General features: G+C 34.0%; 50 protein-coding genes (1 of these 50 running past the window's edge). 34 read left to right on the top strand and 16 right to left on the bottom strand.

The window, feature by feature from the left end:
• The 6 genes from DCO46_RS08655 to DCO46_RS08630 all read left to right on the top strand — a co-directional run.
• A protein-coding gene (locus tag DCO46_RS08655; protein ID WP_410503664.1) for a toxin-antitoxin system YwqK family antitoxin crosses the window boundary here: on the top strand, positions 1 to 463 show its 3' portion. The gene continues 284 nt to the left of window position 1, outside the view; 463 of the gene's 747 nt are visible here — the last part of the coding sequence; the start codon falls outside the window, past its left edge; it ends in the stop codon at positions 461 to 463.
• A 14-nt stretch (positions 464 to 477) separates the two neighbouring features.
• The gene (locus tag DCO46_RS08650; RefSeq protein WP_116752160.1) at positions 478 to 1,305 is read left to right on the top strand and encodes a DKNYY domain-containing protein; all 828 of its coding nucleotides are present in this window, start codon (positions 478 to 480) and stop codon (positions 1,303 to 1,305) included.
• Positions 1,306 to 1,405: 100 nt separating this feature from the next.
• Entirely contained in the window at positions 1,406 to 2,593 is a 1,188-nt protein-coding gene (gene mnmA / locus DCO46_RS08645) for a tRNA 2-thiouridine(34) synthase MnmA (RefSeq protein ID WP_116752159.1), read from the top strand.
• 41 nt (positions 2,594 to 2,634) lie between these two features.
• The gene (locus tag DCO46_RS08640; protein ID WP_116752158.1) at positions 2,635 to 4,242 is read left to right on the top strand and encodes a S8 family serine peptidase; all 1,608 of its coding nucleotides are present in this window, start codon (positions 2,635 to 2,637) and stop codon (positions 4,240 to 4,242) included.
• A 12-nt stretch (positions 4,243 to 4,254) separates the two neighbouring features.
• Positions 4,255 to 5,199, top strand: a complete 945-nt coding sequence (locus tag DCO46_RS08635; protein ID WP_116752157.1) for an NAD(P)H-dependent flavin oxidoreductase — start codon at positions 4,255 to 4,257, stop codon at positions 5,197 to 5,199.
• Positions 5,200 to 5,213: 14 nt separating this feature from the next.
• Positions 5,214 to 5,624: a hypothetical protein gene (locus DCO46_RS08630; RefSeq protein WP_116752156.1), complete on the top strand. Its 411-nt coding sequence runs from the start codon at positions 5,214 to 5,216 to the stop codon at positions 5,622 to 5,624.
• 72 nt (positions 5,625 to 5,696) lie between these two features.
• Here DCO46_RS08630 and DCO46_RS08625 read toward each other — a convergent pair whose 3' ends face one another.
• A complete protein-coding gene (locus tag DCO46_RS08625; protein WP_116752155.1) occupies positions 5,697 to 6,134 on the bottom strand; it encodes a DUF4268 domain-containing protein in 438 nt (145 codons plus the stop codon).
• Positions 6,135 to 6,227: 93 nt separating this feature from the next.
• On the opposite strand from DCO46_RS08625, the gene DCO46_RS08620 reads away from it, so the two are divergent.
• Positions 6,228 to 6,887, top strand: coding sequence for an NUDIX hydrolase (locus DCO46_RS08620; protein ID WP_116752154.1), 660 nt, complete (start codon positions 6,228 to 6,230; stop codon positions 6,885 to 6,887).
• A 116-nt stretch (positions 6,888 to 7,003) separates the two neighbouring features.
• Positions 7,004 to 7,813 carry a lysophospholipid acyltransferase family protein gene (locus DCO46_RS08615; protein WP_116752153.1) on the top strand — a complete coding sequence of 270 codons (810 nt, stop codon included), beginning with the start codon at positions 7,004 to 7,006 and terminating at the stop codon, positions 7,811 to 7,813.
• A gap of 111 nt (positions 7,814 to 7,924) precedes the next feature.
• Here the strand turns inward: DCO46_RS08615 and DCO46_RS08610 are convergent, their stop codons facing one another.
• From DCO46_RS08610 to DCO46_RS08600, 3 genes are read right to left on the bottom strand one after another with little or no spacing between them, the layout of a single operon-like run.
• Positions 7,925 to 8,557 carry a hypothetical protein gene (locus tag DCO46_RS08610; protein ID WP_116752152.1) on the bottom strand — a complete coding sequence of 211 codons (633 nt, stop codon included), beginning with the start codon at positions 8,555 to 8,557 and terminating at the stop codon, positions 7,925 to 7,927.
• 8 nt (positions 8,558 to 8,565) lie between these two features.
• On the bottom strand, positions 8,566 to 9,060 hold the full coding sequence (locus tag DCO46_RS08605; protein WP_116752151.1) for an RNA polymerase sigma factor: 495 nt from the start codon (positions 9,058 to 9,060) through the stop codon (positions 8,566 to 8,568).
• 42 nt (positions 9,061 to 9,102) lie between these two features.
• On the bottom strand, positions 9,103 to 10,164 hold the full coding sequence (locus DCO46_RS08600; protein WP_116752150.1) for a DUF3810 domain-containing protein: 1,062 nt from the start codon (positions 10,162 to 10,164) through the stop codon (positions 9,103 to 9,105).
• 209 nt (positions 10,165 to 10,373) lie between these two features.
• Here DCO46_RS08600 and DCO46_RS08595 point away from each other — a divergent pair, with 209 nt between their 5' ends.
• Entirely contained in the window at positions 10,374 to 11,834 is a 1,461-nt protein-coding gene (locus DCO46_RS08595) for an aminoacyl-histidine dipeptidase (RefSeq protein ID WP_116752168.1), read from the top strand.
• 307 nt (positions 11,835 to 12,141) lie between these two features.
• Here the strand turns inward: DCO46_RS08595 and DCO46_RS08585 are convergent, their stop codons facing one another.
• From DCO46_RS08585 to DCO46_RS08575, 3 genes are all read right to left on the bottom strand, one after another.
• Entirely contained in the window at positions 12,142 to 12,915 is a 774-nt protein-coding gene (locus DCO46_RS08585) for a carboxypeptidase-like regulatory domain-containing protein (protein ID WP_116752149.1), read from the bottom strand.
• A gap of 251 nt (positions 12,916 to 13,166) precedes the next feature.
• Positions 13,167 to 15,074, bottom strand: coding sequence for a DEAD/DEAH box helicase (locus tag DCO46_RS08580; protein WP_116752148.1), 1,908 nt, complete (start codon positions 15,072 to 15,074; stop codon positions 13,167 to 13,169).
• A gap of 204 nt (positions 15,075 to 15,278) precedes the next feature.
• Complete coding sequence (locus tag DCO46_RS08575) at positions 15,279 to 15,857, bottom strand: non-canonical purine NTP diphosphatase (protein ID WP_116752147.1); 579 nt, start codon at positions 15,855 to 15,857, stop codon at positions 15,279 to 15,281.
• 90 nt (positions 15,858 to 15,947) lie between these two features.
• Here DCO46_RS08575 and DCO46_RS08570 point away from each other — a divergent pair, with 90 nt between their 5' ends.
• The gene (locus DCO46_RS08570) at positions 15,948 to 17,726 is read left to right on the top strand and encodes an ABC transporter ATP-binding protein (protein ID WP_116752146.1); all 1,779 of its coding nucleotides are present in this window, start codon (positions 15,948 to 15,950) and stop codon (positions 17,724 to 17,726) included.
• Here DCO46_RS08570 and DCO46_RS08565 read toward each other — a convergent pair.
• Complete coding sequence (locus tag DCO46_RS08565) at positions 17,707 to 18,090, bottom strand: DUF2809 domain-containing protein (RefSeq protein ID WP_116752145.1); 384 nt, start codon at positions 18,088 to 18,090, stop codon at positions 17,707 to 17,709. The two genes, DCO46_RS08570 and DCO46_RS08565, sit on opposite strands and share 20 nt — an antisense overlap.
• A gap of 143 nt (positions 18,091 to 18,233) precedes the next feature.
• On the opposite strand from DCO46_RS08565, the gene DCO46_RS08560 reads away from it, so the two are divergent.
• The 4 genes from DCO46_RS08560 (at position 18,234) to DCO46_RS08545 (ending at position 21,729) form a co-directional block, all read left to right on the top strand.
• A complete protein-coding gene (locus DCO46_RS08560) occupies positions 18,234 to 19,424 on the top strand; it encodes a glycoside hydrolase family 88 protein (protein WP_116752144.1) in 1,191 nt (396 codons plus the stop codon).
• Between the two features lie 248 nt (positions 19,425 to 19,672).
• The gene (locus DCO46_RS08555) at positions 19,673 to 20,116 is read left to right on the top strand and encodes a hypothetical protein (protein WP_116752167.1); all 444 of its coding nucleotides are present in this window, start codon (positions 19,673 to 19,675) and stop codon (positions 20,114 to 20,116) included.
• A 144-nt stretch (positions 20,117 to 20,260) separates the two neighbouring features.
• Positions 20,261 to 21,037 carry a hypothetical protein gene (locus tag DCO46_RS23050; RefSeq protein ID WP_207784957.1) on the top strand — a complete coding sequence of 259 codons (777 nt, stop codon included), beginning with the start codon at positions 20,261 to 20,263 and terminating at the stop codon, positions 21,035 to 21,037.
• 2 nt (positions 21,038 to 21,039) lie between these two features.
• Complete coding sequence (locus DCO46_RS08545; RefSeq protein WP_116752143.1) at positions 21,040 to 21,729, top strand: hypothetical protein; 690 nt, start codon at positions 21,040 to 21,042, stop codon at positions 21,727 to 21,729.
• A gap of 55 nt (positions 21,730 to 21,784) precedes the next feature.
• Here DCO46_RS08545 and DCO46_RS08540 read toward each other — a convergent pair whose 3' ends face one another.
• Positions 21,785 to 23,299 carry an FMN-binding glutamate synthase family protein gene (locus DCO46_RS08540; protein WP_116752142.1) on the bottom strand — a complete coding sequence of 505 codons (1,515 nt, stop codon included), beginning with the start codon at positions 23,297 to 23,299 and terminating at the stop codon, positions 21,785 to 21,787.
• Between the two features lie 37 nt (positions 23,300 to 23,336).
• Positions 23,337 to 24,110, bottom strand: coding sequence for an NYN domain-containing protein (locus tag DCO46_RS08535; protein WP_116752141.1), 774 nt, complete (start codon positions 24,108 to 24,110; stop codon positions 23,337 to 23,339).
• A 208-nt stretch (positions 24,111 to 24,318) separates the two neighbouring features.
• Between DCO46_RS08535 and DCO46_RS08530 the strand changes: the two genes are divergently transcribed.
• The 4 genes from DCO46_RS08530 (at position 24,319) to DCO46_RS08515 (ending at position 27,496) form a co-directional block, all read left to right on the top strand.
• Positions 24,319 to 24,768, top strand: coding sequence for an RrF2 family transcriptional regulator (locus DCO46_RS08530; RefSeq protein WP_116752140.1), 450 nt, complete (start codon positions 24,319 to 24,321; stop codon positions 24,766 to 24,768).
• A 26-nt stretch (positions 24,769 to 24,794) separates the two neighbouring features.
• Complete coding sequence (gene azu, locus DCO46_RS08525; RefSeq protein WP_116752139.1) at positions 24,795 to 25,313, top strand: azurin; 519 nt, start codon at positions 24,795 to 24,797, stop codon at positions 25,311 to 25,313.
• A 113-nt stretch (positions 25,314 to 25,426) separates the two neighbouring features.
• On the top strand, positions 25,427 to 26,149 hold the full coding sequence (gene ric / locus DCO46_RS08520) for an iron-sulfur cluster repair di-iron protein (protein ID WP_116752138.1): 723 nt from the start codon (positions 25,427 to 25,429) through the stop codon (positions 26,147 to 26,149).
• A gap of 99 nt (positions 26,150 to 26,248) precedes the next feature.
• A complete protein-coding gene (locus DCO46_RS08515) occupies positions 26,249 to 27,496 on the top strand; it encodes a hypothetical protein (RefSeq protein WP_243416281.1) in 1,248 nt (415 codons plus the stop codon).
• 32 nt (positions 27,497 to 27,528) lie between these two features.
• On the opposite strand, the gene DCO46_RS08510 is transcribed toward DCO46_RS08515, so the two are convergent.
• From DCO46_RS08510 to nirK, 3 genes are read right to left on the bottom strand one after another with little or no spacing between them, the layout of a single operon-like run.
• Positions 27,529 to 28,122 (bottom strand): SCO family protein, encoded by a 594-nt coding sequence (locus tag DCO46_RS08510; protein WP_116752165.1) that lies wholly within the window; start codon positions 28,120 to 28,122, stop codon positions 27,529 to 27,531.
• Positions 28,123 to 28,130: 8 nt separating this feature from the next.
• Entirely contained in the window at positions 28,131 to 28,910 is a 780-nt protein-coding gene (locus tag DCO46_RS08505; RefSeq protein ID WP_116752137.1) for a formylglycine-generating enzyme family protein, read from the bottom strand.
• A gap of 10 nt (positions 28,911 to 28,920) precedes the next feature.
• Entirely contained in the window at positions 28,921 to 30,372 is a 1,452-nt protein-coding gene (gene nirK / locus DCO46_RS08500; RefSeq protein WP_116752136.1) for a copper-containing nitrite reductase, read from the bottom strand.
• A gap of 265 nt (positions 30,373 to 30,637) precedes the next feature.
• Here nirK and DCO46_RS08495 point away from each other — a divergent pair, with 265 nt between their 5' ends.
• Positions 30,638 to 31,900 (top strand): aminotransferase class I/II-fold pyridoxal phosphate-dependent enzyme, encoded by a 1,263-nt coding sequence (locus DCO46_RS08495; protein WP_116752135.1) that lies wholly within the window; start codon positions 30,638 to 30,640, stop codon positions 31,898 to 31,900.
• Positions 31,901 to 32,021: 121 nt separating this feature from the next.
• On the top strand, positions 32,022 to 32,504 hold the full coding sequence (locus tag DCO46_RS08490) for a hypothetical protein (RefSeq protein ID WP_116752134.1): 483 nt from the start codon (positions 32,022 to 32,024) through the stop codon (positions 32,502 to 32,504).
• Positions 32,505 to 32,554: 50 nt separating this feature from the next.
• Here the strand turns inward: DCO46_RS08490 and DCO46_RS08485 are convergent, their stop codons facing one another.
• Together DCO46_RS08485 and DCO46_RS08480 are read right to left on the bottom strand one after the other, a co-directional pair.
• The gene (locus DCO46_RS08485) at positions 32,555 to 33,673 is read right to left on the bottom strand and encodes a GTP cyclohydrolase (RefSeq protein WP_116752133.1); all 1,119 of its coding nucleotides are present in this window, start codon (positions 33,671 to 33,673) and stop codon (positions 32,555 to 32,557) included.
• Positions 33,674 to 33,720: 47 nt separating this feature from the next.
• On the bottom strand, positions 33,721 to 34,707 hold the full coding sequence (locus tag DCO46_RS08480; RefSeq protein WP_116752132.1) for a transporter: 987 nt from the start codon (positions 34,705 to 34,707) through the stop codon (positions 33,721 to 33,723).
• Positions 34,708 to 34,832: 125 nt separating this feature from the next.
• Between DCO46_RS08480 and DCO46_RS08475 the strand changes: the two genes are divergently transcribed.
• The 7 genes from DCO46_RS08475 to DCO46_RS08450 all read left to right on the top strand — a co-directional run bounded on the left by DCO46_RS08475 (position 34,833) and on the right by DCO46_RS08450 (position 41,855).
• Positions 34,833 to 35,114, top strand: a complete 282-nt coding sequence (locus tag DCO46_RS08475; protein WP_116752164.1) for a DUF4834 family protein — start codon at positions 34,833 to 34,835, stop codon at positions 35,112 to 35,114.
• A 51-nt stretch (positions 35,115 to 35,165) separates the two neighbouring features.
• Positions 35,166 to 37,604 (top strand): YfhO family protein, encoded by a 2,439-nt coding sequence (locus DCO46_RS08470; protein ID WP_116752131.1) that lies wholly within the window; start codon positions 35,166 to 35,168, stop codon positions 37,602 to 37,604.
• Positions 37,605 to 37,671: 67 nt separating this feature from the next.
• Entirely contained in the window at positions 37,672 to 37,836 is a 165-nt protein-coding gene (locus DCO46_RS22650) for a hypothetical protein (RefSeq protein ID WP_165828882.1), read from the top strand.
• Complete coding sequence (locus tag DCO46_RS08465) at positions 37,833 to 38,309, top strand: DUF6036 family nucleotidyltransferase (RefSeq protein WP_116752130.1); 477 nt, start codon at positions 37,833 to 37,835, stop codon at positions 38,307 to 38,309. Before DCO46_RS22650 ends, DCO46_RS08465 begins: the two co-directional genes overlap by 4 nt.
• A gap of 38 nt (positions 38,310 to 38,347) precedes the next feature.
• Entirely contained in the window at positions 38,348 to 39,640 is a 1,293-nt protein-coding gene (locus DCO46_RS08460) for a glycosyltransferase family 4 protein (RefSeq protein ID WP_116752129.1), read from the top strand.
• 58 nt (positions 39,641 to 39,698) lie between these two features.
• On the top strand, positions 39,699 to 41,171 hold the full coding sequence (locus DCO46_RS08455; RefSeq protein ID WP_116752128.1) for a lipopolysaccharide biosynthesis protein: 1,473 nt from the start codon (positions 39,699 to 39,701) through the stop codon (positions 41,169 to 41,171).
• Between the two features lie 384 nt (positions 41,172 to 41,555).
• Positions 41,556 to 41,855, top strand: a complete 300-nt coding sequence (locus DCO46_RS08450; RefSeq protein ID WP_116752127.1) for a hypothetical protein — start codon at positions 41,556 to 41,558, stop codon at positions 41,853 to 41,855.
• Between the two features lie 78 nt (positions 41,856 to 41,933).
• Here DCO46_RS08450 and uvrA read toward each other — a convergent pair whose 3' ends face one another.
• Entirely contained in the window at positions 41,934 to 44,729 is a 2,796-nt protein-coding gene (gene uvrA / locus DCO46_RS08445) for an excinuclease ABC subunit UvrA (protein WP_116752126.1), read from the bottom strand.
• A gap of 237 nt (positions 44,730 to 44,966) precedes the next feature.
• Between uvrA and DCO46_RS08440 the strand changes: the two genes are divergently transcribed.
• The 7 genes from DCO46_RS08440 (at position 44,967) to DCO46_RS08410 (ending at position 57,604) form a co-directional block, all read left to right on the top strand.
• The gene (locus tag DCO46_RS08440) at positions 44,967 to 47,723 is read left to right on the top strand and encodes a triple tyrosine motif-containing protein (protein WP_116752125.1); all 2,757 of its coding nucleotides are present in this window, start codon (positions 44,967 to 44,969) and stop codon (positions 47,721 to 47,723) included.
• Between the two features lie 240 nt (positions 47,724 to 47,963).
• On the top strand, positions 47,964 to 51,029 hold the full coding sequence (locus DCO46_RS08435; protein ID WP_116752124.1) for a SusC/RagA family TonB-linked outer membrane protein: 3,066 nt from the start codon (positions 47,964 to 47,966) through the stop codon (positions 51,027 to 51,029).
• A gap of 11 nt (positions 51,030 to 51,040) precedes the next feature.
• A complete protein-coding gene (locus DCO46_RS08430; protein ID WP_116752123.1) occupies positions 51,041 to 52,546 on the top strand; it encodes a RagB/SusD family nutrient uptake outer membrane protein in 1,506 nt (501 codons plus the stop codon).
• Positions 52,547 to 52,558: 12 nt separating this feature from the next.
• Entirely contained in the window at positions 52,559 to 54,178 is a 1,620-nt protein-coding gene (locus tag DCO46_RS08425) for a hypothetical protein (RefSeq protein WP_116752122.1), read from the top strand.
• A gap of 11 nt (positions 54,179 to 54,189) precedes the next feature.
• Entirely contained in the window at positions 54,190 to 55,863 is a 1,674-nt protein-coding gene (locus tag DCO46_RS08420; protein WP_116752121.1) for a family 16 glycosylhydrolase, read from the top strand.
• A 76-nt stretch (positions 55,864 to 55,939) separates the two neighbouring features.
• On the top strand, positions 55,940 to 56,698 hold the full coding sequence (locus DCO46_RS08415) for a family 16 glycosylhydrolase (RefSeq protein WP_116752120.1): 759 nt from the start codon (positions 55,940 to 55,942) through the stop codon (positions 56,696 to 56,698).
• Between the two features lie 321 nt (positions 56,699 to 57,019).
• A complete protein-coding gene (locus tag DCO46_RS08410; protein WP_116752119.1) occupies positions 57,020 to 57,604 on the top strand; it encodes an RNA polymerase sigma factor in 585 nt (194 codons plus the stop codon).
• Positions 57,605 to 57,671 lie beyond the last annotated feature (67 nt).

Here is a 57,671-nt window from a genome sequence, read left to right as displayed (position 1 = left end):
CAAAAACAAGGTCAGCGAAGGAAAAGTAATAGGCAAAAACTACGAAGGCGAATGGAAGTATTATCACAAAGCTTCTAAAATTCTTATGGCCGTTGAAAATTATAAAAACGGAAAGCTGGAAGGCGCAAGAACTGTTTATTATCCAAACTCTAAAGTAGCAGAAGAGATGGTTTATGTAAATGGTTTGAAAGAAGGTATTTATAAGAAATTCGGTCAAAATGGAATTATCTTAGAGCAGACGACATACAAAAATGATGAATACAATGGTGACGCTGTTTTTTATGATTCAGATGGAGTAGTAGCTTCTGAAGGTAAATTTTTAAAAGGAAAAAAAGCAGGAATTTGGAAGTTTTATGTAAAAGGGAAACTTACTAAGGAAATAAACATGAGCGATCCGAAAAATGTCAATAAAATTTCTGAAAAAAGCGGAACCAAAAAAAATCTGCCCGAAAAAAAGCAGTAAAAAGTACATATTCAATGAAAGGACAAAAACCTGCAATGGAATTTAATGCGTACGATGAAAAAGCATTTTATTGGACGGATGGCAAGAATGTATTTTTTCGTGAAATGGTAATCAAAAATGCTGATATTGATTCTTTTGAACATTTTCCCGGATCATGGGCAAAGGATAATAAATATTGCTATTCAGGAGATACAAAGATAAAAGGGGCAGATGTTACCACTTTTAACGTGCTGAATTTTGCATATGCAAAAGATAAATCTCATGTCTGGACGCTCGCAGGTCTGATTCCACAAGCTGACCCGGAAACTTTTGAAGTTTGTGACAGCGGTAAAAAATTATTAGGAATCACTTTTTATCCCTCAAATAATAATAAAAAAAATAGATTTGAATCTTTTGTACCATACGGATTCGCTAAGGATTTAAATAATGTGTATTACTACGACTTTCAGGGCACCGCAAAGATTATAAAACAAGCCAATGCAGCATCTTTTCAATCTTTAGATGATGGCTATTTTGGTTTTGATGAGAAGTCTGTCTTCTGTGGAAGCCGGGTACTCCCGAAAGCAAAACCGGAAACATGGAATAAATTGCAGGCAGGATATTTTTATTCTCAGGACAGCAACAGGATTTATTATTTTAATAGATTAATTAAAGAAGCAGATGCAGCTTCTTTTGAAATTGTAGTGGTTCCTTCCGTATTTGAAACTCCAACCCAATATGCCAGGGATAAAAACCATTATTATTTTACTGATCAGATTTGTTCAAAAGATGATTTTGATAAATGGACAGAAGAAGAAACTGCCCAAAATCAAAAGTATATTGAGGAAAATAAAATGCAATAGCTTTTATCTACTTAAGCATTGCATAAACTAATTAAAACTACTGTAATTATCTAGATTTTGACTTACCTTTGCACCCTTATAAAAATATAAAGGAGTTAAAATGAAACGTGTAGTTGTTGGACTTTCCGGTGGAGTAGATTCTAGTGTTGCTGCTTATTTGCTTCAGCAGCAGGGATATGAAGTTATAGGCCTTTTTATGAAAAACTGGCATGATGATTCGGTTACCATTTCTAATGAATGTCCGTGGTTAGAAGACAGTAATGATGCTTTATTAGTAGCGGAAAAACTCGGAATACCGTTTCAGACTGTTGATTTAAGCGAAGAATACAAAGAAAAAATCGTTGACTATATGTTCAACGAATATGAAATGGGAAGAACTCCAAATCCTGATGTGCTTTGTAACCGCGAAATCAAATTCGACGTTTTTATGAAAATTGCTTTAAGTCTTGGTGCAGATTATGTGGCAACGGGACATTATTGCCAAAAAAGCGAAATCGAAGTTGACGGTAAACCCGTTTATCAGTTAATTGCCGGAGCGGACAATAACAAAGACCAATCCTATTTTTTATGTCAGTTATCTCAGGAACAATTAGCAAAAGCATTGTTCCCGATTGGAGCTTTAACCAAACCGGAAGTTCGCGAAATTGCAGCCGAAATGGATTTAGTTACAGCAGAAAAGAAAGATTCTCAAGGACTATGTTTTATCGGGAAAGTACGTTTACCTGAATTTTTGCAACAAAAGTTACAGCCTAAAGAAGGTAAAATTGTTCAGATTGATAAAAATGACCCGATTTATAATTTCGAAAAACCAGCCGGTTTAACGTTAGAAGAAGAGTTAAAATTAGAATCTCAGAAACCAGACTACCTTCCGACAATGGGGAAAGTAGTGGGAAAACATCAGGGAGCGCATTATTTTACAATCGGACAGAGAAAAGGACTTAATGTTGGCGGAACAACTGATCCGTTATTTATCATTGCGACAAATGTTGAAACAAACACTATTTATACCGGTTTAACAAGCCAGCATCCGGGTTTGTTTAAAAAATCATTATTTATAGAAAAATCAGAAGTGCACTGGATTCGTACCGATTTGACTTTAAAAGCCGGAGAAAGCATGGAAGTAATGGCAAGAATCCGTTACAGACAGCCTTTGCAAAAAGCAACATTATACCAATTTGAAGACGGAATGTATGTTCGTTTTGGCGAACCGCAATCTGCTATCACAGAAGGACAGTTTGTTGCCTGGTATTTCGATAACGAATTAGTTGGTTCGGGAGTAATTTCTTAGCTTTATACTTTTTAGAAAGGATTCCTTTTAAAAAGTATCATATGAAACACTACTACTTTACAGTAATACTATTATTATTTTCTTCTGCGATGTTTTCGCAACAAGAGGCATGGGTTTATTTTTCGGGTAAACCAAACGCTCAGCAATACTTAGATGCTCCTTTAACAATGCTTTCGCAGAAAGCTTTAGACCGGAGAATCAATCAAAATATTGCTTTGGATATTACAGATGCTCCTGTAGAGAAATCGTATATAAACCAGATAAAATCAAGTGCAGGAATAACCATTATGGCACAGTCAAAATGGTTGAATGCCCTGCATATTCGCGGTAATCAGGCTGATGTTAATGCCTTAAAACTGCTTCCTGTTGTGAGTAAGGTAGTTTTTGCGGATAAGACTTTAAATACTTCAAAAAAAGTTCCTGAAACTGTAACTGCAAAAACAAATAAAACACTTAAAACCACTGTTGATTATAATTACGGAAACTCAGCAACTCAGATCCAGATGCTTAACGGGCAGGTTTTACACCAGCAAAATTATACCGGTTCAGGAAAAATAATCGCAGTTTTTGATGCCGGTTTTCCCGGAGTAAATACAGCACAGCCTTTTGAGAATCTCAGAAATAATGGACGAATTTTGGGAGGTTATGATTATACAAACAGAAATGATAATTTCTATACCGGAGGCGATCACGGTACTTTGGTTTTATCTACAATGGGCGGATACAAAGAAAATGCCCTGATAGGAACTGCTCCGGATGCTTCGTATTACCTTTTTATCACAGAAATTAACGCTCTTGAAAATCCGCTGGAAGAATCGCTTTGGGTTGAAGCAGCCGAAAAAGCGGACAGCCTGGGGGTTGATATCATAACCACATCGTTAGGATATTTTGGCGACAGGGATGAACCCAGGTACAATCATACCTATAGTGATATGAACGGGATAACCAATTTTGTTTCTCTGGGTGCTGAAGCTGCTTTTAGTAAAGGAATGATTGTTCTGGCCTCAGCAGGTAACGAAGGCGATAGTCCGGAACCACATATTGGCAGTCCGGCAGATGCGGCTTCTGTGCTTGCAGTGGGTTCTGTTATGGCATCAAAAGTTAAATCAGTCTTTAGTTCGACCGGGCCAAGTTATGATAACAGAATAAAACCCGATATAATGGCAATGGGAACCGCTTCGGTAGTTTCGGGCGCTACGGGAAATATAGGAACTGCAAACGGAACTTCTTTTTCGTGCCCTATTATGGCAGGAATGGTTGCTTGTTTGTGGCAGGCTTTTCCGTCTAAAACCAATACAGAAATCCGAAAAATGATTTTAGAATCGTCAGACAGGTATACACTTCCTAATAATAATTACGGATATGGAATTCCGAATTTTGGTTCTGCTTTGGGAACAGAAAGTTTTGTAACGGAGAACATTTTTTCAGTATATCCAAATCCGGTAAAAAATGATATTTCTTTTTCATTTTCAAAACAGACAGGAACAGCTTTAGTCTCTGTGTATTCTGTTTTGGGACAAAAAGTAATTGAAAAACAAATTACCAGTCAAAATCCAATTCTTTCCTTGCAATCCTTAAAAAGCGGCCTCTATTTTTATACTTTTGATGCCGAAGGTTTTCACAAGACAGGAAAGATTATCAAACAATAACGGCATTTTTAAATGAATAGAATTACGCAACTTTTTAATATAAAATATCCAATAATTCAGGGAGGAATGATTTGGAACAGTGGTTATAAATTAGCCAGTGCCGTCAGCAATGCGGGAGGGCTGGGGCTAATTGGTGCAGGTTCTATGTATCCGGAAGTATTACGCGAACACATTCAAAAATGCAAAAAAGCTACGGATAAACCTTTTGGGGTCAATATTCCGATGTTATACCCAAACATTGAGGAAATCATGAATATTGTGGTGGAAGAAGGTGTAAAAATTGTTTTTACATCTGCAGGAAATCCTAAAACATGGACCGCTTATTTGAAAGAAAAAGGAATAACCGTAGTTCATGTAGTGAGCAGTAGTATTTTTGCCTTAAAAGCGCAGGAAGCAGGCGTTGATGCAATTGTAGCGGAAGGTTTTGAAGCCGGAGGACATAACGGACGTGATGAAACGACAACACTGACATTGATTCCGATGGTAAAGGAAAAAATTCAGATTCCGATTCTCGCTGCCGGCGGAATTGCAACCGGAAGAGGAATGCTGGCTGCCATGGTTTTGGGTGCTGATGGCGTACAGGTTGGAAGCCGTTTTGCCGCATCAGTAGAATCGTCTGCACACAATAATTTTAAAGAAACTATAGTTACTATAAAAGAAGGGGATACGCAATTGACTCTTAAAGAGTTGGCTCCGGTAAGATTGGTTAAAAATAAATTTTACCAGGATGTTCAGGCATTGTATGAAAAGTGTCCCACAAAAGAAGAATTAGTAGCGCTTTTGGGCAGAGCAAGGGCAAAAAAAGGAATGTTTGAAGGTGATTTGGAAGAAGGGGAACTTGAAATTGGTCAAATTGCCGGACTTATTCATGAAATTTTGCCTGTTGAGAAAATTATTCAACAAATGATGACCGATTTTGAAATTGCCTGCAAAGAAAAAGCTAAATTTGAGTTCTAATAGCCCTAAATTACATGAATATTTTACGTAACTATATATTAATCCTTTTTTTGGGACTTTGTTTTCAGCAATCTTATAGTCAGTCTTATCGCTTTAAAACATCCGGTTTTAGCGTGCTGGAAAAGAATGAAAGAGGAAAATGGGGCGAATGGTCAAATCTCGATTTGGTCAATCTTTCTGTAATACTGGACACAGATAAACACCGGATTGTAGTGTATTCTCAGGAAATCCAGCTATTCAACATTATAGAATATATAGAAAGGGAAGAAAATGATACCGATATTGTTTATTCTTTTCTCTGTAAAGACAATAACGGAACCGATTGTAAAATATCAATAATCACCCGAAAGAAACAGGATTATCGTAAACAGCTTTATATTAATTATGATAATCAGATTGTTGTCTATAATATTTTTACCGTTTAATAAAAAAACAAACCCGCTATTTTTTTGAAAACTGGCGGGTTTGTTTTTATGGCTTATTTTAAATTCAGAAAATTAAGATTCAATATCCTTAATAAACTCATCATATTCCAGATAAAACATTTCCAGGGCATGCATTTTTTCGTTGAAGAAATCAAAAATTGCATCCCAGTTATTTTTATTACTGAATCCGACTCCTTGTTTTTCAACCCAGATTCTGCTGATGGTTTTGCCGCTTTCCAAAGTGTAGTTTTTTTCGAAAACCAAGTCTTTAATAAATTCTTCTTCCAGTATATTTCTTAAAGCCTCTATTTTTTCAAAATAGGCAGTTCTTTTCTCATCGCTTCGGTGTTCGATATCAATTAAAACCTGGGCTTTTTTATTGTCCACAAAAAACTTAAAAGAGAAATCTTTAATTTTTGTATCATAAAGCACCCATTTTCTTGGGTATTTTTCGGCGAAAGCCACCCAAAACTCCCTCTTTATCCTTTGTGATTCTTCTCTACTGTACATTTATTATGGCTTTAGATTCCTGAAAACTTGTAAAAACGCCTTTTCTGGACTATATTTATATTTTATTTGAAAGTACAAAAATAAACTTTGAATATGGATTTTCAAGATTTTTTGCAATATGTTCCTAATATAATTCCGGTAAAATTGCCGGCCACTTCAGCCCACTTAAAAATGGCGCCAAAAGAGCGGGCAGAAGGTTTAAAAAATTTAGATATAAATGCATTAAATCCCAGAGTTGCCGCAGTTATGATGCTGCTTTATCCTAAAAATAAAGAAACACACCTGGTTTTAATCGTTCGCAATGCTTACGATGGGGTACATTCCTCACAAATTGCCTTTCCGGGAGGAAAATATGAAACCACAGATTCGGGATTTGAAGAAACGGCTTTGAGGGAAACACATGAAGAAATTGGGGTTTTACCAGAAAACATCAAAATTATCAGAGAATTCAGCCCGATGTTTATTCCTCCGAGTAATTTTTTGGTACATCCTTTTTTAGGTATTTCATCAGAAGAACTTTCATTTTATCCTGATGTTCGGGAAGTTGCTGCAGTCATAGAATTGCCGCTTTCTGTTTTCCTTGATGATGAAATTATCATCGAAGCCACATTGTCAACTTCTTACGGTTCTAATATTCGCGTTCCTGCCTTTAATATTCAAAATCATATCGTGTGGGGGGCAACGGCGATGATATTAAGCGAATTACGAGAGGTTTTGAAAATAACTTTTGAACAAAATTTGCAAAAACAATAAATTAACAATTTGATATTCATTACGATAACGATTTGTTCCTGAAATTGCTTAAAGATTTTGCTAAATAAATAAATTTTGTATGTTTGCGACTTAACTAGAAAACACAATACACAGCTATGGGATTGTTTAAACGAAATCCTTTCGGACATATATTATTCATCAAGAAATGGTTAATCCGTATTTTGGGTGCCATGACTCACAGAAGATATAGAGGTTTTAACGACTTACAGATCGAAGGGTCTGAAATCATAAAAACGTTACCGGATACGAATGTTCTGTTTATATCAAATCATCAGACTTACTTTGCAGATGTTGTGGCGATGTTTCATGTTTTTAATGCCAGCTTAAGCGGGCGTCAGGATAATATTAAAAACATTGGTTATTTATGGCAGCCTAAAATGAACCTGTATTATGTTGCTGCCAAAGAAACGATGCAGGCAGGATTATTACCAAGAATTTTAGCTTATGTGGGAGCCATTACAGTAGAAAGAACCTGGCGTGCGAAAGGGGTTGATGTGACAGAAAAACGTGATGTAAATCCTAATGATACTGAAAACATCAAAATTGCTTTGGAAGACGGATGGGTAATTACTTTTCCGCAGGGAACAACAAAATCATTTAAGCCGGTTCGTAAAGGAACAGCTCATATCATAAAACAACACAAACCTATTGTAATTCCTATCGTAATTGACGGATTCCGTCGTTCTTTTGATAAAAAAGGGTTACGAATGAAAAAGAAAGGCATACTTCAGTCTTTTATTATCAAAGAACCGCTTGATATTGACTATGAGAACGACACCATTGACGAAATCGTAGAAAAAGTAGAGTATGCAATAGAACAACACCCGTCATTTTTAAAAGTGATTCCTGCTGAAGAATTAAAAATACAGGAAGAACTGAATCAAATGAGAAAATGGGATTATTAGGCAGTTAGTTTTTTTTGTTTCAGGTTTCAGGTTTAAGATTTGAAAAACCTTTGCACCTTTGCACCTTTGTACCTCTGACCCTTTGAGCCTAAAAAAACCTTAGTCCCTTAACTAAAAATCTATCTTCTTCAACTCCTTATAATTTGCATATAACCTGCGTAGAAGAGTTCCGTATAACAATCTGTAAAAGCACCAGAACGCACCTAAAAAGGCTAAAGTAACCAGAACCAGAATTCCGCCTGTAACAAACATTGCCTTGCCGTTTGTGGCTATTTTTTCCCTTAAAAAAGTCATGTCAGGATTGTACACAAAAGCAATGAAAAAGCTGATTATAGAACTTATTACGGCCATTCCCAGATTATACCATACATAATACTGAACCGTTTTTCGTGTTTTTAAAATACTGCTCATCAGTAATTTGGTAGATTCCGTAGTAGAAATAGTCTTGTAGTTTTTGTAGAAAAACCAGACAAATATTAAAACAACAACATAATTAAAATATGTCATCACTTCAAGATAAAAAATCATCTCCGGGTGTTTTATCTTAATCAGCATTTCATCAGTGCTGAAAAATAAATTGGAGACTGTCCAGAATAAAATTTCCAAAATACTAATAATCAATATCCATTTTACAATAGAAGATGATTTTTTATGAATCATTTTATAGATTTCATTTTCTGAAATTTGTTGAAAAGAATCGGCGTTCTTTTTCCAGTCTTTTTTTAGTAAATCCAGTTCTTTCATAATAATTTTTAAGGATTTAGTATTTTTTTAAGTTTCCCTTTAATTCTGTTCATTTTCACACGTGCATTCACTTCGCTGATTCCTAGGGTTTCTGCTATTTCCTGATAATCTTTATCTTCTAAATACATAAAAACTAATGCTTTTTCGATGTCATTAAGCTGGTAAACCGCTTTGTACATCAGTTTAATCTGCTCTTCTTCTTCATAATTATAGTCAACATCTTTTACAAAATACTGATGACTTTCATAATCTACGGTAGATATGGTCCTTTTGGTTTTTCGATATAAGGTAATGGCTGTATTTAACGCAACGCGATACGTCCAGGTCGAAAATTTACTATCGCCTCTAAATTTAGGATACGCTTTCCATAACTGAATGGTAATTTCCTGAAACAAGTCTTTATGAGCATCTTCTCCAGCAGTATACAACCTACAAATTTTGTGGATTATATTCTGATTTGCCTGCAATTGCGCAACAAATGACTGTTCTAGATTTTCGCTCATATAAGTATTAGTAGTTATGAAATCATTTTTGTTACAGTTGAATTAAAGTTTTCTTGTCTTATAATAATTCAGCGTTAAATCTATAAACTTGCTGTAGCTTTCCATACCATCTTTTTGGTTATTTGATTTTAAGAAACTATCCCAAAGGAAGTGAAAACCCTCATCAATAAAAGTGTCGTATTTTTTCCAGAAATCCCAGCTTTCCTGGTAATTTTTTAAAATTCCGATATTGACTTGTTTCTTTAATGCCTTAAAGATTTTTTCGTCCTTATGCTGCCAGATGCTAAGACAATAACTCAGGGTAAAACTGTATCCTGCATATTGGTAATATAAATTATCATTTTTAACCGATGCCAAAACGCCAATAAAATTACATTCATTTTCACTGGCAAAGCCAATCTGATGCGCCATTTCGTGGGCTGTAGTTAACGGGAAAGTATACATGGGCATTAAATCATTGACCTGGGCTTCATTTGTAAATGGATTTAAATAACCGCCAAATCCCATGTAAGTCAAAGGAAGGCTGAACAGCGATTTTTTGACACTTAAAGTTTTATACTTAAAATAAGGATGTTCTTTTGCCAGGTTGTCATAACCATTCAAAATCATTCGGAATGATTCTTTTTGAGAATACGGAAAAACAATCTTTGCAGTGTCGCTTTTTGTAATTTGGTACTGAATTTCGTTGGTTTTTACAATTAATCTCTTTGTAAAAGCCAAAAGATCGGCATCAGAATATTCCCGTTTGATTTCCATTTTTTGAAAAAGGGGCTCGCGGTAATAGTTGAAAGCCCAAAGGAGATGAAATAAAAAGTAAAAAACAGAAATTTTACCGACCATTTTTAAAAGATGGTCTTTCCAGTCTGTCTTCCATGTTTTTCTGATTTTCCAAAACCAGCTAAGAATAGAAATCATTAAAATTGCATAAATGCAGTCGCCAACAGAAAACGGAATTTTGCCTAAAAGGTTTCTTGAAAAGTGTGAAATCCTAATGTATAAATTGTTGCTGTAAAAGCCTTCAACAAAATCTGAAAAATACGGCAGGGTTCTTAAGAAGATAATCTGAACAAGAAGAAATAGGGGTAAAATGTATTTTCGTTTCACAGTTTAATTTTTAGATACGTAAATATAATAATTACAATATTGTCTGTTTAAAAAAAGTTGACCATCAATTCCACAAATTTTAGATAATTACTGATTTGTATAATTTCAAAGCCATTATAATTTGCGCTAATTCGTGCAATTTGTGACGAGAAAAGCATTTAAACTTTGTAACTTTGGGACTCTTAATTGTTAAACTTCAAACAAAAAATATGAGTCAGGAAATAAGAAATCTGGAGCCAAAAGCACTTTGGAATAAATTTGCAGATTTGAACGCAGTTCCCCGTCCTTCAAAAAAAGAAGAACGTGTAATTGAATTTATGAAAAACTTCGGAAACAATCTGGGTTTAGAAACTTTTGAAGATGAAATTCGAAATGTAATCATTAGAAAACCTGCAACACCAGGAATGGAAAACCGAAAAGCGATTGTGCTGCAAGGACATCTTGATATGGTTCACCAAAAAAATGCTGATACCGTTTTCGACTTTGATACACAGGGAATCGACATGTACGTAGATGGTGACTGGGTTCGTGCGCGAGGTACAACGCTTGGTGCTGATAACGGGCTGGGAGTTGCTACGATAATGGCGATTTTAGAAAGCAAAGATATTCCGCATCCTGCAATTGAGGCTTTGTTTACAATTGACGAAGAAACCGGAATGACAGGTGCTTTGAATTTAAAAGGCGGGATTTTGCAAGGTCAGATTTTATTGAATTTAGATACTGAGGAAGATGATGAAATTGATATAGGCTGTGCTGGCGGAATTGATGTAACGGCTACAAGAACATATCATGAAGAAGAAGTTCCGGAAGGTTCTGTTGGACATATTATTACCGTAAAAGGGCTTAATGGAGGTCATTCAGGAATGGATATTCATAAAGGTCTTGGAAACGCTAATAAAATCATGAACCGTTTGTTATTTGATGCTTTTGAAAACTTTGGTTTACAGGTTGCTGAGATTAATGGTGGAAGTTTACGAAATGCAATTCCGAGAGAAAGTGTAGCAAAAGTTATTATTTCGGAAATGTTTGATGAAGCATACATTTTTGACATGCAGGAAATCATCAACGATATTAAAGCTGAATATAAAACGACTGAACCAAATCTTACTATCGAAATCGTGAAATGCGATTTGCCTGAAAAAGTAATGGATTTAGGTGTTCAGGAAGGAATCATCAGAGCTATTTATGCAGCACAAAATGGGGTTTACAGAATGAGCGCTGATATGGCTGATTTAGTCGAAACTTCAAATAATATTGCACGTGTTATTGTAAAAGATGGTGAAATTTTGGTAGGATGTTTAACGCGTTCATCAGTTGAAACTTCAAAATTTGATTTGGCAAATTCATTGCGTTCAGCTTTTGAATTGGTAGGTTGCGAAGTGGAGCTTGCAGGATCTTATCCAGGCTGGACACCAAACGTAAATTCTGAAATTTTAGAAGTTTTAAAAGATATTTACGAAAAACAAAATAATGAAAAACCTAAAGTTGTGGCTTGTCATGCAGGTTTAGAGTGTGGGATCTTAGGAACAAATTATCCGGATATGGATATGATTTCTTTTGGGCCAACGATTCACGGAGCGCATTCTCCGGATGAAAGAGCAAGTATTTCTTCAGCTCAGAAGTATTGGAAATTTGTATTGGAAATTCTTTCGAACATTCCGGTAAAATAAAAGTCTCAGTTTGCAGTCGCAGTATTCGGTATTTAAAAACTGAAAACTGCGACTGTAATTAAAAACTAATCTTAGTCTCTTTTTGGACTATTTTTCTTCTCTCTTTTTTCCTCTTTCTTTTCCTTTGCAGTTTTTAGAGGTTCTTTTTTTGCTGTTTTTTTTGCGTCTTGACCTTTTGACATGATAAATAGGATTTAGTTATTTCTTTCTTTTATAAGTAAATTTATGTAATATTCTGATTTACAGGAATTATATTTCCAAAAAAAAATCCCCAATTATAAATTGAGGATTGATTTATATAATAGTATTAATTTCGTTTTAAAACTTTGTATTGTTCATAACAAGCGCTAATAGCGTCCATAATCTGCAAATCGTTTGCTGTTTGGATAAAAGAATCCGAATAATTACAACGGTGCATAATTTCCGGGATTTCATCTTTGCTAATCCCTAATAATACGGCAACGGTTTCACGATCGTATTTAGATTCTAATAGGTTTCTTACCGTATCATCTTTTTTCATTTCCTTTAATTTCCTCAGCTCTTTTCCGTTTTTACCAAAGAAACCATAAAGCACATCGGCAGGATTAAAAATAGACCCCAGGACTTTACCAAAAGCGTTTGGAGAATATTCTCCGGCTTCATAACCTTGTGTAAGGCCGGAAATACTGTAACGGTAATTTTCTTTTGTTGGAATTAACTTAGAATCGACTTCAAGGTATCCTGTCAGGTTAAAAGGGGCAATGATAACTTCTTCAAGTGCAATTGCTTTTTCAGTAAGCTGAATTCGGGTTACTTTATTTTTAATCCAGTCATTTGTTACTCTGATTCTTAGGGATTGAAATCCTAAGATAGAAAAGTGTAATGTATCATTTACCTGAACATCAATTTCAAAATATCCTTTTTCATCAGATCTTGCGCCCCGTACTTTATTTGTATTAATAACGTTTACGCCAGATAAAGGTTGTTTGCTGTTGTCATTGATAATGTAACCTGAAACTCTTTGTGGAACTGTTGTCTCTACGTCTTGTGCAAAGCCAATTGTAGAGAATAACATAAAAAAGAAAACTGCGAAATATTTCATATCCTGATTTAAAGCACTAAAAGTACTAAATAGGGATTAAATATTTCGAAGTATCCGAATATAATTATCAGAAAATTAACAAAGCCGGCGGTGTTGCTTTTTGTATTTAAATAAAAAGGGATGAGGAAGATTAAATTACATTGTTTTAGATTACAAAACTCATTTTAGGAGTAAGATTCTTAATGTAAAAAAAATCCCAAACTCCAATTATATCTGGAATTTGGGATTTTGTATTTTAAGATATTAAATAATTAATCTCTTCTTGGTCTTCTTGGTCTTGGTGAATCACCAAAGCTTTCAGAACGTCTAGGAGCTCTGTCTGAACCACCTTCGCTTCTTGGAGCCGAACTTCTAAAACCACCTTCTCTTTTTGGAGCAGATGAATTTCTGTCGCTTCTGAAACCACCTTCTCTTGGAGCTGAGTTTCTGTCGCTTCTGAATCCACCACCAGAACCTTCGCGTCTTGGAGCAAAGTTTCCTTCTCTTCTTGGTCCGCCAGAACTACGTCCGCCGCCACGGTTATTGTGGTCACGTCTTCCTCCGCCGTCATTTTTAGAAATTTCAACATTAATACGACGTCCTTCTAACTGTACGTTGTTTAATACTTCCATTACTTTATCAGTGTGCTCAGGATCAGTGTTAAAGAAAGAGAAACCTTCTTTTACATCTACTTTGAAAACGTCATCACGACCTAAGTCTAATGTTTCTTTCAGGTAATCTTTAAGAGTCATCCAGTCAAAGTTATCTCTTGAACCGATGTTTACAAAATAACGAACTGCTCCGTTATTATTGAATTCTCTTGGCTCAGAGTCACTTCTTTCGCGTCTTTCTCCAGATTGAGTAGAGATATCTCTGTTCTTTTTGTAGTAAGCAATAAAACGGTTAAATTCTACAGATACCATTTTCTTAATCAATTCTTCTTTAGATAAACCTTCAAGAACATTGTTAATTGCTGGTAAATAGTTGTCAATTTCGTGATCAACTTCAGTATCCTTAATTTTAGTCGCTAAGTGTAACAATTGAATTTCGCAGATTTCAATTCCGGATGGGATTGCTTTTTCTTCGAATTTTTGTTTGATAATTCTTTCGATAGAAGAAATTTTACGCAACTCACTTTTTGTAACAATTACAATAGAAGTTCCTAATTTTCCAGCTCTACCAGTACGTCCGGAACGGTGATTGTATGTTTCAATTTCGTCAGGAAGTTGGTAGTTTACTACGTGAGTAATATTATCAACGTCAATACCACGTGCAGCAACGTCAGTAGCAACAAGCATCTGAATTTGTCTTCCACGGAAAGATTTCATAACACCATCACGCTGTGCCTGAGATAAATCTCCGTGCAAAGCAGCAGCACTATATCCGTCTTCTATTAATTTTTCGGCAATTGCCTGAGTATCTCTTTTTGTACGACAGAAAACCACAGAGAAAATATCCGGATTAGCATCTGCCAAACGTTTAAGAGCTTCGTAACGATCACGAGCATTTACTAAGTAAAATTCGTGAGAAACTGTTGCAGAACCAGAATTTTTAGTTCCAACAGTAATTTCTACCGGATCGCTCATAAATTGTTTTGCAATTCTGGCAACCTCTTGTGGCATAGTTGCAGAGAACAACCATGTACTTTTTTGATCTGGAGTATCTGATAAAATAGATACGATGTCTTCATAGAATCCCATGTTCAACATCTCATCAGCTTCATCAAGAATACAGTAATCTATATTTTTAATGTTAACCAAACCTCTGTTGATCATGTCCTGCATTCTCCCCGGAGTTGCCACAATAATTTGTGCTCCTCTTTTAATGTCCCTAGCTTGCTCTGTAATACTAGCCCCGCCGTAAACTGCTACCACATTAATACCTTTCTCGTATTTTGAGTAGTTTTTAAGTTCGTTGGTAATCTGTAAACAAAGTTCTCGTGTTGGCGATAAAACTAATGCTTGTGTATTTCTGTTGTCAGCATCAATTTTTTGAATTAGCGGAAAACCGAAAGCTGCCGTTTTCCCTGTCCCTGTCTGAGCCAACGCAACCATATCCGTGTCTTTTTCCAATAATAGGGGAATCGCTTTTTCCTGTACTTCTGACGGATTCTCAAATCCTAGATCTAAAATCGCCTTCAGTAACGATTCATTCAATCCTAATTGTTCAAATTTATTCATATGTATTTTTAAAATAGGGTGCAAAATTACTGTTAATTATTCAGATAAACTAATGCAATTTTAAGAATTATGTATTTGTTATGATTTGATTATCAAAAAGTTATGTTTGATTCAAAATCATTATGGTAAGAAATGGAAGAAAAATGAAAAAAAATACGTCTGGAAATATAATTTTTCGGGTTTAAAATGTTGTATTTTAAACAATTATTTTGTGGTGTTCAGGAAATCAATAAGTTGCTGGGTTGCTTTTCCGCGATGGCCAATTTTATTTTTGATTTCTAACGGTAATTCCGCAAAAGTTTCCTTATAATTTTCAGGCTGAAAGATGGGATCGTATCCAAAACCTCCGTTTCCGGTTTTATTTAATGTAATATTTCCTTTTGCAATTCCGGTAAAAAGATGCTGCTTACCATTTAGGTTTAAGGCAATAACGGTCTTGAACTGTGCACTGCGATCTGATTTATCCGATAAGGCATCTAAAAGTTTATTCATATTATCATCTGCATTTTTTTGCTCCCCTGCATATCTGGCAGAATAAACTCCCGGTTCTCCGTTTAAAGCCGTAACTTCTAATCCTGTATCATCAGCAAAACAATCATAGCCATAATTCTGAGTTACATAATCTGCTTTAAGGATCGCATTGCCTTCAATAGTAGCTGCTGTTTCGGGAATGTCTTCGTGACAGCCAATTTCTTTTAAACTTAATAATTGTATTGATCCGTTTAGAATACTTTGAATTTCGGCAATTTTATTTTTGTTATTTGATGCAAAAACAAGTTTCATAAATTTTGTATATTTAGGTAAATGTGACTAATTATCAAACACAAATTTAGAATTCTTATATTTGATATAATGCCTTAAAATAAAAAATAAATGCAGTTAGCTGTTTTGTATAAAAAAATAATGCCTTTTGTTAAGCCATACCGAAAAATGGTTATAGCAACTTTACTGCTGACGTTCTTAGGCTCTTTTGCAGCACAGGTAAATGCACTGATATTAAAGTATACCGTTGATACAATCAATAATTTAATGGTTGCACACGAACCTTTGTCAAAAGGTTTTCATTTATTGGGAATAATAAGCGTTGTATTACTTTCTAAAGAGTTAATTAATTCTGTTGTGCAATTTGGACAAAAGTTCTACGGAGAAAAGCTTCGCATATTTATAACACGCGATATTTCCCAAACAATAGTTGAAAAGATTTTAAGCTACAGAATGGAGTTCTATACCTCCGATGAAAATGAGAGTGGAAAACTGCAGACCAGAATAGATTTAGGAATAAGCAGTTTAACGCGACTGGTTCAAAACTTTTTTATTGATATTTTGCCCTTGTTTGCCAATGCTTTTGTGGCTTTGGTCATAATGTTTTATGCCAATGTCTATGTAGGTTTGGTCAGTTTGTGTATTATACCCATTTATTTTTATATCAGTCAATTGCAGGCCACTAAACTAAGCGGTTTCAGGAGAAGAATGCGAAATTATCGCGAAACAAAAAATAACGGGATTATAAGTTTGATCGAATCGATAACTGTTATTAAATCTTTTGTACGCGAACCCACAGAAGCTGAACGTCACCAAAAGATTCAGTTCGAAATGACCGAAAACCAGTTAGAAACGAGGAAAACCAGTTTTATCTTCGAAAGTGTCAAAAGTTTTGTTGAGCAGATTGGAGTGGTTATTATTATAATATTAACGGCCTATTTCGTTTTGAATAATGCCATGACTATTGGTGCCATAATGTTTCATATTATGTTGTTTAATAATGTGTCGTCGCCAATACGCCAATTACACCGCATTTATGATGAAGTAAATGATGCCTTGATTTATTCGGAAGGATTTTTTGATATTTTGGAATCCGATCAGGAAAAGGAAACGACCGGAGATTTTATACCCGAAAAAATAACTGGACTAATAGAAGTTAAAAATGTAGATTTTATTTATCCAAACGGAACCCAGGCTCTTTATGATGTTAGTTTTACCGTAAAACCAAACGAGACAACCGCTTTGGTTGGATTAAGCGGTGCCGGGAAAAGTACGGTTATTAATTTACTCGATAAATTTTACCTGCCATCAGCGGGTCATATTTTTTTAGACGGAGTTGATTTAGTCGATTATAATACTGATTTTCTTAGGCAAAATATTGGTTTGGCCCTGCAGAAAAACCACATATTCAAAGGTACAATTGCAGACAATATTTTATATGGAAAACCAGATGCATCAAAAGACGAAGTTATAGAAGCCGCCAGACAGGCGTATATTCACGAACAGGTTATTCAGCTGCCAAACGGTTATGATTCTGATGCACATTTGCTTTCCGGAGGGCAGCAGCAACGAATTGCAATTGCAAGATTGTTTCTAAAAAATCCACCCATCATTTTCCTGGACGAACCTACAGCAAGTCTGGATGCTATTGCCACAGAACAGATAAAAAAATCTCTGGATGCAATCAAAAAAGACAGAACAGTTATTATAATATCGCATAGTATTTCCCAAATTATTGATGCCTCAAATATTATTGTATTAGAAAAAGGAAGATCTATCGAAAAAGGAACGCACGATGAATTGTACGATAATAAAAAAACGTACTATGAAATTTTTATGGCAATGGCAAATAGTTTGAATATTGATAAAATTACTCAGACTTTTGATTGAGATAATTCAAAGCCATTTTTTCAATAATAAAAGTAATTGCAACTCCAAAAGTGTAAGCTACAAGATCACTGTACAAAAATCCCTGTCCTAAAACATATCTTCCGAAAAGTGTTTTTCTTAAAGAAATAATCCATTCGGCCTGATAGAGCTGTAAAAATTCAATAGAATAGCAGATTAACAGAGAGATGACTGTTATTTGCAATGCATTTTTAGTAATGAAAATTATTCTCACCAATAAATACATCATTACGGCATATAATAAATCCCCAAAATACAAAGGCACGATTGAGGTTTTTCTGGAGAGAATTCCAAGACAAATTACGAATAGAAATAATAAGGAATAGCAGATTCTTGATTTTTTCAATTTTGATGTAGTGTGATTATGAGCAAAGATAAAAAAACGGGTAGAAAATAGTACAGATTTGGTATATCGAAAGGACTAAAAGTTTTATGCCATAAAATTTAAAACTAAATTTTTATAAATTTAACCTACAAAAAACTATCACTATGCCTTTCGAACCAAAAAAACTTTTAGTTGTTACGTTGTTACTTTCTGTAACGATCATCTATTCACAGAAAAAAAGCGATACAAAATCATTCGATATAAAAAAACAGCTCGAATATTGCGCCGAACAAGCCACAAAAACATTAAAAGTAATACCAAATGACGGAACTTCTCCAAGAACAGTTCCGAATGGGAGTAAAGATTGGAAATTCGTAAATTATAAAGACTGGACAAGCGGTTTCTGGCCGGGCGAATTATGGTATTTGTATGAAGCAACCGGGGATAAAAAATGGGAGAAAGAAGCAGATAAATTTAGTCGTTTTCTAACGCCGTTATCTGTAACAAAAGCGGCGGACCATGATTTGGGCTTTCAGGTTTTTAATAGTTTCGGAAATGGTTATCGCCTGACGAAAAACAAGGGATATAAAGATATAATCCTGAAAACGGCAGATACTCTGGCAACACTTTTTAATCCAAAAGTCGGAACAATCCAGTCATGGCCCCATAATAAATATGGCGGACATAATACCATTATCGACAATATGATGAATCTGGAGCTTTTGTTCTGGGCTTCTAAAAACGGAGGAAATAAAAAGCTGTATGATATTGCAGTAAAACATGCTGAAACGACAATGAATAACCATTTCAGACCTGATTATACATCTTATCATGTTCTGATATATGATTATGAAACCGGTAAAAAGATAAAAGGAATGACAGCACAAGGCTACAGCGACGATAGTATGTGGGCGAGAGGTCAGGCCTGGGCGATTTATGGTTTTACAATGGTTTACAGAGAAACAAAAGACCCAAAATTTTTAGATTTTGCCCATAAGCTAACACGTGTTTACCTGGATAAATTAACTACTGAAGATTTTATTCCGTATTGGGATTTTAGTGCTCCGGATATTCCAAATGCTCCAAGAGACGCGTCTGCAGCAGCAATTGTTTCTTCTGCTCTTATCGAATTGAGCTCTTATACAAAAGACAAAACCTTAAAAAGTGAATATCAGACAAAAGCAAAAAAAATGATTGTTTCACTTTCAGACCATTATCAGAGCCACGATGTAAATTCAGCATTTTTATTACATGCCACCGGACACAAACCTGCTGGAAGTGAAATAGATTGCTCCATAAATTATGCAGATTATTATTACCTGGAAGCGCTTTTGAGGCTTCAAAAAATAAAATAATAAATTACGACAAAGGGCTCTTTATTTTAAGAGTCTTTTTTTATTCTAAAAAATTAATAATCCGCTTTCATTTTGAAATCAATGCGGATGAAAATTCTTTCAAAAGTGTCTTTTTTTTATTTGGTTAAATAACATTTAATCAAATGGTTAGTGGTGAAATATTCCATAATAAGGTATAGGAAATGACATGAAAATAGTTTATGTTTGAAGTAACAAAATCTATTAACCTAAACCAAAAAACAAAACCTATGAAAAAAAATTACGCTAAAATTTTATTGATTATCGTAATGCAGCTTTTACTTGTGAGCTGTCAGAATACGAAACAAAAAATTCAGAAACATGTAAACATTTACAACGCTGCTGCCGAACAATTCAAAGGTGATAACATTACTGGTACTACAGCAAAAGGATTTTTAGCAGCCAGTAAAATCGAAATCCGAATTTTAACTGACTTAGAACAAAACGAAACAAACAAACTGGCCGCGAGTAAAAGATTTCCGGATTTATTAGCTGAGATGATTAAAAAAGATCAGATTTCCAAAGTATTAATCGAAGAGGGTGTCGCTTTTGATGTTTATTTTTTAGCGAATAACAATACCATTTTTGCCCAACAGTTTATTGATAAGGAAGAACTGGCTATTTTAGAAAATACTAATACTTCTGAGCAAAATAAAGAAACAGCAAAATTGTAATCTGAAAGGACAGCATTAAAAAAAACAGCCTCTTATAAACATTAAAGAGGCTGTTTTCTTTTTGTTAAGGAAAATAATTACTTTGATTTACACTAACAAATCAAGTATGTTTGTTGTAAAATTATACTTAATAAATCCAAAAACATGATTAAAAAAATTACCCAAATCTCTTTTGCAATTACTATCGCATTGTTTTTAGTAAGTTGTAAAAACACCAAACAAAAAATGCAGGATTACGTTAATTCTTATAATAATTCTACTTCATTAATGCAGGATGAAGTTATTACTCACACAAGTGCTAAAGCATTTTTGCAGGATAATAAAATTGAAATAAGAATTGATACTAATTTAGAGCAAAGTAAAACAAACGAATCTATTTATAAAGATATGTTTCCTGCCTTCCTTGGTGAAACAATGAAAAAAGATCCTGCTTCGGTAGAATTAATAAATGAAGGTGTCACATTCGAAATATATTTTCTGGCGAATAACAGTACAATTCTTGCTGAGTTAAAAGTTGACAAAGAAGAATTAAATAAATTACTAGCCAAAAATACTACCAATTCCTTAGATAAGAAACAAAACACAGAGTCTGACTCCGGTAGTGAGATGCAGCAAATGCTGGTGTTAATGAATCAGAATATGCCAATTGTAAATGACGACGGAACGAAAGTTTTACAAATTGATCTTAGCAACAAAAATGAACTGGTTTATAAAATTGAAGTACCAAAACAATATTCAGAAATTCTAAAAGGAGACGGAGCAAAAGTTTTGATGAAAGAAAGTATTTTGAGAAGCAGTGATTTTAAAAGTATTTTAGCATCAGTCAAACGTTACGGAATAACAACAATTAAATACGTTTATCAGGATAAAAAAGGACAATTTATAAATGATATTGTTTTAACCGAAAAAGATCTGAAATAATCATGGATGAAAGACCAGCATGGAAAACTGTACTAGCTTTTATCGTTCCTGTTTTTTTATTTATCAGGTTATTGTACACTTGTTCCAATAATAATAGTTCCAATCATTATGATTTGAAGGTTAAACAGGGTTTTCAGGATACTGAAGCCATCCTGAAGAAGAGACTTGAGAGACAAACAACAACTGATAGACTTATATCTGTGAAGATGTTATATTCTGATTATAAAGCTCTGGATAGTTTATCGCCTTCGCTAAAGGAAGATTTCGGAATTGTAAAAGTTGCAAAAGATTCATTGGTTGATATTGCTTTAGAAACTCAGATTAAAATACCAAAGAATTATTACCTCCAGAATAATCATGATGAGTTATTAAGAATGGCATTTAAATCACCAGACAATCTGAATATTTTTATTCATGATTTTGAATCGAAAGATGATATTGAACAAAGTTTCAAAAAATTAAAAAGTGATAGTAATCTGCAAAAATATAAGGTAGAAAGTACGATAGATGGTGTTAAAGCTATATCATACAAAATAACCAAGGATAATAAAAGATTTAATGGATATGCCTTAGCTTTTAAAAGTAATGATATTAATCTTTTTTATGAATTTGAAAGTAGTGAACTTTCAATTGAGAAACTAAAAATGAGAGTTATGCTTTTCCTTTCAGAAAACATGAAAGAAAATAAGTAATCAGCTTTTTAATTAAAACAAAAGCCTCTTTGAAATAACAAAGAGGCTTTTTATTTTAGTTTCTTTTAGTAACATTTTTTAAATTATCAGGAAAATATAATTCTGATAAATTTGTAAACTCATCACCACGCATGAAAATATTAACATCCACATCGGCAAAGCTTTTTTTGCCGGCAGCAGCCAGCAGCTCATTGGCGGCGTGTAATGTATTTTTATGAAAATGATACACACGATCAGATTTATCTGTTACCACCAAACCTTTCATAAGCATTTTGTTTTGCGTTGCCACTCCGGTAGGGCATTCATTATTGTGACAACGAAGTGCCTGGATACAGCCCAGAGAAAACATAAAGCCACGCGCACTGTTGCACATATCAGCACCAAGTGCCACGGCATGTAAGATAGAATAACCGGAAATTATTTTCCCGCTTCCGATAATGCGTATCTTATCACGAATATTTAATCCGATTAAAGTTTTGTTTACAAAAATCAGGGCAGGTTCAAAAGGCATTCCAACACCATCGGCAAATTCCAGAGGTGCGGCACCTGTTCCTCCTTCAGCACCATCAACGGTAATGAAATCAGGATAAGTATCTTCGGCAATCATTTCGTGGCAAATAGCCTCAAATTCGGCGGTATTTCCAATACACAATTTAAATCCGATTGGCTTTCCATTTGACAATTCACGTAATTGCTTAATGAAACGAATTAATCCTTTTGTATCAGAAAAAACAGTATGTCCCGGAGGCGAAAGAATCATTGTATGAGGTTCAACTCCTCTTATTTTTGCAATAAACTCGGTATTTTTAGCAGCAGGAAGTACACCGCCATGACCTGGTTTCGCACCTTGAGAAAGTTTAATTTCGATCATTTTTACATTAGGAAGATTTGCTTTTTCCGAGAATTTTTCAGGACTAAAATTTCCTTCCGCATCACGGCATCCAAAATATCCTGTACCAATCTGCCATGTAATATCCCCGCCACCGGCAAGATGAAATTCTGTCAAACCGCCTTCTCCTGTATTTTGATAAAAATTTCCTTTTTTTGCACCAATATTAATGGCACGGACTGCGTTTTCGCTCAGCGAACCAAAACTCATTGCCGAAACATTAAACAGGGATGCCAGATAAGGCTGTTTACAATCTTTTCCGCCCACTAATACACGAGGCAGTTCTTCATTTACTTTTGCCGGAAAAATAGAATGTTTGATTCCTTCATAACCATCATGGTTCAGGTTCTGTTGTGTTCCGAAAGGCGTGCTTGAATCTATATTTTTTGCTCTTTGGTAAACCATAGAACGCTGATTTCTGGAAAACGGTTTTCCATCAGTAGATCTTTCAATAAAATATTGTTGAATTTCCGGGGCAATCATTTCAAATAAATACCTGAAGTAGCCTAAAACCGGAAAGTTTCGAAGAATGGCATGTTTGGTCTGAATTGCGTTATAAACACCAACAATTAATAAGATTGGTAAAATGATAACAAGTAAAAAACCGCGTCCTGAATAATAATAAACTGCGGCAACAATTAGAAACAATAAGAATCCGTAAATAAAGAATTTTTTTCTCATGTTTTTTAAAAAAATTAAATAGGTAATAAATTTGAAATTAATTGAATCTCAAACGAACGTAAACGTGTTTGATTCCTTTTTTGTCTGATTCTCTTTCGTCTATTTCAAGAATATCAGTTAAAGACTTTAGCATGGGTGTAAGTTTAGAAAAACCATAATTTCGCGGATCGAATTCGGGTTTTTTCTTTACAATCAAATTTCCGACATCGCCCAGAAATGCCCAGCCGTCGTCATCTTCAATATCTTCAATTGTAGCTTCAATAAGCTCAATAGTTTGCTTGTCAATTTTATGCAATGCTTTTTCAGCAGGTTTTTCAACTGGCTTTTTAACATCAGCCTCTTTGATTTTCTTTTTCTGGATAGCCCCGTCCAAAACCTCGATGTAAATAAACCTGTCACAGGCAACAATAAAAGAGTTGGGTGTTTTCTTTTCCCCGATACCAATCACTTTCATTCCCGATTCCCTGAGTCTGATAGCTAAGCGGGTAAAATCGCTATCACTTGAAACAATACAAAAACCATCCAGTTTTCCTGAATAAAGCAAATCCATCGCATCAATAATTAATGCTGAATCTGATGAATTTTTACCTACGGTATAACTGTATTGCTGAATGGGTGTAATGGCATGTTCTAATAAAACACCTTTCCATCCGTTAGAATTTGGTTTTGTCCAGTCTGCATATATACGTTTAGTTGTAGGAGTTCCAAATTTTGCTACTTCTTCCATCATACCTTTTACATTACTATAAGGTACGTTATCGGCATCAATAAGAACAGCAAGTTTTAAATCTTTTGTATTGTTTAAAGGCATTTTTCTGTGTTTTACAAAAATTATGATCTATCAAAGATAAAACTAATATCTTTTAAAACACGGGTAGTTTAAGGAATTAGTTTTGCAGGGCATTTAAATTATTCTGGTTATAAATAAGCTTTAGTTCCGGATTATAAATAATTAAAAGATAAATTTGTCTTTTATTATATTTTTAGTAAATTTGTATAAAGTTAATACCTGATAAATTATGTTTTCAAAAGCTTGTGAGTATGGAATTCGGGCATCAATTTTTATTGCAGCGAAATCTTCAAAAGGAATTAGAGTTGGAATAAAAGATGTCGCAAAAGAAATCGACTCTCCCGAACCCTTCACGGCAAAAATAATGCAGATTCTTACCAAGAATAAGATTATTCATTCGGCAAAAGGAGTGGGAGGAGGTTTTGAAGTTTCTAATGAAGCTGTAAAATCGATAAAGCTAATTCATATTGTTGATGCGATAGACGGTGACAGCATATACAAAGGCTGTGGGATTGGATTGAAAGAATGTTCCGAAATACATCCCTGTCCTGTTCATAATGAGTTTAAAAAAATACGTGAACTCTTATTGGTGATGCTAACGACAACAACTTTAGAAGAACTGGCATTGGGTGTAAAATCAGGTGATTTTCATCTGAGGATTTTAAATAAAGACAACTAATATTATAATAATTTAAACAGATTGCAATGAATAAGAGAATGAAAATTTCGATGGTTATGCTTATGGGGTTTCTGGCAATAACTTCATGTGGCAAAAAAGATGCTTCTGCAACTGAAGAAGCTACAGAAACAACTACTACAACTGAAAGTCCTGAAGCTGCTGAAACAGTTACGAATGTTTTGGTTATTGAAGGTAATGATCAAATGCAGTTTAACAAATCGGAGTTAAGAGCAATGGCCGGAAAACCAATTACCTTAACACTGAAACACGTTGGTAAAATCCCTAAAGAAGCCATGGGACACAACCTGGTAATCTTGCAGGAAGGTACAGATGAAGCTGCTTTTGCTGCTAAAGCAATCAATGCAAAAGACACAGACTATATTCCGGCTTCAGAAAAAGTGTCAATCATTGCCCATACTAAATTATTGGGCGGCGGAGAACAAGATACTATAGAATTTACAATTGATAAAAAAGGAACCTATAACTTCTTATGTACTTTTCCGGGCCACGTAGCCATGATGAAAGGTACTTTGATTGTTGAGTAAATAAAGACTCTGAGGATAAATAAAACCTCAGAGTTTTTTAATAAAACAATAAAAGATAATTTTGTCTTTTATTCAATATGAAAACCCATGAATTAAACTAAAAAACAGATATAATGGAAAATTTAAAAAATAAAACTATCGGTTCATTTGTAGCTCAGGATTTTAGAACGGCTGCAGTATTTACAAAATATGATATAGATTTTTGTTGTAAAGGCAACAGGACATTAAATGAAGTCTGTGAAAAACAGCATATTGACTCAGATGTATTGCTGCAGAATGTTTATGATGTTCTACAATCAGAAAATCCAAGCGGAGTTGATTTTAATTCCTGGCCCTTGGACTTACTGGTAGATTATATTGAGAAAACGCATCATCGTTATGTGGAAGAAAAAACATCGGTATTGATTCAGTTTTTAGATAAACTTTGCAGGGTACACGGCAATGCCCATCCTGAACTTTTTAAAATAAATGAATTATTTACCGGTTGTGCAGGCGAATTGTCACAGCATATGAAAAAGGAAGAGCTGATCTTATTTCCTTTTGTAAGCAGAATGGTCAAAACCAAAAACGCTGACGGTATTTTGTCTCAGCCATCATTTGGAACAGTTTCTAACCCAATTGCGATGATGATGCACGAGCATGATAATGAAGGAGAAAGATTTAGGGAAATAGCATTACTGACAAATAATTATACAGCTCCTGATGATGCATGCACTACTTATAAAGTGACTTATGCCATGCTAAAAGAGTTTGAGGAAGACCTTCATAAACACATTCACTTAGAAAATAATATTCTTTTTCCCAAAGCTGTCCTTTTAGAAAAAGAGTTTGCCTGAATTTTAACCGGATTGTAATTAAAATGCATCGATTTATCATTTGAAAGCAGTGATCAAAGTCGATGCATTTTTGCATACGTGTTTTTAATATTTTTGATTTTGAAAAAAATACAGTTTTTGTACAAAATGAATTCTAAAAAGAGCTGGATAACCTGTTGCTTTTTTAACTTTCTGATTGCTTCAGGAATCGGTTTGGTCATGCGTTTCACCTTTCTGTTTCCTTTGCAGTTTATAAACTACACTTTTTTGCTTCACGCACATTCTCATGTTGCAATGTTGGGTTGGGCGTATTTGATGATTTATGTTTTAATAGTCTGTTTTTTTATTCCCGAAGAAAAAAGACAAAATCCAATTTACAGCAGGTTATTCTGGCTTACAGAATTTACAGTAATTGGTATGATGATTTCTTTTTCTATTCAGGGATATGCATTTTTTTCCATTTTGTTTTCTACACTCCACATCTTTCTAAGTTATGTTTTTTGCCGGAAGGTCTGGAAGGATTGTCATCGTGATAAAAACTTTAGCGGTCAGCTTTTATCTATGTCCATTTTATTTATGGTTTTATCAACGTTTGGGGTTTGGTGTTTAGGTCCTGCAGTCAGCACCTTAGGAAAACAAAATGCCTTTTATCAAATAGCAATTCAGTTTTTTCTGCATTTTCAATTTAACGGATGGTTTTTACTGGCAGTTTTAGCCTTGTTTCTAAAACAATTTACAAAGAAGATAGAAAGCAGGATGTTTAATAATTTCTTTTTGCTTCTGGTGATTTCTGTTTTTTTAACTTTTGCATTTCCTGTCAGCTGGTATATCTCCAGTGAAATTCTTTACGGGATAAATTTATCAGGCGTTTTATTGCAAATAATTTCTTTTTGGTATTTCTACAAAATGCTGAAACCGCAAATAATGTATTTTAAAGCAGGTTTGAATCAGCTTACAAAATTAGTTTATAGCTTATCATTATGTTCACTATTTTTAAAACTCTGTATTCAATTAGTAGTTTTGATTCCAAATTTAGGGGAGTCTTCACATCATATTAGAAATTTTGTAATAGGTTTTGTCCATCTTACCACTCTTGGCATCATTACCGGATTTTTATTTGGAGTTTTACTTCAGGCAAAATTATTAGCTACAGAATCTCTCTTAATGAAATCAGGAATGAAGTGTTTTATTTGGGGTTACATTGCAACAGAAATTGTACTGTTTGTTCAGGGCGGATTTTTTTATTTTAATATTGGTTTGTTGCGTGGATACTATACGATCATTTTTGCGGCAAGCATTCTTATCGTCTTGGGTTTATTTTTAATTTCAGTCTCGTTATTAAATAAAAAACAGGAGTCGGTTATTTAAAACCGCTCCTGCTTTTCAACTAATTAACCTATTTAAATTTTTGCCGCTTCCTCGTTGATTTTCTCAACTGTTTTTTCATTATTTACACCCAAACCTTCCTGCTGATAAATAAGTTCACCTTCCGGATTAAATACACTTATAATATTTGAATGTGAAAAATCAATGGGAGATATTTTTTTGTAATTAACGGCAAGAACTGCTGCAAATTCCCTCGTGTTTTCTTCAGTTGAACGTAAAAATATCCACGGCTCCTGATTCATTTTGTTATTAACAGCGAATGATTTTAGCCGCTGTGGTGTATCTGTTTCAGGATCAATGCTCACCAGGATAAGTTTTACATTTTTCTTATTGTCTTTATTCAATTTAGATTCTATATCTCTCATATCTGCAACCAATCTGGGGCAGGCAGCCTTACAGGAAGTATAAATCATGACCATCACCAGAACATTTCCTTTCAGGCTTTTTAGTTCAGTAGTTTTCCCATCCTGATTGGTCCATTGTGACGGTAAATTGTAAATCGATAAATCACTGATCGGTTTGTTTTTTGTTTTTTCTTCTTCTTTAGCATTTTTACAACTTTGTAGAGTAAAAAGCAGTGTGAAGATTATAATTGTTATTCTTTTCATTTCTAAAATTATTTTTTGATTAATGAACCCGCACATCTAAAACCCAAGTTTCGGGTTGAGTATTTTGCTTTTAAACTTCCTCTAAACGCATATCTCATAAAGGCAGCATAGTCCATTAAATCTGATGCATTGACTGAAGACGCACCACAAAAAAGGTTTTTATCACTGCTTTTGTCTTTTCTGGATTCTCCAGATAAAAACAGGCTGTTGAAATCTGCTGTCCATTCCCATACAAGGCCGTGCATATCATAAACTCCCCAGTAGTTTTTAAACGTCGAGCCAATCGGATTTTCATAGGTTTTTGATTTTTCATACCAGGAAAGAATGTATTCATTAAATTCTTTTCTGGTTCTTGCATCAGTCCTTTTTTCATCTGCCATAGCAACATATTCCCATTCATCCATAGTCGGTAAACATTTTCCCTGACATTCACAATATTTTTTGGCAGCAAACCAGGAAACACTTGTTACAGGTGAATTTGGATTTGCTTTCCCAAAATCAAAATCGTTTTTCCAGTAATTCAGATAACTTTTATCAGCAAAAATTCCTTTTATTTTTGATCTGCCAAATGCTGGATTTTTTTTAATAAAATTTAAAAACGCAATATTGGTTACAGGATATATATCTATTGAGAAGGATTTTACAACAACAGGTTTTTTTGATGTAGCTCCGTAAAGAGGGACAAATGTTCCCTCTTGTATATGAGCCATCTTTGCTTCCTGCGCCCTTATCACTGCTGCAGGAGTAAGAATAAAAAGAAAGATGAGTATTAAAATCCTTTTTTGCATGATAATAGTGTTATCGCTGTGCTTTTACCATTTCCGGATTAATCACCGTTTTATTGTTGCCCCAGCTATTGTATATATAGGTAAGGACATTTGCAATTTCGTCATCAGATAAATTTTGGGCTGGCATGACATTATTGTATTTTTTGCCATTTACTGTAAGTTCGCCTGTTGCGCCATGCAGGATAGTTCTGATAGCTCTTTTTGCATCTGCATTTAAATAATCAGATTTGGCCAAAGGAGGAAAAGTATTCGGAATTCCCTGTCCTTCTGACTGATGACACGCAAAACACGTGGTCCCAAAAATTTGTTTTCCTATTTTTATTTTTTCGTCTACCGTTCTGTTAGGAATCGCAGTTGTTTTAGTATTGGTTCCGGATGGCATTTTTTGAATTGTTCCTCCTTCTGGCAGATATATTCCTTCCTGTACAGTGCCTGAGTAGACGCTTTTATTTTCTGCGCCTTCTACTTTTAGAATACCAAGAGCTCCTTTATTAAATGCCCTGAAAATAGAGTGGTCAACCAGAATAAAATTCCCGGGAGTTTCTACCTTAAAATCAACAATTGAAGAACCTCCGGCCGGAATCAGCGTGGTCTGAACATTTTTATTGACCAGATTTCCACCTTCTATATGAACATTGTCAAATATTTCTCCAATAACATGGAACGATGAAACCAGATTTGGTCCGCCGTTTCCAACAAACAGACGTACTGTTTCACCAACTTTTGCAGTTAGTTCATTTCCATTTGTCAGCGATCCCACTTTTCCGTTAAAAACTACATAATCAGGTGTTTCTTTGACAGCTTTATTCATATCAAAGGCCTGTAGCCCTTTTGCTCCATATTCACCCTGGGTATAAAAATCCCCCTGCATTACATAATATTCTTTGTCAACAGGAGGAAGGCCGCCCTCCGGCTCAACTAATATTAAACCATACATTCCGTTTGCAATGTGCATACCAACAGGAGCAGTAGCGCAATGATATACATACAATCCCGGATTCAGTACTTTAAAATTAAATACTTTTTCGTGACCAGGTGCTACCAATGATGATGTTGCACCTCCTCCCGGTCCGGTGACAGCATGCAGGTCAATATTGTGTGGCAGTTTGTTGTCGGGATGATTCTTTAGATGAAACTCTACTTCATCACCAACACGGGTTCTGATAAAACTTCCCGGTACAGATCCGCCAAATGTCCAGTATACATATTTTACTCCATCTGTCATTGTGCCTTCCTGTTCTTTAATTTCCATGCTTACTTTTAGTTTCATGGCTGCTCTGTTGCCTACAGGTTTTGGAACTAATGGAGGGGCAGTCAGTTCTGCATCCATTTCTCCTTTGGTTGTAATTTTTGCATAATTTTTATTGTTTTCTTCTCTTTTGCATGATTGCAACAAAGGCAGTACAAAAAGCAAACACACAACAACTAATAAGTCTTTTGTTAGTTTATAATTTCTTTTCATAATAACTGGTTTTATTTTAGTTTTAATTTAATGTAAAAATAAAAGACGTTTTTATCTTTTATTATGATAAAAATCATTTTTAAAGACTTGTTGAATTATTTTTTTTAAGTTAAAACTTGTTAAATAAAAACGTCTAAAACTAGCAATGCTACTGATTATTTGCATTTCAGGTTATTTTTCAAAAAAACAAATAGCTGACTCTATTTTAGAATAATAATTATTATTTTTGCTCCCTGTTAAAATAAAATTATTACTTCAATATATTATGGTAAAAGATTTATTCGAAAGAATTCAAAACAATAAAGGACCATTAGGAAAATGGGCTTCGCAAGCAGAAGGTTATTTTGTATTTCCTAAATTAGAAGGAGAACTTGGTCCTAGAATGCAGTTTGGTGGAAAAGAAATTTTGAACTGGAGTATAAATGATTACTTAGGATTGGCTAATCACCCGGAGGTGCGTCAGGCAGATATTGATGCAGCAAAAGAATACGGTGCAGCTTACCCAATGGGAGCACGTATGATGTCTGGTCATACAAAATACCACGAACAATTAGAGAATGAACTGGCTGCTTTTGTAATGAAAGAATCTGCTTATTTACTAAATTTTGGTTATCAGGGAATGGTTTCTACTATTGATGCTCTGGTAACAAAAAATGATATAATTGTTTACGATGTAGATGCTCATGCCTGTATTATTGATGGTGTACGTTTGCATATGGGTAAACGTTTTACTTACAGACATAATGATCTTGAAAGTATGGAGAAAAACCTTCAGCGTGCTACAAAAATGGCAGAAGAAACCGGAGGGGGAATCTTATTTATTACTGAAGGTGTTTTTGGAATGCGAGGACAACAAGGTAAATTAAAAGAGATTGTTGCGTTAAAACAAAAATACAATTTCAGATTATTAGTAGATGATGCACACGGTTTTGGCACACTTGGTAAAACAGGTGCCGGAGCAGGTGAGGAGCAGGGAGTTCAGGCAGATATTGATGTATACTTTTCTACTTTTGCAAAATCAATGGCTAATATCGGAGCTTTTATAGCTGCAGATAAGGATATTATCGATTACTTAAAATATAATTTACGTTCGCAAATGTTTGCTAAAGCATTACCAATGATCCAGACAATCGGATCATTAAAACGTTTGGAATTGTTACGTAACCACCCGGAATTGAAAGATAAATTATGGGAAAACGTAAATGCATTGCAAAACGGATTGCGTGAAAGAAATTTTAACATTGGAGATACAAATACTTGTGTAACACCAGTTTATTTAGAAGGAAGTGTTCCGGAAGCAATGGTTATGGTAAATGATTTAAGAGAAAACTACGGTATTTTCCTTTCAATCGTAATCTATCCTGTAATTCCAAAAGGGATTATTTTGTTAAGAATGATTCCGACCACTTCTCATACATTAACGGATATTAATGAAACGTTAACTGCATTTGAAGCAATCCGCGAAAAATTAGTAAACGGAACATACAAAGAAATTGCCAGCAGAACTACAGTAGATTTAGATGCTTAATTTCTAAAATAAAATAGATTCCATGGTATGGGAATTATGTAAAAAATCCATTCTCACTCAGAATGGATTTTTTTTATATTCTGCTTACATTTATAGTAATAAAACATTAAAACTAAGTATTATGAAAAAATTATTCGCACTAACATTAATTATTATGGTTGGTTTTGTTTCCTGCAAAAAAACAGATACTGTAACTGGAGAAATTGCTCCCAGTGCACCAAAAGTAGCCGAAAGTGCTGAGCCAACAGGAAATCAATGTTATTCTTATTCGGGCAATAACAGCATGGTAGATTTGAGCTTTAATGTAAATTCTCATCAGGAAGTAAATGGTACATTAAGTTATAACTTATCTGAAAAAGATAAAAATGAAGGTATTTTAGTCGGAAATATGAAAGGTGATACACTTATTGCAGATTATACATTTACATCTGAAGGTGTTTCTTCTGTTAGAGAAGTCGCTTTTCTAAACAGAGAAGGAACATTTATCGAAGGCTATGGAGAAACAGTAGAAGCAAATGATAAGATTGTGTTTAAAGATAAATCAAAACTTATATTTGATCAGAAAAATATACTGGTAAAAGTAGATTGCAAACCAGTACAATAAAAAAAAATCCCTTTCAAAAGGGATTTTTTTTATAATAAACTGAAATTACACTACAAATCTTTACGGTAGGTTTTTCTCTGACAGTGAATTATCGGATCAAAATTTTTCCAGAGTAAATGAATAGCATTGTTTTCTGCTAATTCCGGAGTCCTGATACAATTCTGAATCCCCTTTTCGGAGAAAGTTTTATAGTATTCATCAAAAATAATGGCAGTAACACCTTTATTTTGATAATCAGGATGTACTCCGATTAAATAAAAAACCACATCCTTGCTTTTTCTTCTTGCTTTTAATAAATGAAGGAAACCAAACGGAAAAAGCTTTCCTTTTGCTTTTTGCAGGGCTTCTGTAAAGCTCGGCATTACAATACTAAAAGCGATTAATTTATCCTCTTTGTCAACTACAAATTTTATATATTCAGGATTGATAAAACTGATGTATTTTTTCTTGAAGTATTCTTTCTGAACATCCGAGATAGCGACAAATGAAGCCAGTTTTGCATACGATTCATTAAACAAATCGAACATTTTATCCACGTGTGGCATAATGTCCTTTGTTTTAGTAAAAGTAAGTGATTTCAGGCCGTATCTTTTTTTGATAAGTTCCTGGGCCTTCAGGAAAAATTCAGGTTTTACATTAGAAAAAGGAAAAATACTTTCAATATATTCTTTCTCTACCTGAAAGCCTAATTGTTCAAAATGCGTTACATAATAAGGATTATTATACCAGGTAATCATCGTTCCAACCTGGTCATAACCTTCTGTGAGCACGCCCACTTTATCTAAATTAGAAAATCCCATCGGTCCTTCAGCGTGTTCCAGATTGTGTTTTTTTCCTAACTCATATACTTTTTCAAGTAGGGCTTTAGTAACTTCTATATCATCAATAACATCAAACCATCCAAAACGCACTTTTCTTTTGTGCTGGTTATTTACCTCTTCCCAATTAATAATAGCCGTAATCCTTCCAACGATTTCATTGTTTTTATAGGCTATATAGAAATAAGCCTCAGCATTTTCAAAAACCGGATTCTTCGTTTTGTCAAAAGATTCCAATTCATCCGCAATAATTGGCGGAACCCAATATGGATTGTCTTTGTATAAAGAAAACGGAAATTTGATATATTCTGTTAATTCTTTTTTGCTTTTGGCTTCTTTAATTGTAATCATTAATGTGGTATATAAATATCTCTCTGTGAAGAGTTTTGTTATTAATTTTATTCGTATTTGGACTTTCTGTTTCTTTCCTGTTCCTGGTAATCTACCTCTTTTTTAGATTTTCCACCTTTAGTCTCTTTCGGTTTCTTTTCTTTTCGGGATTGTTTTTTTAATTCTACCTCTTGTTCCTTGTGTTTCGTATCATAACGCCATGAAACACCTACTCCTCCATATAAAACAGAAGGCGTGTTTTTGAAATTTGTACTTACGGATGCATCAACCTGTAAATTTGGATTGATTAGATATGCTGCCCCGCCACGAACAATGGCATCACTGTAGAAATCACTTTTGTAACCCTGGTTTTCTACAAAACCGGACCATTTATTATTAAAACCATGGGTCAAAGTTAATACATATCCGTAACTTGGGTAGTCTGTTGTGATGTAATCGGCAATAATATTAGTAACAAAAACCCATCTTCCGTCACCAAATAAATTTTGAGTAATCAAAACTACTTTTGGCGAAATGCTTGCCTCCGGTGAAAAAGAATAAGGATTATCTGCTCCGACAAAATTAGCTCCTGCAAAAACCGAAACGGCAGGAATCAGAGAATGCCAGTCAAATCTATGATTTGCTTTATAGCTGTAGATGTTTTTTGTTTTTTCGTAATTTTTAAAGGGATCGTAAATAAGATATTTGGCACCCAAAACAGTTTGCCTGAAATTATTTTTCTTATAACTTGTATAGGGAGTATCAAAATTTTCCATTTGATATTGTACATCCAGTACAAATTCTAATTTTTCAAGAAATGCACCATACCTGAAAGTTAAATCGGTACCAAGACCTGTAGCATCATAACCTAGTAGATCATGTTTTTCTTTTATTCCATAAAATCCAATCTCGGCCTGAATAACAGACTTTCCGACAGCAAAAGCAGACATAGTTTCTCCGGGACGGTTAGAGTTAATGACATCAGTATATTGTGCAAAAAACAATTGAGGAACAAGGAAAAGAAAAGCAATCAGTAAGTTCTTAATTTTTAACATACATTTATTTTTGGGGATTAAAAAGTAATAACGCATTTCAAATGTACATATTTTATTATTTATTTAAGATTCATATTTTATTTTTAAACAATGGATTTATTAATTTTGGAAAAAATTATACAGTTATGCAGGAAGCATCATTTTCAGGTTTGTTTAAAACCATCGTGTGGGTTATAGCTTTTTATTATATTTTTAAATTTTTAGCCAGAATCTTTTTGCCGGTATTGGTAAAAAAAGCGGTTGAAAAGGCTGGAGAAAACTTTCAGAGACAACAACAGTATAGTCAGGGCAATAACTGGCAAAATACTCGTAATAAAGATGAGATAATTATCGATACATCAAATGCAAAAAAGCCCCGCGAGACCAAAAAAGTAGGCGATTATGTTGATTACGAAGAAATAGATTAAGTTTGTGTCCTGATAAAATAGGATTCATCATTTAACCTAAACCAGCCAAAATTGAAAATAGTAAATAAAATTTATCCGCATGCCCTTGTTATCCTGGGCTTTATTCTCGTTTCCTTAATTTATTTTTACCCGGTTTTACAGGGAAAACAAATTTACCAGTCTGATATCGCTCAGTATACCGGAATGGCAAAAGAGCAAAATGATTTTAGAGCCACAGACCATTCTGAACCATATTGGACAAATTCTGCCTTTGGCGGTATGCCGACTTATCAGCTTGGAGCAAATTACCCAAATGATTTTGTGGGTAAAATAGACGATGTATTACGCTTTTTACCTCGTCCTGCAGATTACTTATTTTTATACTTTTTAGGTTTTTACGGATTATTATTAGTTTTAAAAACAGATCCGTTAAAAGCATTTATAGGTGCTATTGCCTTTGGTTTTTCTACTTATTTGATTATTATTCTGGGAGTTGGTCATAATGCCAAAGCACATGCTATTGCCTATATGCCATTGGTAATTGCCGGATTCATACTCGTTTTTCAGAAAAAATATATTTGGGGAGGTTTGCTCACTATGTTTGCAGTGGCTTTAGAAATTAATGCCAACCACTTTCAAATGACCTATTATTTATTGATTTTCCTATTGATCCTTTCAGGTTATTTTGCCTTTACTTTTATTAAAGAAAAAGAATATAAGCCACTTTTAATTTCGATTGGAGTTTTAATCGTTGCAGGAATTTTTGCCATAGGAGCCAATGCTACAAATTTAATGGCAACCAGCGAATATGCTAAATACAGTATTCGTGATAAGAGTGAACTAACATTTAACCCTGACGGTTCCAAAAATGAGACAACAGCAGCAATGACAACAGACTATATTACCGAATATAGTTATGGAATTGCAGAAAGTTTCAACCTGATAGCACCAAGACTTTTTGGTGGTTCCAGCCACGAAAATGTGGGTACCGATGCCAGTATGTATACCTTTATGCTCGATCATGGAGTTCCGGTAGAAGATGCACAAGGTTTCGTATCCGGAATGCCTACTTACTGGGGAGATCAGCCAATTGTTTCTGCTCCGGCTTATATCGGGGTGGTAGTTTTCTTTTTGGCAGTTCTTGCTTTATTCATTGACGATAGAAAAATTAAGTATGTGTTTCTTTCAGGAGCATTATTTACTTTAATACTTTCATGGGGTAAGAATTTCTCCATTCTGACCGATTTCTTTATTGAATATGTACCGATGTACGATAAATTCAGGGCTGTTTCATCCATTCAGGTTATATTAGAACTATGTTTTCCTGTTTTGGCTGTTATGGGACTACAGTCATTTTTTAAAGCGAAAAACGAACCAAAACTGCAACAAAAAGCATTAATACAAACAGGGGTTTTCGGCCTTGGTGTTTTGTTGATTTTGTTGGTTGCAAAAGGATTTTTTCATTTTACAGGAATGAGCGATAGTATGTACCTGCAGGATTATGGACAAGCATTTATTGATGTTCTGAAAGAAGACAGGAGGAGTTTATATTCTGCTGATTTGTTGAGATCAGGATTCTTTATTATAGTAACCTTTGGAATTCTGTGGTTATTTATCAAAAATAAATTTTCACAAACAACTGCTTTAATTATTGTAGGTCTTTTGATGATCTTTGATTTGTTTTTTGTTGATAAAAGATATGTTTCTGCAAAAGATTTTGTGAGTCCGGTACAAATTGCGGCACCATTTCAGGAAACTCCAACAGATTCAGAGATTTTAAAAGATACTTCAGTATATCGTGTATTTGATGTTCAGGGACAACTACAAGGAAGATCTTCGTATTTTCATAAGACAATTGGCGGATATAGTGCTGTAAGGCCAAGAAGGATGCAGCAATTAATGGATTATCAGATTAATGCAAAAAGCAATTTGGAAATCCTAAACATGCTAAATGTCAAATATGTAATCCAGGTTGATAAAGAAGGAAAGCAAATACCGACAATAAATCCTGAAGCCAATGGAAATGCATGGTTTGTAGATACCGTAAAACTGGTAAACAAACCAGACGATGTAATGAAGGCACTGGATAATCTTGATACTAAAAAAGTAGCCGTTTTTAATGTTCGTGAACACGAAGGCAAATTTAGAAGTGCCCGTCTAAAGAAACAATGGGATACAACCGGAACGATTAAGGTTGTAACATACAAACCAAACTATATCAAATACCAGTCTGACAATGCAAAAGACGGATTGGCTGTTTTCTCTGAAATGTACTATAAAAATGGCTGGAATGCTTATATCGATGGTAAATTGACAGATCATTTTCCGGTTGATTATGTTTTAAGAGCAATGGAAGTTCCTGGCGGAAAACATACAATTGAATTTAAATTTGAGCCTCAGGTTATTAAAACAGGAGGTACAATTGCTTTGGCGAGTTCAATAGGAATGTTATTTCTTTTGATTGGCGGGATTTATTTTGAAAGAAAGAATCTTAAGGTTGAAAACTCTTAGTTTAGTTTGTAAAAATAATAGTTGAGATCATTTAGTATATTTGTTGTACTGATTTAATTCTAAAATTATGAAACCAGTCAAATTAAATTTTGGTACACCGGAAGAACTGGAAAATAAAAGGATAGATGAAATAAAATCACTTTCTTATCTGGAAAGATTAGAACGTTTAATGGCTATTATTGAAGTCTCATATATGCTAAAAACTGCAAAAAAAATACAATCTAAAAAATGAATGAACAGATAGTTTCTATTTGGAATAGTTTTTTTGAAAACAAAGTTAAATACATAACTATTGGTGGTTTTGCAGTAAACATTTATGGATATAACCGGAATACGGGTGATATTGATATTTATTTAGAAGATACTATAGAAAATAGGATCAATTTAAGAAAGGCATTAAATTCTATTAATTTAGGCGATTTTGAAACAATTGAAACAATGCAATTTATTCCGGGATGGACAGATTTTAGTCTAAATTATGGCTTGAGATTAGATGTAATGACTACTGTGAAAGGTTTAGAAGATAAATCTTTTAATACATTATTAGAAAAAGCAACAATTGTAATGATAGGAGAAACTCCTGTATATTTTATTGATTATGATAATTTAATTATTGCAAAAAAAGCCTCAAACAGACCAAAAGATATTTTAGATATCGAAGAATTAGATAAGTTGAATCGGGACAATAAAGAAGATAAAGCTTAAATAATTTTTTTGCTTTAAATTTTAGAAATAAACATAAATTGGAACAAAAAAAGCTCTTAATCATTACTTATTATTTTCCACCGGCCGGAGGTCCTGGTGTACAGCGTTGGTTAAAATTTGTAAAATATTTACCTGAATTTAATATTCAGCCTATTGTTTATGTTCCTGAAAACCCAACTTATCCGATAGTTGATGAAGGTTTGGTAAATGAAATCTCAGACAAGGTAATTATTCTTAAAAATAAAATCCTGGAGCCCTACCAGCTGGCTTCCGTTTTTTCTAAAAATAAAACAAAAAAAATCAGCTCCGGAATTTTTCCTCATAAGAAAAAACAAAGCTTTCTTGATAAACTTTTTCTTTGGGTCCGCGGAAATCTTTTTATTCCGGATGCCCGTGTTTTATGGGTTAAACCTTCTGTTTCTTATCTGGAAAAATATATTAAGGAAAATAATATCGATACCATTGTTACTTCCGGACCGCCTCACAGTCTGCATTTAATTGGTTTAGAATTAAAAGAAAAGCTAAATGTAAAATGGTTTGCCGATTTTCGTGATCCCTGGACTACGATAGGGTATCATAAATCTTTGCTATTATCATCGTATGCTGCAAAAAAACATAAAAAATTAGAGCACAAAGTACTTAATACTGCTGACACCATTATTGTCACCAGTAAAACTACTAAAGCGGAATTTCAGGCTATTACAAATAAACCAATTTCTGTGATTACAAATGGTTATGATGTAGAAAGTGTTGAGAAACAAACGCTTGATAAAAAATTTACACTTGCTCATATTGGTTCGTTTTTATCAGAAAGAAATCCTCTGTTTTTATGGGAATGCCTGACAGAATTATTATATGAAATACCAGATCTTAAAAATGATCTGGAAATTAAATTAATAGGCGCTGTAAGTCAGGAAATACTTGATGCTATTACTGAATTTAAACTTAATAACTACTTAAACCTTCTGGGTTATGTTTCGCATAAAGAAGCAATTGCACATCAGAAAAAATCACAGGTTTTGCTTCTTATAGAAATCAATTCAGAAGATACGAAAAGTATTATTCCGGGAAAATTATTTGAATACATGGTTTCAAACAGACCGATAATTGCTATTGGTCCGCAAGGATCTGATTTTGCAGATATTATAAAAGAAACAAATACAGGAGTATTTTTTGATTATTCTGAAAAAGCGAAATTAAAAAGTGTAATTTTGGACTTTTATAATCAATTTTTAGAAGGAAAATTACAAGCTAATGGCGTTGGTTTGCAACAATATTCCAGAAAAAACTTAACCAAACAATTAGTGCAATTGATTAACGAACAGAGTTAAGTAATCAATCATCTAAAATTTGATCCCGAGACTTCGGGACTGCAATCTAAAATCAAAAATGGGAATTGTCTTAAATCAGTCTTTTAAAAACACCATAATTACTTATATAGGCTTTGGTATCGGAGCTATAAATACACTTTATTTATATCCATTTTTTTTAGGATCTACATATTATGGCTTAACAAACTATGTTACTTCTTGCGCAAATGTTATAATGCCATTATTTGCCATTGGAATGCAAAATACATTGGTAAAATTTTATTCACAATATAAAACGGATGAAGAAAAATCCCGTTTTTTATCTTTTACGGTTTTATTTCCTATGTTATTAATAATCCCTCTCTTATTGATTGGGCTCTTATTTTATGATGAAATTTTGATGTTTTTATCAAAAAAGAATCCGATTGTTAAAAGCTATATTTGGTTAATCCCGTTTATAGGACTTAGTATGGCTTATTTCGAAATTTTTTATGCCTGGGCCCGCGTTCATATGCATTCTGTTTTTGGTAATTTTATTAAAGAGGTAGGTTTAAGATTATTTTCTTTATTTTTATTGGTAGGTGTTTATTTTGACTGGCTTAGTGTTGAAGGATTTGTATATGCAACTGCCGGATTGTATTTATTGGCACTTTTAGTTACTATGTTTTATGCCTTTAGCGTTCAGAAACCGACTTTTCAGTTTGCAAAACCAAAAAATACCAAAGATATATTAGTTTACACCTTTTATATTATTTTGTCGGGAAGTGTTGCTAATTTGCTTTTGGACGGAGATAAAATGATTCTGAATCAATACATGATAATCGACAATATTGCCTTTTATTCTGTAGCCACTTACATTGCTTTAGTCATTTCTGTACCCAGCCGTGCAATGCATCAGATTGTTTATCCGATTACAGCAAAACTGATGCATGAGAATAAGCATGATGAGCTCAATTCGCTGTATAAAAAGACCTCTATTAATCTACAGATTGTAGGAGGTTTTGTAATGTTGTGTATTTTTGTCAATATCAATCAGTTGTATGAAATAGTACCGGAAGATTACAGGGGAGGTGTGCCGGTTGTTTTTATGATTGGTCTTTCAAAATATTTCGATTTAATTTTAGGAAATAATAATGCTATAATTTTTAATACAAAATATTACAGACCGGTGTTATTCTTAGGTTTGGCGTTAGTTATTTTAACTTTCGTCTTAAATATAATATTTATACCGCCATTTGGTATTATGGGTTCTGCATTTGCCACTCTGTTATCTATAACTTTTTATAGTATTGCCAAATTACTTTTCGTTGTAAAAAAGCTGCATCTGTATCCTTTTACAAAACAAAATTTGCATTCATTAGTTGTTACTACATTTTTATTCCTGGCCTTTTATTTTTGGGAATTTCCGGTCTATCCATTGGTTGGTATTGCTTTAAAATCTGTTTTGGTAACGATTTTATATGTCTATCTTAACTACAGGTTTAATATTTCACCAGAAATAAATCAGGTTATTAAAGGTCTTTTTAAAAAGATAGGAATTACGATTTCGTGATGAAATAGTTTTATCCTTGCCTCCTTCGATACATTTGCTGAAGCAATAAATCAATTCTTAATTCCGGTTTAAATTATCCTGTTTTTAATGTTAACAGGACAAGCTTCCTTGTGAAAAGGTTGCATCTCAGTTTTAAATATATGTTAAGTTCTTGATTTTCTGTTGTAACCGTATAAATTTTAACAATATTTTATTTTGATATTCGCTTAATAAAAACTAAATTTATGTGAGAATTTGACATCACTTTAATTCTTGGGATAAAAAATATCTTATAAAATGCAATAAAAGTGATTTTATAATGTTTGTTTTAAAATGAGGTAGATGTTAATAATTGGCAAAAATTAACTAAACGCCGTATAGGAATTTAATTTAAAGGTAGTAATTATGAAAAGCAATCCGCTTAGCCAGGAACAAAGTGTACAGATTTTTTCTAGTATGATATCAAATAAGGTTCGCAATGGATTTACGCTGGAAGAGAGAAATGACGAATTTCTTTTTGCTGTCCTTTCAAAGGGAGGAAAAGTTGTAAATCATGGTTTAAACTTTATTATTTGCTGCTTAACGTTAGGATTATGGTCATTTGCCTGGCTGTATCTAACCATTGAAGCTTCAAAACAAAAAAAGGTATTAGTAGCGATTGATGAAGATGGATTTCCTTTTGAAGAAAGATGTCTTGTCGCTTAGAAAGAAAACTTATTACTAAAAAAAACGCTCAAAATAACAGTATTTTGAGCGTTTTTTATTTGAATTAATAATGAACGGCTATAGTTTATCTTTTAAATAGACTCCTGTAACAGATTCTTTAACTTTTACGATATCTTCGGGGGTTCCTGACGCTAACAGGTAACCTCCGTTTTCTCCGCCTTCAGGACCCAAATCGAGAATCCAGTCGGCACATTTTATAAGATCAAGATTATGTTCAATTACAATTATAGAATGTCCTTTTTCCAGTAAGGCATCAAATGAGGCTAATAATTTTTTAATGTCATGAAAATGTAAGCCGGTTGTAGGCTCATCAAACACAAATAATGCTTTGTCTTTTGTTGCTCCTTTTACCAGAAAAGAAGCAAGTTTAATACGTTGTGCTTCACCTCCCGAAAGAGTAGAAGAAGATTGTCCTAACTGAACATATCCTAAACCAACATCCTGAAGAGGCTGTAATTTTTGAGTAATTTTGGTCTGCTTGTTTTTTTCAAAAAAAGAAATGGCATCATCGATTGTCATGGTCAGGACATCGTTAATGTTTTTGTCATCAAATGCAACTTCTAAGATTTCTTTCTTAAAGCGTTTGCCTCCACAGGTTTCACAAGGAAGCTGAACATCAGCCATGAATACCATTTCGACATTAATAGAGCCTTCTCCTTTGCATGTTTCGCAACGACCGCCATCTACGTTAAAAGAAAAATGTTTAGCCTGATAACCTCTTATTTTTGATAATTTTTCTTTGGCATACAAATCACGAATATCATCATATGCTTTGATATAAGTTACCGGGTTAGATCTTGAACTTCTCCCAATCGGATTCTGATCGATATATTCAATATGTTTTATCTGCGAAAACGAACCTTTTATTTCGCTGAACTGACCTGCTTTTTCGGCTGCGCTTTCCAGTTTTTTCTGCATTGCCGGAAACAAAATCTTTTTAATCAAAGTACTTTTTCCACTTCCTGATACTCCTGTTACGACAGTCAGTACATCTAAAGGAAACGTAACATTGATGTTTTTTAGGTTATTTTCCCTGGCGCCAATTATTTCGATATGATTTTTAAACTTTCTTCTTTTCTTTGGAACAGCAATTTCTAAATCACCATTTAGATATTTCGCAGTTAGAGAATCCGATTTTAATATTTCATTATAAGTTCCCTGTGCTACCAGATTCCCTCCAAATGTTCCGGCTTCCGGACCAATGTCAATAATCATATCGGCAGCTTTCATGATATCCTCGTCATGCTCTACCACGATAACGGTGTTTCCTAAATCACGAAGAGAAATCAATACTTTTATTAATCGTTCAGAATCTTTTGGATGAAGACCAATACTTGGCTCATCAAGAATATACATAGAACCCACTAAACTGCTTCCGAGAGAAGTAGCCAGATTAATTCGCTGGGATTCTCCGCCGGATAATGTTGATGAATTTCTGTTTAAGGTAAGGTAATCTAAACCTACTTCTGTCAAAAACGACAAACGATTGTTGATTTCAATCATCAAACGTTTTGCAATTTGCTGCTCATAAACATCCAGGTCGATGTTTTGAAAAAAAGTAACCAAATGCTTAATAGGTAAGTCAACCAGATCAGAAACTGTTTTTCCGTTTATTTTTACGTATGAAGCTTCTTCGCGTAAGCGTTTTCCGCGACAAGCGTGACATTTTGTTTTCCCACGGTAGCGCGATAGCATCACGCGATTCTGTATTTTATAATTTTTTTCTTCTAGTTCTTTGAAGAAACCATCTAATCCCTGAAAATACTTGTTTCCTTTCCACACCAGATCTTTCTGTTTGTCAGTTAGCTCAAAATAAGGTTTATGAATCGGAAAATCAAACTTATATGCATGTTTTACCAGTTCATCTTTATACCAGCTCATACTTTCTCCTCTCCATGGATAAATAGCACTTTCAAATACAGATAATGAAGTATTTGGAACAACCAGATCGGCATCAATTCCGATAATGTTTCCATAACCTTCACAAACCGGACACGCTCCGTATGGATTGTTAAAACTGAATAAATGGACATTAGGTTCTAAGAAAGTAATTCCGTCCAGTTCAAAATTGTTAGAATAAGAAAAACGTTTGTCTGAATTTAATTCCTGTAAATAACAAACTCCTTTTCCTTCAAAAAAAGCAGTTTGTACGGCATCTGCCAAACGGTTATAAAACTCTTCTTCTTCCTTTACAACAATCCTGTCAATAACAAGAAGAATATCTTTATTGTCTAACTGATGAAGGTTTGCACCTTCAAATTCATCCAGACGTACCATTTCGTTGTTAACTAAAATACGGGCAAAACCTTGCTGTAAGAGTACTTTTAATTTGTCCTCCAGCTGTCTTCCTTCTTCTAAATGGATAGGGGCCAGTAAAAGCCATTTGCTGTCTAATTCAAAGGTTTTTACATCTCCAACAACATCAGTAACGGTATTTTTTTTGACTTCCTGACCTGAAACCGGAGAATAGGTACGGCCAATTCTGGCATATAGAAGTTTCATGTAATCGTAAATCTCGGTCGAAGTCCCAACTGTAGAACGGGCATTGGTTGTATTTACTTTTTGCTCAATGGCAATCGCCGGAGCAATTCCTTTAATATATTCTACTTTTGGTTTGTCTAGACGTCCTAAAAACTGACGCGCGTATGATGATAAACTTTCAACATAGCGGCGTTGTCCTTCAGCGTATAAGGTGTCGAATGCCAGACTCGATTTTCCTGAACCTGAAAGCCCTGTAATGACAACAAGTTTATTTCTCGGAATGGCAACAGATACATTTTTTAAGTTATGTACTTGTGCGCCTTTAATGATAATATTTTGTTTTGGGTCGAGTGTAGAAAGATCAATTTGCATAAAAGAAGTCAATTTGTACAAAAGTAATCAATTTTGAATTGAGTTTTGTTAAGGACATTGTTCCAAATTTTAACAATGTGAGGGGTGATTTGGTATTTTAGTTTATATGTTTTTTTATTAAAAAGTTTGTTGTATCAGTATAAAATAAGCTATTTTAGAGCAGTTTTTATATTGAATTAATACTATTGCCAATTGAAATCAAAATTATATCTGCTGTTTATTTTGGTAAGTCTGAAGATGTTTTCTCAGGAATTGCCGCCAATTGTAAAATACCCATCGACTATCTACGGTGCAGGAAATCAAAGCTGGATGATATCTCAGGATGACCAGAATTACCTTTATTTTGCCAATAACGAAGGTCTTCTGGAATATAATGGTACCAATTGGAAACTGTATCCGACGCCTAATGAAACCATAATGCGCTCTGTGAAAGTAATTGATAATAAGATTTATACAGGCTGTTACATGAATTTTGGTTACTGGACAAGACAATCAAACGGAAAATTAAAATATACCTCTCTTAGTGATACGATAAAAAATAAAATCCTGGATGATGAACAGTTTTGGAATATCTTAAAATACGATCAGTGGATTTTGTTTCAGTCATTGAACAGGATTTATATTTATGATACAAAAACGAAAAATTTCAAGATTATTTCGCCTAAAAACGGCGTTGTAAAATCATTTAGTACCAAAACTTCTATCTATTACCAAACAACAAACGAAGGTCTTTTTGAAATTGAAGCCGGAAGAGGAAAACTCATTTCAGATAATCCAATTCTAAAAAAATATACGATTGTAAACCTTTATTCTATCGATGACGGATTGTTGATTCAGACACAGTTAGACGGATTTTATAAACTGACAGGAACAAATTTAACGGCTTTTAAAACTGATGTTGATACGGCACTAAAGTCAAGTTTTGTCTATAGCAGTCAGCGTCTTCAGAATGGCAGTTATGCTTTAGGAACTGTTTCGAACGGAATTTTTATTTTGTCTGCTTCAGGAGAATTAAATTATCATATTTCGCAGAGCAAAGGCCTTAGCAACAATACTGCCTTGTCTTTGTTTGAAGACAGAGATCAGAATGTCTGGGTTGGGCTTGATAACGGAATTAACTGTATTAATCTTCAGACACCTGTACATAGTTTTACAGATGATACAGGGGTCTTAGGGACGGTATATGCCTCCAAAGTACATAACGGGATTTTGTATGTGGGGACAAATCAGGGATTATTTTGTAAAAAATACCAGAGTAATGGAGATTTTAAATTCATCAATGGTACAAAAGGACAGGTCTGGTCATTATTTGTTTATGATAATACCCTTTTTTGTGGTCATGATTCCGGTACTTTTATTATTGATAATACGGCTGCAAAAAACATTTTCTCCGGTTCCGGAACATGGAAATTTGAACCTGTACCAAATGCAAAAAATCAGTTGCTGCAAGGTAATTATTATGGAATTTCTGTTTTGGAAAAAATAAATAATCAATGGCAATTCAGAAACAAAATACAGGGATTTGATTATTCGTCACGCTACTTTGAAATCGCCAATACATTAGAAGTGTATGTGAGCCATGAATATAAAGGGATTTTCAGGATACAATGCGATAAGAATCTTTTGAAAACAAAGCAGATTTATGCCTATCCTTCTCCAAAAAAAGGAAAAAATGCAAGTCTTGTACAATTCAATAATTCTATTTATTACGCCTACAAAGAAGGAATTTTTAAATTAAATCCAAAGACAAAACAATTTGAAAAAGACAAACTGCTAAGTTCTATTTTTGAGAAAGATGAATATACTTCCGGGAAATTGATTGTTGACGATTCTAACAGAATTTGGCTATTTTCTAAAAATTATATTCATTACTTCTCCGCAAGCAAACTCAGCAATCAGCTGAAACAGAATGTAATTCCGATTCCTGCCTCTTTGACCAATTCGATGCTGGGTTTTGAGAATATAACACAAATATCAAAATCAACTTATCTGATTGGGACTACAGACGGATATTATATTTTAAATATTGAGGATTTAAGTTTTAAAAACTATACAATCTCTATTTCGGAAATTTTGATAAACAAACAAAATCAAACGCTTAATGACGTATCATTAAATGAAGAAGGAAGTTTTAAATCAAATGAAAATAATATCACCTTAAATTATACAGTTCCGGAGTTTAATAAATACATCAATACAGAATATCAATATTTGCTCGAAGGGTTTCAGAATGACTGGAGCGAATGGAGTACCAAGTCCTCTGTGAATTTCAAAAACTTATCGCCAGGGAAATATACATTTAGAGTCAGGGCAAAATTTGCCAATACCATTTTGCAAAATACTGCCGTATATACATTTGTCGTTTTAAAGCCATGGTATCTAACCAACCTGGCTGGTTTTATATACTTATTATTTTTGCTTGTTCTGGCTTATTTTATTAATAAAGCATATCGAAATTTTTATCAGAAACAAAAAGAAAAATTAATTGAAGAGAATAATCTTTTGCTTGAAATTAAAGAACTTGAAAATGAGCAACAGCTGATGAAATTAAGAAACGAACAACTCTCGCAGGACGTTGATAATAAAAACAGAGAGCTGGCGGTTTCAACAATGAGTTTAAATAGTAAAAACGAGCTGCTGGCTTTTATCAAAGATGATTTGAATAAAAACACACAAGATGGTAATAAAAATATTAAGTCTGTAATCAGAACTATTGATAATAATATTACTGAAGAAGATTCCTGGAAGATTTTTAAGGAAGCTTTTGATAATGCTGATAAAGATTTCTTAAAACGAATTAAACTACAACATCCTTTACTGACTCCAAACGATTTGCGTCTTTGTGCTTATTTACGACTCAATCTTTCATCAAAAGAAATAGCTCCTTTATTTAATATTTCGGTACGAAGTGTTGAAATAAAAAGGTATCGTTTGAGAAAAAAAATGGATTTGCAGCACGAAATCGGTTTAGTTGAATATATTTTGGCTGTATAGTAGCATACTGATTAAGGGATTTTACCTATACATTACCACAACATTAACGTTTTATTGTATTTTGGACACTTAAATGTTAAGGAAATTAACATTTGATATTTACCATTAAATCAAGGTTTGTTTTGTGATATATTAAAATTTACTGCAATTTTTTTATGATGTATGTTTTTTGTTGAGGTTAATTTTGAGTTATTATTAAAAGGATAAGATAAATTTAGCTTCAATAAAAACTAACTAATTATGAAATCTAAATTATTACTAATGGTATTGTTACTGTTTACATCTTTTGCGTTTTCGCAGAATACCGATGTAACAGGAACAGTACTCGATGGCTCAGGCTTATCATTGCCTGGTGTGAATGTAAAAGTTAAAAGTTCATCCCAAAGCACAACCACAGACTTTGATGGATCTTTTAAACTATCAGGAGTTCCAAAAGGATCAACAATTGTTTTCAGTTACACTGGCTTCCGAACGCAGGAAGTTGTGGTTTCCGGAACAAAAATTACCGTAAAACTGGCTGACGACACCAGATCATTAGATGAGGTAGTCGTGATTGGTTACGGTAGCCAGAAAAAGAGAGAAGTAACAGGAGCTGTTTCTGTTTTGGACAGTAAAACACTTGATGTGCTAAAACCTGCAAGAATTGAGCAGGCATTACAAGGAACAATCGCCGGTGTGAATGTTACTACTCAATCGGGAGCCCCTGGAGCGCCGCTAGATATTCGTATTCGTGGTGTAGCTACAAATGGAGAAAGCAGACCAACAGTAATTATTGATGGTTATGTGGGAGATTTAGGATTACTAAATCCAAATGATATAGAAACAATTACTGTTTTAAAAGATGCTCAGGCAGCTATTTATGGAACTATTGGAGCAAATGGAATTATCCTTGTTACTACTAAAATGGGTAAAAAGAATTCTAAAACAAGAATTTCTTTTAACAGCTATTCAGGATTTCAGGAAACTTCAAGAAAACTACCAACTCTAAATGCTACAGAATATGCACTTTTATTAAATGAAAGTTATTCAAACGGAGGCAAACCACTTCCTTATCCAAATGTTAGTAGTTTAGGAAAAGGTACTGATTGGCAGGATCAGGTTTTTAAGAAAGGTGTACCGATTATTAATAATGATTTGACAATTTCAGGAGGTTCGGAGAAAATTACTTATTCTGTAAGTGGATCGCATCTTGATCAGGAAGGAATTGTTGGCGCAGATAAATCAGGATATTTGAGAAATACGGCAAGACTTGCATTAGGGGTTGATTTGAGCGATAAATTCAAATTAAAAACAAATGTAATTTATACCTACTTCACAAGAAACACATTAAATGAGAATGGTCTTGGATCTGTTTTGTTTAATGCATTAAACGTTCCTGCAACCCTTAATCCTTATAATGCAAATGGTGATCTTACTTTAGTGCCAAGCACTACAGGATTGGGAACAGAAATTATAAATCCGTTAGCACAGATCGAAAACACTTATAATGATTATAATTTTAAAAAGTTAAATGGAAATTTTGGATTAGATTATAAAATTTTCAAAGGATTTACGCTTTCAAGTTCAATTGGTTTCAATACATCAAACAGCGAATCAAGAACATTTGCGAAAAAAATCAGCTATGGAGGAAAAGTATTTGATGTACAAAGAAGTTCTGTAACCCAGGGATCAGTAAATGATAATAATTATTCATTTGACCTTTTTGGAACTTACAATACAAAACTTTTAGAAAACCATAATATTACAGGAACTCTTGGTACAACAATTTTTAAAACATGGGGTAACGGACTTACTGCTACCGGTTTTGATGTTCCTAATAATTTATGGGAGTTTGCTGATATTTCTTTAACCAAAGGAATTTCTGAAACGCTTACCAATTCTTCTTATGTGTATGACCAAAGAAGACTTTCTTATTTTGGAAGATTGCAATATGATTATAAAGGAAAGTATCTATTTTCTGCTATGATCAGACGTGATGCTTCTACTAAATTCGGACCAGGTAATAAAATAGGTTACTTTCCTTCATTTACAGGAGGTTGGGTTATTTCTGATGAAGAATTTTTTGGACAGCCAAAAGTTTTAAACTTCTTAAAATTGAGAGCAAGTTATGGTACTTTAGGAAACGATCAAATTCCAAATTTCGGTTATTTAGGAATTCTTAATGGAGAAGGAACATATGTATTTGACGGGACTTTGAGCAATGGAACAGCGATGGGACAAACGCCTAATCCTGATTTAAAATGGGAAGAAGCCAGAAAATTCGATGTTGGTTTGGATCTTAGATTGCTAAACGATAAAATATCTGTAGTTGCAGATTATTTTATTGATACCAGAAAAGATTTATTGATTCCAAATATTCCGGTTTCAGGAATTATTGGTACAGGTGCTCCGGGAGCAAGTTCTCCGACATTAAATGCGGGTACTGTTAGAAATTCAGGATTTGAGTTTGCAATAGATTATAAAGAAAAATTCTCAGATTCGTTTTCAATGAGTGTGGGTTATAATGTGACTTTCATTAAAAATGAAGTTCTGGAAGTAAACAATGGTACAGGTTTTATTGAAGGCGGAGCGTTTGGAGTAGGTCAGGCTGCACCATCCCGTATGGAAATTGGAAAACCAATGGGGTATTTTTACGGATATAAAACAGATGGAATTTTTCAAAACCAGGCTGAAATTGATGCACATCCATCTCAATTAGCATTAGGAGCAAACGCTGCACCTGGTGATATTCGTTATGTAGATGTTAATGGTGATGGTGTATTAGATACAAAGGATAAAACAAACATAGGTGATCCTGTTCCGGAAGCAACTATGGGATTCAATTTACAAATGAATTATAAAAACCTTGATTTTGCTGTTTTCACATTTGCCTCAGTTGGTAATGACATGGTTCGTAATTATGAAAGAACACTTTCTGATGCCAATCGTTTAAATTATGTGTTAGACAGATGGACAGGAGAAGGAACAAGCAATTCAACTCCAAGAGTTACAACAGGTGCAACTTCAAACAATGTTTTCTCTAATTATTTTGTTGAAGATGCTTCTTACCTAAGAATACAAAATGTTCAATTAGGTTATACTTTAAGTCCAACTGTGACCCAAAAAGCAGGAATTACAAAATTAAGACTTTATATTGGTGTAAATAATTTATACACATTTACAAAATATAAAGGATTTGATCCGGGAGCTTCATTTGGCCCTGGAAATAGAGATAATGTATCTCAATCACCTATTGGAGCAGGAATTGATTATGGATTTTATCCAATACCAAGAACCTATTTATTGGGCTTAAACATTAATTTTTAATTTCAATTAAAATGAAAAAATATATTTTAACAACTTTAGCAGCTATAACATTACTTTCGACCGTTACGACTTCCTGTTCGGACGAATTTGTTAATCCTGCTCCTGAATATTCTATCGATTCTGAGAATTATTTTAATTCAAAAGAAGAATATGATAATGCCCTGATTGCGACTTACGATTTGCTACAATCATCTTATGTAAATGTTTTATTAGGAGAAATTGCATCAGATAATACACTGGCAGGCGGAGAAAGTCCAACTGACGTTATTGGTTTTCAGCAAATTGATGATATGATTCACACCCAGACAAACAGTAATCTAAGAGATATCTGGAACTGGATGTTTGCAGGAGTTCAGAGAGCCAATTATATTCTTGAATTTCAGGACAAAACTGATTTTGAAGGAAAGACACAATTAATAGCCGAAACACGTTTTCTTAGAGCATACTACCAATTTGAATTAGTAAAGTGGTTTGGTGGTATCCCGATGAAACCCGATGCGAGGTTTAAGCTTGGAGATGAACTTAAGATTCCGCGTTCGTCAGTTGAGGAAGTTTATGCTTCTATTGAAGCTGATTTAACTTTCGCGGCAGCTAATTTATCTCCAAATGCTTCTCAAAAAGGAAGAGCTACAAAAGGTGCTGCATTGGCATTGCTTGGAAAAGCTTATTTATATCAGGATAAATTTGCTCAGGCAGCAACTGCCCTGCAAGGTGTAATTAATTTAGGCTCTTATTCATTAAAGACGGGTAATGATTATACGAACTTGTTTGAAGCAGCTGGAGAAAACGGAACAGAATCTGTTTTTGAAATACAGTACACTGATGTTGAAGGAGCAGGATTTCCTTGCTTACAATGTAGTGAAGGTAACGTTGCTGTAGGTTTTAGCGGAGTAAGAGGTTATGACGGTCCATTTTTTAGCGCAGGTTTTAGTTTTAATGTTCCTACTCAGCAAAGTGTAAATGCTTTTGAACCAGGAGATAAACGTAAAGATATATCTATTCTGGATATCAATGCATGGGCAGCGGCTAATGCTGATTATGACAAGGGGAACGGTATCAAGTTTGGAAAAGGAAATGAAGATACAGGTTTCTTTAACAGAAAGTACCTGCCAAGAAAAAGAAATAGTGATGCAGCAGGAGATTTGAACTTAACAAATCCAAACAATTACAGAGCAATACGTTATGCAGATGTTTTATTAATGGCTGCAGAAGCTTATAACAGAGGAAGTGTTGACGATGGCAAGGCCAGAGAATATCTGAATCTGGTTAGAAGAAGAGCTTTTGGAGATAATAACCATGATGTAAATGTTTCCGGAGCAGCCTTAACTGATTTGATTTTGAAAGAAAGAAGAGTTGAGTTATTTGGAGAAGGGCATCGTTTCTTTGATTTGGTAAGAACCGGGCAAGCAGAAGGAACTATTCCTGGCTTTACAGCAGATAAAAACGAATTATTTCCACTTCCGATTGAAGAAATTCAATTTGCTAACGGAAATTGGGCACAAAACCCTGGATATTAAAAAACATCAATTATGAAAAAAATATATTTTATTATAAATCTTTTCGTTTTAGCCACAATGATAGGTTGTGCAAGCGATGATCTGGATGTTAACTTAGATGGTATAGCTGCGCCTAGTAATGTTTCAGCTTTAACAACAGTTACACAGGACAATACAGGAAAGGTTACGTTTTTGCCTAAAGGCGAAGGTGTGACACAATTCAAAATTAACTATGGAGACGGAAGCCCTGAATCTGATTATATTCAGGCAGGAGGAACGGTATCGCACGTTTATAAAGAAGGTGTCTACAAATCTAAAATTACCGCAATGAGTCTTAACGGAAAAACGACTCAGGTTGATCATGATGTTGTGGTTTCGTTTAGAGCGCCGGAAAATTTAGAAGTAATAATTACTAATGATTTGGCAGTTTCTAAAAAAGTGACTGTTAAAGCAACTGCAGACTTTGCATTGTTTTATGATGTATATTTTGGAGAAGCAGGCAAACCAGATCCAATTTCGGCAAATAATGGACAGTCAGTTTCATATACGTACGAGCAGCCAGGTATTTACACTATTCGTGTAGTAGCAAAAAGTGCAGCTGTTGCGACTACAGAATATACTGAGGATTTTGAAGCAATACTAATTTTAGGGCCAACTTCGGCAGCTCCAATTCCAACAAGTGCTCCAAGTAACGTTATTTCGTTATTCAGTGATTCTTATACAAATGTACCAATGGGTACATGGAGAACTTCCTGGTCAGACGCTGCGTTGGATGATATTACTGTTGCTGGAAATGCCGTTAAAAAATATTCAAATTTAAACTTTGTAGGTGCTGAACCAACAGCAACAATAGATGCTTCAGAAATGACATATCTTCACCTTGATGTTTGGTCACTGGATTTTACAGAATTCAGAATCAAATTAGTTGATTTTGGTCCAAACGGTGTATATGAACAAGGAGGAGATAATGTTGAGCATGAAGTTAAATTTCCAAATTTAGCAAAATCTGGTTGGGTAAGTTTAGATATTCCTTTGAGCGATTTTACAGGATTAACAACACGCGGCCATATTGCACAAATAATCTTCTCAGGAAATCCTAGCGGAAGCCACACAGTCTATATTGATAATTTTTATTTCTATAAAGAACCTGCAGAACAAATAGCATTACCTCTTGATTTTGAATCTTCGACTCTAACTTATGGATGGGGTGGTTTTGGTAATCTTAATGCTTCTGTAGTAACAAATCCAAATAAAACAGGAATTAATGTATCTGATAAGGTCGTTAAACTTGATAAAACCAACGTAGCAGAAACTTGGGCCGGAGCAAGCTTAAATCTGGAAAAAGCACCAGATTTTGCACAAGGGACTAAAGTAAAAGTAAAAGTATGGTCACCTAAAGTTGGTGCAGATATATTGTACAAAATGGAACTCTCGACATCTCCAAAAGATGGAAATGGTAACCCAACTGTTTTTGTAGAGGTAAAAGTGAAGACAACTGTTGCAAATGCATGGGAAGAATTAACATTTGATCTTACAAGTCAAGCTGCTTTTAGCACTAGTATAAAATATGACAGAGTAATTTTGTTTCCTGATTTTGACGTTAAAGGAGCGGGACAAACATATTACTTTGATGATATAAAACAATCCAATTAAAATAAGAAATCATGAGTAAAAAAATAATTTTAAAAATAGTATCCTTATTTACAATCCTTCTTATGATGGGTTGTCAAAAAGATGATTTCACTTTTGGAGATATAAATACACCAACCAATCTTAAAGTTACGGCTGAGATTATTGGTAAAACAGCTGACACTCCATATGGTGATGGTTCAGGGCTGGTAAATTTTGTAGGTTCTGCAGAAAATGCAATCTCATACAAATATGTATATCCTGACGGGACTTCAGATAATTCTCCTAATGGAAAAATCAAAAAACGATTCACCAAAACAGGAGTTAATAAGTACACAGTAACTCTTGTAGCTTCAGGAAAAGGTGGGGTAGTAAGTACTACAACTATTGATGTTGAGGTACAAAGTGACTTTAGTGATGATGAAGCAGTACAATTATTAACAGGTGGAACTTCTAAAAAATGGTACTGGGCAGCGTCAGAAGTTGGACACTTAGGTGTAGGGCCAAATAATGACGATGTTGTGAAAAATGCAATTCCTGATTATTACAAAGCTGGACCTTTTGAGAAAGCAGCTTCTCCAAAAAGCAGTTGTTTATACGAAAATGTATTAACATTCTCTTTAGATGGTGATCAGTTAAAGTATCAATTAGATAATGGAGGAGCTACATTCTTTAATAAATCGTATGGTAGTGTTGGTGGTCAGGCCTTAACAGAAGATACCTGTCTTCCTTTTGATGTAAGTGGAACCAAAACAGTTTCATTAAGTCCTTCTGAGTCAGTTATCATGCAAAATCCAAAACATGCAGAACAAACTAGAGGAACAACTATGAACATCTCTGATGGCGGATTTATGGGGTATTACATAGGACAAAGCTCTTATGAAATCTTATCGATTACTGCTAACAGAATGGTAGTAAGAGCTGTTATGGGTAATGACCCTTCATTAGCATGGTATCATACTTTTAGTACTTCACCACCAAATGCAAATCCAGAGCCATCAACAGATTATACAAATCTGGTTTGGTTTGATGAATTCAATACAGATGGTGCGCCAGATGCTAGTAAATGGGTTTACGATTTAGGAAATGGAAATAACGGATGGGGAAATAGTGAAAAACAAAACTATACCAACTCTGCATCAAATATAATTGTACAAGGAGGTAACCTAAAAATTACAGCCAAAAAAGAAGCTTCCGGTGGGTTTAATTATTCATCAGCGAGATTAAAATCAGAAGGTAAATATGACTTTACATATGGAAAAATGGAAGTTCGTGCAAAACTGCCAACCGGTGGCGGAACGTGGCCTGCGATATGGATGCTGGGCGCAAATTATGCAGCAGACGGATTTGCATGGCCTGCTTGTGGAGAAATTGATGTAATGGAACATGTAGGTAATAGTCAGGACCTAATTCATGGAACACTTCACTATCCTGGACGTTCAGGTGGTAATGCAGATTCAGGATCTAAAACGATTCCGAATGTTTCAACAGATTTCCATGTTTACAAAACAATCTGGTCGCCAGATGCGATACAGATTTATGTAGACGATCAGTTGATTCATACTGTTGCAAACAGTACATCATTGCCATTCAATAAAGACTTTTTTATAATTCTGAATGTAGCAATGGGAGGTAACTTCGGCGGTAATATTGATCCTGCTTTTACGCAGTCTTCTATGGAGATTGATTATGTGAGGGTATATCAATAGGTTAATTAATTAGTAAAAAGTGAGAAGGTCAGTTTCGGCTGGCCTTCTTAATTTAATAAATGTTTAAAATAATGCTATGAACAAAATAATTTTACTCTTATTAATCTGCAGTTTTTCATACGCACAAGAAGCAAAAAGAAAATTACTGTGGGAGGAAAATTTCAGCAAAAAAAATATAAATGAGAAGTTTTGGAATTTCGAAACAGGCGATGGCTGTCCTAATCTTTGTGGTTACGGAAATAACGAAAGACAAATTTATACCAAAACGAATCACGAAATAAAAGATGGTAATCTGGTCATAGAAGCCAGAAAAGAAGGAACTAAATATACTTCGACAAAGATTACAACAAAAGGTAAAAAAGAGTTTCTGTACGGGAGAATTGAAGCCAGAGCAAAGCTTCCTGTTGGTCATGGTCTGTGGCCGGCATTCTGGATGCTTGGAGCCAATATTGATGAGGTAAAATGGCCAAAAACAGGAGAAATTGATATTTTGGAATATATCGGAAGGGATCCTCATATGGTATATACCACACTACATACACAAGACAGCCACGGTAACACCATTAATACAAAAAGAACCGAGTTTCCCAGTATTGAAGAAGGGTATCATGTATATGCTATAGAATGGTCTAAAGAAAAAATAGAATTTTTTGTAGACAGTACATTAGTTTATACTTTCAATCCTGAAGTAAAAGACGAAAATACCTGGCCTTTTGATAAGCCATTCTATATTATAGTCAATTTAGCTATTGGAGGAAATTTTGGAGGACCTGACGTAGACGATACTGTATTGCCACAAAAATATTATGTAGATTACGTTCGCGTATACCAATAAATAATATAATTAGTACAAAAAAAGAAGGTGTAACTCGCTTAAAATAAGTTATTTATAAAGCCTGCCTTCTTTTTAAAATTGTTAAAAACAGTTGGGTTATTTGGTAATTTTAAGGACTTTGCCAGAAAAATTTAATATTAATTTACATTATATGGTATTTTATTATTAATTATTTGTTGTTTGGATTTGCTTTTTAGAATAATTATTTGTTAAATTTGAACACATTATTAACATAACTTATAAAACAGATACGCCTATTAAATAAAACTACTTTTAGAAAAATTTACTCCAAATTAAACAGAAACTAAAAAAGTAGTTATTATGGCTGATCTGCATATTCCAGACGCTCTATTGGTTAGAAATTATGTTGAAGGCAATGAAAATGCTTTAGCAACATTAATAAAAAGGCACGAGTCTAAGATTTACGGCTTTATATATTCAAAAATTTCTGATAGAGATATTTCAAATGATATTTTTCAGGATACTTTTATCAAGGTAATAAAAACCCTTAAAAGCAATTCATATAATGAAGAAGGCAAATTTTTGCCTTGGGTTATGCGTATTTCTCACAACTTGATAGTGGATCACTTTCGTAAAACCAAAAAAATGCCAATGTATAGAGAAACGGAAGAGTTTTCTATATTTTCTATAATGTCTGATGATTCCATGACAATCGAAAATAAAATGATTTTTGATCAGGTAGAAGTCGATCTGAAAAAGATAATCGAAGAACTTCCGGATGATCAGAAAGAGGTTCTTGTAATGCGTATGTATCAGGATATGAGTTTCAAAGAAATTTCTGAAATTACAGGTGTAAGTATCAATACTGCATTAGGAAGAATGCGCTATGCTTTGATGAATTTGAGAAAAATAATTGAGAAAAATCAAATTATTTTAACCAACTAATACTATTATGAGTATTAGCTCGTTATACTATTATAAAACATTTGATAGTCTGGAGAAAATTAACTCT

Source organism: Flavobacterium sp. HTF, assembly GCF_003105115.1.
Lineage (GTDB): Bacteria > Bacteroidota > Bacteroidia > Flavobacteriales > Flavobacteriaceae > Flavobacterium.
This window is presented reverse-complemented; position numbering and strand designations above follow the sequence as displayed.

Excerpts from the sequence above, each read along its gene's own strand:
- DCO46_RS08650 (WP_116752160.1), top strand. The coding sequence starts at position 478 with ATGAAAGGACAAAAACCTGCAATGGAATTTAATGCGTACGATGAAAAA.
- mnmA (WP_116752159.1), top strand. The coding sequence starts at position 1,406 with ATGAAACGTGTAGTTGTTGGACTTTCCGGTGGAGTAGATTCTAGTGTT.
- DCO46_RS08640 (WP_116752158.1), top strand. The coding sequence starts at position 2,635 with ATGAAACACTACTACTTTACAGTAATACTATTATTATTTTCTTCTGCG.
- DCO46_RS08635 (WP_116752157.1), top strand. The coding sequence starts at position 4,255 with ATGAATAGAATTACGCAACTTTTTAATATAAAATATCCAATAATTCAG.
- DCO46_RS08630 (WP_116752156.1), top strand. The coding sequence starts at position 5,214 with ATGAATATTTTACGTAACTATATATTAATCCTTTTTTTGGGACTTTGT.
- DCO46_RS08625 (WP_116752155.1), bottom strand. The coding sequence starts at position 6,134 with ATGTACAGTAGAGAAGAATCACAAAGGATAAAGAGGGAGTTTTGGGTG.
- DCO46_RS08620 (WP_116752154.1), top strand. The coding sequence starts at position 6,228 with ATGGATTTTCAAGATTTTTTGCAATATGTTCCTAATATAATTCCGGTA.
- DCO46_RS08615 (WP_116752153.1), top strand. The coding sequence starts at position 7,004 with ATGGGATTGTTTAAACGAAATCCTTTCGGACATATATTATTCATCAAG.
- DCO46_RS08610 (WP_116752152.1), bottom strand. The coding sequence starts at position 8,557 with ATGAAAGAACTGGATTTACTAAAAAAAGACTGGAAAAAGAACGCCGAT.
- DCO46_RS08605 (WP_116752151.1), bottom strand. The coding sequence starts at position 9,060 with ATGAGCGAAAATCTAGAACAGTCATTTGTTGCGCAATTGCAGGCAAAT.
- DCO46_RS08595 (WP_116752168.1), top strand. The coding sequence starts at position 10,374 with ATGAGTCAGGAAATAAGAAATCTGGAGCCAAAAGCACTTTGGAATAAA.
- DCO46_RS08585 (WP_116752149.1), bottom strand. The coding sequence starts at position 12,915 with ATGAAATATTTCGCAGTTTTCTTTTTTATGTTATTCTCTACAATTGGC.
- DCO46_RS08580 (WP_116752148.1), bottom strand. The coding sequence starts at position 15,074 with ATGAATAAATTTGAACAATTAGGATTGAATGAATCGTTACTGAAGGCG.
- DCO46_RS08575 (WP_116752147.1), bottom strand. The coding sequence starts at position 15,857 with ATGAAACTTGTTTTTGCATCAAATAACAAAAATAAAATTGCCGAAATT.
- DCO46_RS08570 (WP_116752146.1), top strand. The coding sequence starts at position 15,948 with ATGCAGTTAGCTGTTTTGTATAAAAAAATAATGCCTTTTGTTAAGCCA.
- DCO46_RS08560 (WP_116752144.1), top strand. The coding sequence starts at position 18,234 with ATGCCTTTCGAACCAAAAAAACTTTTAGTTGTTACGTTGTTACTTTCT.
- DCO46_RS08555 (WP_116752167.1), top strand. The coding sequence starts at position 19,673 with ATGAAAAAAAATTACGCTAAAATTTTATTGATTATCGTAATGCAGCTT.
- DCO46_RS23050 (WP_207784957.1), top strand. The coding sequence starts at position 20,261 with ATGATTAAAAAAATTACCCAAATCTCTTTTGCAATTACTATCGCATTG.
- DCO46_RS08545 (WP_116752143.1), top strand. The coding sequence starts at position 21,040 with ATGGATGAAAGACCAGCATGGAAAACTGTACTAGCTTTTATCGTTCCT.
- DCO46_RS08540 (WP_116752142.1), bottom strand. The coding sequence starts at position 23,299 with ATGAGAAAAAAATTCTTTATTTACGGATTCTTATTGTTTCTAATTGTT.
- DCO46_RS08535 (WP_116752141.1), bottom strand. The coding sequence starts at position 24,110 with ATGCCTTTAAACAATACAAAAGATTTAAAACTTGCTGTTCTTATTGAT.
- DCO46_RS08530 (WP_116752140.1), top strand. The coding sequence starts at position 24,319 with ATGTTTTCAAAAGCTTGTGAGTATGGAATTCGGGCATCAATTTTTATT.
- azu (WP_116752139.1), top strand. The coding sequence starts at position 24,795 with ATGAATAAGAGAATGAAAATTTCGATGGTTATGCTTATGGGGTTTCTG.
- ric (WP_116752138.1), top strand. The coding sequence starts at position 25,427 with ATGGAAAATTTAAAAAATAAAACTATCGGTTCATTTGTAGCTCAGGAT.
- DCO46_RS08510 (WP_116752165.1), bottom strand. The coding sequence starts at position 28,122 with ATGAAAAGAATAACAATTATAATCTTCACACTGCTTTTTACTCTACAA.
- DCO46_RS08505 (WP_116752137.1), bottom strand. The coding sequence starts at position 28,910 with ATGCAAAAAAGGATTTTAATACTCATCTTTCTTTTTATTCTTACTCCT.
- nirK (WP_116752136.1), bottom strand. The coding sequence starts at position 30,372 with ATGAAAAGAAATTATAAACTAACAAAAGACTTATTAGTTGTTGTGTGT.
- DCO46_RS08495 (WP_116752135.1), top strand. The coding sequence starts at position 30,638 with ATGGTAAAAGATTTATTCGAAAGAATTCAAAACAATAAAGGACCATTA.
- DCO46_RS08490 (WP_116752134.1), top strand. The coding sequence starts at position 32,022 with ATGAAAAAATTATTCGCACTAACATTAATTATTATGGTTGGTTTTGTT.
- DCO46_RS08485 (WP_116752133.1), bottom strand. The coding sequence starts at position 33,673 with ATGATTACAATTAAAGAAGCCAAAAGCAAAAAAGAATTAACAGAATAT.
- DCO46_RS08480 (WP_116752132.1), bottom strand. The coding sequence starts at position 34,707 with ATGTTAAAAATTAAGAACTTACTGATTGCTTTTCTTTTCCTTGTTCCT.
- DCO46_RS08475 (WP_116752164.1), top strand. The coding sequence starts at position 34,833 with ATGCAGGAAGCATCATTTTCAGGTTTGTTTAAAACCATCGTGTGGGTT.
- DCO46_RS22650 (WP_165828882.1), top strand. The coding sequence starts at position 37,672 with ATGAAACCAGTCAAATTAAATTTTGGTACACCGGAAGAACTGGAAAAT.
- DCO46_RS08465 (WP_116752130.1), top strand. The coding sequence starts at position 37,833 with ATGAATGAACAGATAGTTTCTATTTGGAATAGTTTTTTTGAAAACAAA.
- DCO46_RS08455 (WP_116752128.1), top strand. The coding sequence starts at position 39,699 with ATGGGAATTGTCTTAAATCAGTCTTTTAAAAACACCATAATTACTTAT.
- DCO46_RS08450 (WP_116752127.1), top strand. The coding sequence starts at position 41,556 with ATGAAAAGCAATCCGCTTAGCCAGGAACAAAGTGTACAGATTTTTTCT.
- uvrA (WP_116752126.1), bottom strand. The coding sequence starts at position 44,729 with ATGCAAATTGATCTTTCTACACTCGACCCAAAACAAAATATTATCATT.
- DCO46_RS08440 (WP_116752125.1), top strand. The coding sequence starts at position 44,967 with ATGTTTTCTCAGGAATTGCCGCCAATTGTAAAATACCCATCGACTATC.
- DCO46_RS08435 (WP_116752124.1), top strand. The coding sequence starts at position 47,964 with ATGAAATCTAAATTATTACTAATGGTATTGTTACTGTTTACATCTTTT.
- DCO46_RS08430 (WP_116752123.1), top strand. The coding sequence starts at position 51,041 with ATGAAAAAATATATTTTAACAACTTTAGCAGCTATAACATTACTTTCG.
- DCO46_RS08425 (WP_116752122.1), top strand. The coding sequence starts at position 52,559 with ATGAAAAAAATATATTTTATTATAAATCTTTTCGTTTTAGCCACAATG.
- DCO46_RS08420 (WP_116752121.1), top strand. The coding sequence starts at position 54,190 with ATGAGTAAAAAAATAATTTTAAAAATAGTATCCTTATTTACAATCCTT.
- DCO46_RS08415 (WP_116752120.1), top strand. The coding sequence starts at position 55,940 with ATGAACAAAATAATTTTACTCTTATTAATCTGCAGTTTTTCATACGCA.
- DCO46_RS08410 (WP_116752119.1), top strand. The coding sequence starts at position 57,020 with ATGGCTGATCTGCATATTCCAGACGCTCTATTGGTTAGAAATTATGTT.